Genomic DNA, 55,434 nt, shown 5'->3' on the forward strand with positions numbered 1-55,434 from the left:
TCGGAATGCTATCGAACGTGTATTTTGGGAGATAGAAAGACGAACATCATCGTTCGCAAATAGTTTCAGCAATGTCGCGCTCGAGACAGCTCAAGACTGGCTCGAAAGCTTCGCCGTCTACCACAATTCACGCCAAACTTAACGCGACCCCCGCGGAGGCGCGGGACCGAAGCGGGGGTTCGGTCCCCGAGGTTCCGGTCCCCGCGGTTCCAGTACCCGAAACGGTTTCACGGCACGCCCGGAACCGGTTGGCATGCGACAGTACGACATCGAACGCTACCTCAACGTGCGGAACGCGGGCGGCGCCGACCTGGGCCCCGACGGCCGGCTCTCGTTCCTCCTCGACACGACCGGCACGGGGCAGGTGTGGTCGGTCCGGGAGCCGGGGTCGTGGCCCGAACAGCACACGTTCTTCGAGGAGTCCGTCTCCTTCGTCGACTCCTCACCGGAGCGCTCCGAGGCCGTCTTCGGCATGGACGAGGGGGGCAACGAGCGCGCGCAGCTGTACCGGCTCGACTACGAGTCGGGCGCGATCACCGACCTGACGGCCAAGCCGGAGGCGAAACACCGGTGGGGCGGCTGGGACTCGACCGGCGACCGGTTCGCGTTCGCGTCGAACCGCCGCGACGAGGCCGTCTTCGACGTGTACGTTCAGGGGCGCGACGAGACGGGCGACGACGCTGACCTCGTGTACGAGGGCGACGGTTGGCTCTCGGTCGCCGGCTGGTCGCCGAGCGACGACCGGCTGATCGTCCACGAGGCGCACTCCTCGTTCGACCACGACGTGTACACCCTCGACCTGTCGAGCGGCGAGCTGACCCACCACACCCCCCACGAGGGGGACGTGCGGTACGCCGGCCCGGAGTGGGGGCCCGACGGCGAGGGGATCTACCTCGTCACCGACCGCGACACGGACACCCTCCGCTTGGAGCGGCTCGACCTCGCGACCGGCGAGTTCGCCGTCGTCGCCGATGGCGGCGAGTGGAACGTCGACGGCGTCGCGATAGACGAGGACTCGCGGCGGATCGTCTACTCCCGGAACGTCGACGGCTACACCGAACTCACCGCCGGCGAACTCGTCGGCCCCGCCCGGATCGACGAGTTCCCGGACCCGGACCTCCCCCGCGGCGTCGCCGGCGGCGTGAGCTTCGGCCCCGACGGCGACCGGTTCGCCGTGACGACGACGGGGAGCACACACAACGCGAACGTCTACGTCGTCGACGCGACCACCGGCGAGGCGGAGCGGTGGACGCGCGCCTCCACCGCAGGAATTCCCGCGGACACGTTCGTCGAGCGCGAGCTGGTCCACTACCCCACCTTCGACGTCGACGAACGGCGTTCGTCGGCCAGCGAGACCTCGTCTCGCGCTGTGCGCGAGATTCCCGCGTTCTTCTCCGTGCCGGAGACGGAGCCGCCGGAGTCGGGGTACCCGGTCGTCGTCGACATCCACGGCGGGCCGGAGTCGCAGCGGCGCCCCTCCTTCGCGTCCGTCACGCAGTACCTGTTGAACAACGGGTACGCCGTGTTCGAGCCGAACGTCCGCGGGTCCTCGGGGTACGGGAAGGCGTACTCCGGGCTCGACGACGTGGAGAACCGGATGGACTCGGTGAAGGACATCCGCGAGGGCGTCGGCTGGCTCCACGACCACCCCGAGGTCGACCCGGACCGCGTCGTCGCGATGGGCGGCTCCTACGGCGGCTTCATGGTGCTCGCGTCGCTGACGGAGTACCCGGAGCTGTGGGCCGCCGGCGTCGACATCGTCGGCATCGCGAACTTCGTGACGTTCCTGGAGAACACCGGCGACTGGCGCCGCTCGCTGCGGGAGGCCGAGTACGGCTCGCTCGAAGACGACCGCGAGTTCCTCCAGTCCGTCTCGCCGATCAACAACATCGAGCGGATCGAGGCGCCCCTCTTCGTCCTCCACGGTGAGAACGACCCGCGGGTGCCCGTCGGCGAGGCCGAACAGATCGTCGAGGAGGCCCGCGAGCAGGGCGTCCCCGTCCGGAAGCTGATCTTCGACGACGAGGGGCACGGGTTCGCGAAGCTCGACAACCGGATCGAGGCGTACCGCGAGATCGTCGACTTCCTCGCCGAATACGTCTGATATCCGGGGTGGTGGCGGCGTGATGACACGCGACGGCGCGGCAGTGCCGCCGTCGCGGTCGCCGCTGCGCCGGCCGTGACGGTTATACACACACGCGAGAGAGAGTAAGGCGATGAGTCGGTCCGACTCGTACGGGGTGCTGCTCGATAAGGCCCAAGACAAGGTGGCCCTGTTGGACGAGACGGGGACGTACACGTACGTCAACGCGGCCGCGGAGCGGATTCTCGGGTTCGATCGCGACGAGCTGGTCGGGACGAACGCCTTCGAGTACATCCACCCGCAGGAGCGGCGGGCCGTGCGGCGCACCTTCGAGGGGGCCATCCGTACCCCGGAGTTCACCGAGGCGACGACGGAGTACCGGCACCGGACCCGCGACGGCTCGTGGGTCTGGCTGGAGAGCCGTATGTCGAACCTCACCGACGGTGAACTCGACGGGTTCGTCGTGAGTTCGCGGAACGTCACGGACCGGGTCGAGGCTGAGCGCGGGCGCGCGGAGGCCGCCTCCCACCTCCGAGAGATCGCCGCGGTCTCCAACGACGTCCTCTGGATGTTCGACGCCGACTGGTCGGAGGTGCTGTTCGTGAACCCCGCGTACGAGGACATATACGGCGCGTCCGTCGACGAACTCCGCGGTGATCCGGACCTGTTCCTCGACGCGGTCCACCCCGAGGACCGGGCCGCCGTCGAGGAGGCGATGGAACTGCTCGCCGCGGGCAAGTCGACCGACATGGAGTACCGGGTGAACCCCGGGGAGAACTACAACCGGTGGGTCTGGGTTCAGGGGGAACCGATAACGGAGGACGGCGAAGTGGTCCGGATCACGGGGTTCGCGAAGGACATCACCGACCGGCGACGGCGCGAGCGGCAGCTGGTCGTGATGGACAACCTCCTGCGACACAATCTCCGGAACGACCTCAACATCGTCCTCGGGAGGGTCGAAGAGCTCGAGGCCGACGTGCCTGAGGCGGCGGAACACACCGCGGTGATCCGACGGGTCGGAGAGCGCCTCCTCGACACCGCACAGAAGGAGCGGGAGGTCATCGAGCTCATCACCGACCAGCGGGAGACCGATCGGATCGACCTCCGGAGCGTGGTCGCGGAGTGCGTCGAGACCATCCGGGATCGACATCCCGAGGGATCGATCGCGGTGGACGGCCTCGACGCTGTCACCGTCGACGGGCACTGCGAGCTCCGGTCGGCGGTGATCGAACTCTTAGAGAACACGTTCCAACATAGCGACGACGGGACGCCGACGGTGACGGTGCGGCTCAGTCGGACCGACGACGGCGCCGAACTCGTGGTCGAAGACGACCTCAGAGCGATACCCGCGGTCGAGGCCAACGTACTCACCGGCGACCACGACATGACGCACGTCTACCACAGCAGCGGCCTCGGCTTCTGGCTCGTCTACTGGAGCGTGGAGCTGTCGAACGGGAGCGTCGCGGTCGACGCGGGCACGGAGGGCGACGGGCGCGGCAACCGGATCACGGTGTCGCTCCCGCAGGCGGCGGAGTGAGCGGGGTCCGAAAGCGATCTACCAGTCCGGCCCGAAGTCGGGGTTGAGCTGGCGGTCGGTCCGGCCGAGCGAGTCGATCGCTTCGACGTCCTCGTCGTCGAGGTCGAGGTCGACGCTCGCGAGGTTGTCGCGGATGTGGTCGATCCCGGTCGCCTTCGGGATGGCGGTGACGCCCGTCTCGCGCAGCCACGCGAGGCTCACCCGCGCCGCGCTGACGCCGTGTTTCTCCGCGATGTCGACGATCGCCGGGTCGTCGAGGATCTCGCCGCGGGCGAGCGGCGAGTAGGCGACGAGCTCGATATCGTTGGCGTCGGCGTACTCGCGCAGCTCTTCCTGGCGGAGCAGCGGGTGCATCTCGACCTGGTTCGCGAACGGCGCCTCGCCGAGCGCGTCCGTCGCGGCGTCGAGGTGGTGCGGCTCGAAGTTGGAGACGCCGATCCGATCGATCAGGCCGTCGTCGCGGAGCTCCGCGAACGCCGGCAGCGTCTCCTCGGGCTCGTACTCCCCGGCCGGCCAGTGGACGTAGAGGAGGTCGACCGCGTCGACGGCGAGCTTGTCGAGGCTCTCGCGAGTCGACGAGGCCACGTCCGCGGGTGAGAGCTCGTCGATCCACACCTTCGTCGCGAGGAAGATGTCGTCGCGGTCGACGTCGCTTTTCGCGATCCCCTCGCCGACCGCCGCCTCGTTGCCGTAGATCTGGGCGGTGTCGACGTGGCGGTAGCCGGCGTCGAGCGCGTTCGCGACCGACTCGGTACACTGGGCGGGGTCGTCGTTCTCCCACGTGCCGAGCCCGAGGACGGGCATCCCGTTGCGAGTCGGTACCGCGGGCTGCTGCTGCTGATCGGTCATCGCCTCCGTCTACTCGCGTGAGCCGAAAGTCGCTTGCGGTAGGGGCGGGCGCGGCCGCGTCGCGAGCGGGCGGCGCTCAGTCGTCCGACAGCAGCGCCCGCGAGGAGTTCGTCACCACGAGCAGGCTCGACGCCCCCATCGCGACCGCGGCGAAGAGGGGGTTGAGCAGGCCGGTCGCCGCGAGCGGGATGGCGACCGCGTTGTAACAGAACGCCCAGCCGATGTTCCCCTTCACGCGCCGGCCGGCCGCCCGCGCGAGCTCGAAGACGGTCGCCACGGAGCCGAGGTCGTCGTCGACGATCGCCACGTCGGCGGCGTCGGCCGCCATCGCCGTGCCGCCGCCGAGCGCGACGCCGAGGTCGGCCGCGGCCAGCGCCGGCGCGTCGTTGGTCCCGTCGCCGACCATCACCGTGACGCCGCGCTCCTTCAGCCGCCCGACCGCCTCGGCCTTCCCCTCCGGCGGCACGCCGGCGAACACCGACGAGACCGCGTCGTGGTCGGCGAACACCGTGGCCGCGCGCTCGTCGTCGCCGGTGAGGACGATTACCTCAACGCCCGACTCGTCGAGCGCCGTCACCGTCGCCTCCCAGCCGTCGCGCAGTTCGTCGCCGACCACGAGGAACCCCTCCGCCGCGCCGTCGCGGCCGACCGCGACCGGGACGCGCCCCACGTCGCGCGCGTCGGCGACCGCCTCGCGGATCGCGTCGGGGACGGTCCAGCCGCGCTCGTCGAACAGGTCGGGGTGCCCGACGACGACCTCGACGCCGTCGACGACGCCGGAGACGCCGCGGGCGTGGCTCTCGAACGACTCGACCGCGGGGGCGTCGCCGTCGTCCGCGGGCACCTCGGCCGCCTCTGCGCCGCCGTCGGCGACCGCCGGGGACGCGCCGTCGTCCGTCGCCTCTCCGGGACCGGCGTCCGCGCCGTCGAGGGCGCCCCGCGCCGCCGCGACCGCCTGGCCGACCGGGTGGGCGGACCGCGATTCGAGGGCGGCCGCGAGCCGGAGCAGGTCGTCGTCGACCGCGCGGTCGATCAGCCGCATCTCGCCGGTCGTCAGCGTCCCGGTCTTGTCGAAGACGACCGTGTCCGCGTCGCGGATCCGTTCGAAGACGGTGTCGTCGAACACGACGATGTTCCGCTCCAAGGCGTCGCGGATCCCGGCGGCGACCGCGAGCGGCGTCGCCAGCCCGAGCGCGCACGGACACGAGACGATCAGCACCGTCAGCCCGACGAGCATCGCGTCGGTCGGGGCGCCGCCGAGCGCGAGCGACGCACCGGCGGCGACGGCGGCGATGACGAGGACCGCCGGGACGAACACCGTGGCGAGCCGGTCCGCGAGCTTCTGGACGCCGTGATTCCCGCTCTGGAGGTCGTACACCAGCTCCGCGACCCGATCGAGGCTGGAGGTCGCGTCCGGGCCGACGGCGACCGTGAGCGAGCCGTCCGTCACGACGGAGCCGCCGACGACCGCGTCGCCGGCGACCTTCCGGACCGGTAACGACTCGCCGGTGACGACGGACTCGTCGACAGCGGCGTCGCCGTCGACCGCCTCGCCGTCGACCGGGATCCGCTCGCCGGCGCGCACGAGGAGCCGGTCGTCCGGTCGGAGCGCGTCGACCGCGACGGACTCCGTCTCCCCGTCGCCGGTCAGCCGCCGCGCGTCGTCGACCTGGACCGCGGTGACCTCGGAGAGCAGCGCCGTCGCGCGGTCTTTCACCGAGTCCTCGTAGTGGTTCCCCACCGTGACGATGACGATGATCGCGACGGTCACGTCGTAGTAGATCGAGGGCGACTCGACGAATATCACCGCGAGCGTGCTGTAGAGGTAGGCGCTCACGGCCGCGATGGCGACGAGCAGGTCCATGTTCGGCGAGCGCGTCCTCGCGCTGACGTACGCCCCGCGGAGGATCGGCTTCCCGGTAAAGAAGAGGACGATGGAGGTCAGGACGGCGATGACGATGAAGAAGTACGTGCCCGACGTGGAGGCCATCGCCTCGTTGAGATACGTCAGCGTGCGCTCGTCGTAGAAGGGGAACGCGAAGTAGGTCGGGTAGATGAGGACGATGTACTGGAGCATGACGGCCATCCCGACGAGGACGCCCGCGGCCAGCCGCGCCGTCGCCATGTTCCGCGCCTGTCGGCGTGAGAAGGCGTCGTCGCGGTCGTACGCGCTGTATCCCAGCCCGCTCACGGTCTCGGTGAGGTCGTCGATGGTGACCGAATCCGGGTCGTGGTCGATCCGCACGGTGTCGGTGACGTAGCTCGCGCTCGCGCCGCTGACGCCGTCCGCGTCGGTCGCCACCGTCTCGATGAACGCCTCGCAGGTCGCGCAGTGCATCCCGTCGACCTCCAAGAACGTCGCCTCGTGGCCTTCGGGCACGTCGCGGTCGCCGGACCCGTCCTCGGCGTCGCCGGCCGGATCGCCCGCGCCGTCGTCGCGTTCCTGCCGGCGCTCCCGGACCGCGTCGGCATCGACGTCGACGTCGCCGAGCGCGCCGTACACGTCGCGGCAGCCGGTACAACAGAACCGGTTGCCGTCGTCGTCGGTGACGTCGACGCCCTCGGTCGGGAGCTCACAGAGGGTACACGCCGAGGGGTCGTCGCCCGCGTCCGGCGACCGGGCAGTCTCACTCATCTCACATCCCCCCCATGCCCGCGCCGGCGACGTCGAGCGGGTTCCAGAACGGGAGCCGCGGGTGCGGCACGTGGATCCCGACGGACATCAGCCCGTGTGCGAACAGGACGTAGCCGAGCGCGACGAACGCGACGCCCAGCAGCCGGTGGACCCGGCGGCGGTGGACGGGGTCCACGCTCTCGATCAGCGTCCCGTACGCGAAGACCGCGGGGATCGTCCCCAGCCCGAGCGCGCCGAGCGCGACCCCGCCCGCGACCGCCGAGCCGCTGGCGAACGCGTACAGGTACGCCGGGTAGAGGATCGGACAGGGGAGCAGGCCGTGGACCGCGCCGAGCGCGACGATCCCGGGCCCGTTCGCGAGCCGGTCGACGTGCCCCGTGAGCCACCCCGTGACGCGTTCGAGCCCGGGGAGGTGGACCCCGCCGGTCGCGCCGCCGAGGAGGTACCGGACGCCGACGACGATGACGGCCGCGCCGACGAGGAGGCCGACCCCGCCGCGGACGGTCTCGGCGGCGCCGGTCAGGGTCGCGGTCGTGACGAACACCGCGCCGCCGAGCGCGCCGAGGAGGGTTCCGATCGTCGCGTAGCTCGTCGCGCGCCCGAGGTTGAACAGCGCGTGCTGGCGGACCTCGTAGGTGGTGAGGTGGCCCTCGCGACCGGTCGACGCGTTCGAGGCGCGCGCGGCGCCCGCCTCGCCGCCGTCGGTGCGCCCCGCGTCGGCGTCCATCCGGCTCGCGTACACCGTGACGAGCGGGCCGCACATACCGATGCAGTGGGCGCCGCCGAGCAGCCCGATGGCCGCGAACAGCAGCACGTCGGCGCCGAGGAGCGGGGAGAGGTCCATGTGAGTCAATCACCGTCCCTTCGGAGCGCGAGCGGAAACGGGTTTCGTCGGTCGGAATCGGCGGAGCGGGCCGCGGTTCCGTCGACGGCGTCGGGACGGGCCACGCCGATCACTCCTCGACGACGACGGTGCCGAACATGCCGCCCTCGCGGTGGGGGATACAGACGTACTCGTAGGCGCCGGGGACGGAGAACGTGTGTTCGAAGCGGTCACCGTTCTCCAAGCGGCCGCCGAAGTCGGACTGCCACATCGACAGGGCGGTCTCGTAGTCGTCGAAGCCGCCCGACGCGAAGAACTCGGCCTCGTCCGGGATCCCGCCCTCGGTCGCGGTGACGGTGTGCGCCCGCGCGCTGGTGTTCTCCCAGACGACCGTGTCGCCGACCGAGACCGTGATCTGCCGCGGCTCGTACGCGGACGCGAGCATCCCGACGTCGAAGCCGGGTTCGCCGCCGACGCCCGCACACCCGGCGAGCCCGACGGTCGCCGCCGCGCCCCCGACGGCGCCGGCCTCTCGGAGGAACCGTCTGCGATACATACTCGCTCTGGGGGCCTGAGCGGTTTCAATACCGCGGTCGACCCCGCCGGATGGGAACGAGTCCGCCGCCGCGAGGGGGTCAGCCGCCGACGAGGTCCTCGAAGACGCGGCGCTGCGCCGCCGCGAGGTGTTCCGAGAAGGTGGCGCGGGCGATGCCGATGGCGTCGGCCACCTCCGTCGCGCTCGCTCCGCGGGGGTGTTCGAAGTAACCGAGCCGCTGGGCGGTCCGGACGACCTCGCGCTGCCGCTCCGTGAGCCGCCCGCGGTCGACGACGACCGGGTCCGAGCGAGTGTCGGCCCCGCCGGAGCTCGTGAGCCGTTCGAGTCGGACCGATCCGCCCGTCGCCTCCAGCACGTCGATGACGTCGCCGAGCGGGTCGGCCGCGGGCAGGGAGAGCCCGAGCCGGACGCGGGCGGGCGCCGTCCGGACCGTGACCGACGAGACGGGATACCCCAGCGACTCGACGGCGTCGGACGGGAAATCGTCCGCCGCCGGGCTCCGGCAGCGGTAGACGAACTCGTCGCCCCCGTCGAAGACGAGTTCGGCGTCGACGGCCCGGTGGGCGCGGAACTGCGAGACGACCGCGTCGTCGACGCGGACGCGGTCGACGTCCTCCGCGACCGCGCCGGGCGGCAGCGCCGCCGCCACCGGAGCGGGCGTCGGCTCGCGGACGACCACCTCGACGCGGACGCCGGCGTCGCCGGGGCGGTCGGCGTCGCGGGATCCGCCGGCGTCCGACGGCGCGTCCGAGCCGTTCCGGGTCGCATTCGGGGGGCCACCGCCGTCGGGGTCTGCTGGACCACCGCCGTCGGAGTCCGAGGGGCCGACCGGTCCCGACTCTGGCCGTTCGGCGCGGCTGGAGTCGGACGACCGCGACCGCCGTCCCATGTGTCGATCCCGTGGTCGAAGCCGGAAAAAAAGCGAGCCGAACGAGTACGCGTCGCGGCGGCGCCGCCGACCGCGTATAAAATCCCGTCGAGAGTTGGCGACGACTCACCAGGGGCGAGTCCCTACCGTACCCATGAGCGACGAGTCGCTCCGCGGGCAGTCGGTGGGCGTGGTGGGGGCGGGCGTCGGCGGGCTCTCAGCTGCGGCCTACCTCGCGGCCGCCGGCGCGGAGGTGACGGTGTACGAGCGCGCCGAGCGCGTCGGCGGCGTCGCCGGCCGGCTCGAACTCGGGGAGTTTCAGTTCGACACCGGCCCGTCGTGGTACCTGCTCCCGGGGCTGTTCGAGCGGTTCTTCGAGGACTTCGGTCGGTCGCCCGACGAGTTCTACGAGCTGACCCGGCTCGACCCGCACTACCGCGTGTTCTGGGACGACGGCGACCGCGCCGACGTGCCCGCTGACCCCGCGGCCGCCGCCGACCTGTTCGAGTCGTACGAGCCGGGCGCGGGGGCGGCGTTCCGCGAGTACCTCGACGACGCCGAGCGGGCGTACGACGCCGGGATGGACCGATTCGTCCTCCCCGGGCGGTCGCGGTTCCGCGACTACCTCTCGCTCGACGTCCTCGCCGGGGGACGGAAGCTCGACCTGTTCTCCAGCCTCGACGAGCGGGTGCGGTCGTACGTCGACCACCCCAAGCTCAGGCAGCTGCTCGAGTACACCCTCGTCTTCCTCGGCGGGTCGCCGCACAACACGCCGGCGCTGTACCAGCTGCTGAGCCACGTCGACTACGGGCTCGGCGTCTACTACCCGATGGGCGGGATGTACGAGGTGATCGAGGCCGTCGAGACGGTCGCCCGCGACGCCGGCGCGGACGTCCACACGGGCGTCGAGGTGACGGGGCTCGAACCGATCGAGGGCGGCGTCGAGGTGGTACTCGGCGGCGACCGATACGTCCACGACCGGGTGGTCTGTAACGCGCCGCCCGCGCACGTCGAGCGCGAACTGCTCCCCGAGGGGACGGTGCCGCGGCTCGGCGGCTACTGGGACCGGCGGACGTACGGCCCCTCGGCGCACCTGCTGTACCTCGGGATCGAGGGGGACCTGCCGGAGCTGGAACACCACACGCTCGCGCTCCCGACGGACTGGGACCCCCACTTCGCGGCGATCTTCGACGACCCCGCGTGGCCGACCGAGGGGATCGAGCCCGTCGTGTACGTGAACGTCCCGTCCCGCACCGACCCGTCGGTCGCGCCCGACGGCCACGAGGCGGTCGTCACGCTGGTACCGCTCGCGCCCGGGCTCGACGACACGCCGGAGCGGCGGGCGGCGCTCAGGGAGCGCGTCCTCGACGCGGTGGCGTCGCGGACCGGCGTCGACCTCAGCGACCGGATCGTCGCCGAGGAGTCGGCCTGCGTCTCCGAGTTCGCGGACCGGTTCGACCGGCCGGGCGGGAGCGCGCTCGGGCTGGCGCACACGCTGCGACAGACCGGCCCGCTGCGTCCCGGGCCGCGCGTCCGGGGAACCGACCGGCTCTACTACGTCGGCGGGAGCAGCAATCCCGGGATCGGTGTGCCGATGTGTCTGCTCGGGGGCGAACACTGCGCGGCGGCGGTCGAGAGGGACGTCGTCGGAGGGGCTTTCGACCGGCTTCCGCTGGTCGGCCGGTGAGCCGCAGGTGAAACGAACGTCCGATCTCGGAGGGGAAAAGAAAAAATATTCGAGTAATACGAAACCGTTTCGGAATTCGTTAGAAAAACCTTACCAGTAAGGTTAGTACATTTAATAAACTCGCACCGTGATTTCGGACGTCGTATGATCGAAACAGCAGCGGCTGACCTACTGGCAAGCGGCACAGTCCCGCTCGAAATGACGCAGACCGAGATATTCCAGTTCATTCAGAACGACACGCTGTTGAGCGCGTCGCTCTGGGTGAACATCGCCCTGGCGGGCCTCTCGATCCTCCTCTTCGTGTATATGGGGCGGAACGTGGAGGACCCGCGCGCACAGCTCATCTTCGTCGCCACGCTCATGGTACCGCTGGTGTCCATCTCCAGTTACACCGGGCTCGTCTCCGGACTCACCGTCACCTTCCTCGAAATGCCGGCGGGACACGCGCTCGCGGGCATGGGAGCCGGACCTGAAGGGGGCGTGTTCACCCCGTGGGGGCGGTATCTCACGTGGGCGTTCTCGACGCCGATGATCCTCGTCGCGCTCGGCCTGCTCGCCGGGTCGAACCTGAGTAAGCTGTTCACCGCCGTGGTGGCCGACGTCGGCATGTGTATCACCGGGCTCGCGGCCGCGCTGACCACGTCCTCCCTCCTGCTTCGGTGGGTCTGGTACGGCATCAGCTGCGCGTTCTTCGTCGTCGTCCTCTACATCCTGCTCGCCGAGTGGGCGCAGGACGCCGAGGTCGCCGGAACGGCGGACATCTTCAACACGCTGAAGGTGCTCACCGTGGTCCTCTGGCTGGGCTACCCGATCTTCTGGGCCCTCGGGGCCGAGGGGCTCGCGGTCCTCGACGTCGCGATCACCTCGTGGGCCTACAGCGGGATGGACATCATCGCGAAGTACCTCTTCGCGTTCCTCCTGCTCCGCTGGGTCGTCGAGAACGAGCGCACGGTCGCCGACATGGCGTCCGGCCTCGGGTCGGCCGCCCGCGGCGGCGCCGCACCGGCCGACGACTGACGGCGCGGTCCTCCTCCGGCGGTTTTCTTTCGCATCGCTCGGCGCCCGCCAGCCGCGGCCGCGGCGGCCGAGAGACAAGCGCTAAACCCGCGGCGGGGGTGGAGACCGTATGAAGCAGGCGATCGTCGCGCGGACGGACATCGGGATGGGCGAGGGGAAACTCGCCGCGCAGGTCGCGCACGCGTCGCTGTCGGCGTATCAGGACGCGAGCGAGCGGGCGCGGAAGAAGTGGCAGGGGGAGGGCCAGAAGAAGGTCGTCCTCAAGGGCGACTCCGAAAGCCGGCTGTTCGCGCTGGCCGACAAGGCGGACAAAGAGGGGCTGCCGTACGCCATCGTCCGCGACGCCGGGCACACCCAGCTGGAGCCGGGCACCGTCACCGCGCTCGCGGTCGGCCCCGCCCGCGACGACAGCGTCGACCGCGTCACTGGCGACCTCTCCCTCTACTGAATGGCCCCCGAACGCACCCGCCGCGAGGCGCATCCGACCGAGCGCGCCGTCGGCATCGAGTACTACGTCAGCGACGCCGACGGGATCGGCGGCCGGCTCCGCGAGTCGCCCGAGGACTTCCGGGTCCGCGAGCTGGAGGCGTTCGACGCGGAGCCGCTCGACGCCGACCGGGGGAGTTACCCCGAACTCGTCCTCCGGGCGACGCTCCGCGACTGGGACACGAACGACTTCGCGCGCCGCCTCTCGGACGCGCTCGGCGTCAGCCGCGAGCGCGTCTCGTGGGCGGGGACGAAGGACAAGCGCGCCGTCACGACGCAGCTGTTCACGGTCCGCGAGGTCGACGCCGACGACCTCCCCGAGATCCGCGGCGCCGAAATCGAGGCGCTCGGCCGGGCGGGGCGGAGCCTCTCGTTCGGCGACCTCGCCGGCAACGCCTTCGATATCCGGGTCGCCGACGCGGTCGACGAGGCGCCCGAGCGCGTCGCCGAGACGGTGCGGGACCTGCGGGTGTTCGCTGGCGACGGGGAGGGTTCCCCGGACGGCGAGGAAGCGGAGATCGTCGACGCCCCCGTCGGCGTCCCGAACTACTTCGGCCAGCAGCGCTTCGGCAGCCGGCGGCCCGTCACCCACTTCGTCGGGCTCGCGATAGTCCGGGACGACCCGCGCGAGGCGGTCCGGCTGTACGCGGGCAACCCGGCGGAGACGGAGCCCGACGACACCCGGGCCGCGCGCGACCGCGTGGACGCCGCCTTCGGCCTCGGCGGGAGCGAGGAGTCCGGCGACGACTCCGCGGCGGACGACACCGATGACCTCGGGGCGGACGGTACCGGCGACGGCGACTGGGTCGCCTGCCTCGACGCGATCCCCGGGAAGCTCCGGTTCGAGCGCTCGATGGTCCATCGTCTCGCCGACCGCGGCGTCGCCCCCGACGCGCCGCCGGACGACGAGGACTGGTGGCACGCGCTGGAGGCGGTGCCGTCGAACCTCCAGCGGCTGTTCGTCAACGCCGCGCAGTCGTCCCTGTTCAACCGGATCGTGAGCGAGCGGCTGCGCCGCGGGCTCCCGTTCGACCGCCCCGTCGCCGGCGACGTGGTGTGCTTCGCGGACGGCGACGCGCCAGAGGAACTGTACGCGCCCGATACGGACCGGCTCCAGCACGTCGACGCCGACCGGATCGACGTGGTCTCGCGGCACTGCGAGCGCGGGCGGGCGTTCGTCACCGCGCCGCTCGTCGGCACCGAGACCGAACTCGGCGACGGTGAGCCGGGCGAGATCGAGCGAGGGGTCCTCGCCGACGCCGGGATCGAGCCGGGCGACTTCGCGCTCCCCGGCGAGTTCGACTCCCGCGGGACGCGGCGGGCGATCCTCCTCCGCACCGACCTCGACGTCTCGGTCGCGGGCGGCGACCCGCGGTTCGCGTTCGCGCTGCCGAGCGGTTCGTACGCGACCGTGCTGCTCCGCGAGTTCACGAAGTGCGGCCCGCTCGACCTCTGATCGATCCGCGTTCGTGTACTACTGAGCGAGTTAAGCGGCCGAAACCACCACATTACTGTGGCCCGTTCCGAGCCGTTTTTGTGCGCCAGCCCGCAATCGAGGGCATGACCCGGATCGTCGTCATCGACCTCCACGGCCAGTTCACCCACCTCGAACGGCGGGCGCTCCGCGACCTCGGCGTCGACACCGAGATCGTCTCCGCGGACGCGCCGGCCGACGAGGTCGACGCGGACGGGATCGTCCTCTCGGGCGGCCCGGACATGGACCGCGTCGGCAACGCCCCGGACTACCTCGAACGAGACGTCCCCGTCCTCGGAATCTGCCTCGGGATGCAGCTGATCGCCAGCGAACTGGACGGCGCGGTCGGCGCGGGCGACTACGGCGGCTACGCCGACGTCGACGTCGAGATCGTCGACGACGAGGACCCGCTCGTCGGCTCGCTCGCGCCGGAGACGCGCGTCTGGGCCTCCCACGCCGACGAGGTGACGGAACTCCCCGACGGGTTCGGCCGCACCGCCACCTCCGACGTCTGCGGCATCGAGGCGATGGCCGACCCGGACGCGGGGCTGTACGGCGTCCAGTGGCACCCCGAGGTCGCGCACACGGAGCGCGGCGAGGAGGTCTTCGAGAACTTCGTCGCGATCTGCGAGTCGGCGTAAGGCGTCAGTGGCCGCGCGGTCCGCGACCGACCGACTGCGAGCGGAACCGCGATACCCGGCGCTCGCGGCTCGGTGAGCGAATCGAAGGAGATCGGAAACGGCGAGCGGCTACGCCGCGAACAGCTCGTCGACCGCCTCGCCCGCGGTCTCGACCGCCTCCTGCGCGACCGCCTCTCGGTCGGGCTCGGCGTCCTCGGGCGCGTTGAGGTAGACGTCGACGTCGAGGACGCCCTCCTCGAAGGTGACGGTGATATCGAGGTCCGTCACCGTCGACTGGTCGTAGTGTTTGAACACGATCCCCTCGGCCGCCTCGGCGGCGGTACGAACGACTTCGTCGTCGCTCGGCTCCGCGGGGTCGTCGGCCGCGGGACCGTCGTGTCCGTCGTCGGTCACGGCCTTACGCGCCGCCGGCGCCCGGACCGCCCGGTCCCATCGGGCCGCCGCCGCCCGCGCCGCCCTGGAGCATCTGCTGGAGCTCGCTCTGGAGGTCGTCGAACTGCTCCTCGACGCGCTCCTCCTGTTTCGTGAGCTGCTCGACGCGGACTTCGAGCGAGTCGACCTTGTCTTCGAGGTCGTCGTAGGCGGACTCGTAGTCCGTCTCGACGAGAACCTCGCCGATCTCGCGGTACATCCCCGCGTCCTCGTCGACGTCTTCGAGGGCGTCGAGGGCGGTCTTCGACTCGTTGAGCGCGGACTGGGCCTGCTCCTTCTGCTCGGCGACCTGCTGTGCGGTCTCCTGAAGCTCCTGCAGCTCCTCGATCTTCTCCTGTGCCTCGGGCGGCATGTTCCCTTGCATGGGCGGACCGAGGCGGCCCGGACAGAAAAACCCCTTACTTCTCCGACGAGGGACGATTCGTGTCGCAGCGGCCTGAACGGCCACCGTATCGACGTTTCCGGAGATCCTTAATCGCGTCCCGCGCCGACGCGTTCGGCGACGGCGACCAGCCGCGACCAGCTGTTGACGCCGGCGCGCAGCGCCACGAGGTCGTCGGCGAACACGCGGACGCGGACCGCGTCGCCCTCTCGGTCGACGGTCGCGCCGGAGCGCGCGTCGTCGATCTCGCCGACTTCGGGGCCGAGCGCGTCGGCCACGACCCGGGCGCGTCGCTCGGTGGGGTAGGTGAACGAGAGGACCGTCTCGTGTGCGCGCGTCACGGTCCGGAAGGAGAGGCGAAAGCGTCGGGTTACTCGACGTTGACTTCCTTCATGCCGCCGCCGCGCTCCTTCAGGAGGACGCGGTGGCCGCAGTACGGGCAGCGCACGCCGCCGTACTCGTCGAGGGTGACGTCGCGCTTACAGCGGGAGCACTTGTAGCTCATCGTCCTATTCCTCGTCGGCGAGCGCGGCGCGGATGGAGCGGCGGACGGTGCGACCGCCGGGCGTCTCGGGGCGGTACGCGCCGCCCGTGAACGTCTCGCCGGTCTCCTCGTTTACCCAGATGCCGGTGCCTTTGCGCGTGACGTCGTCGCCGTCGACGGTCGCGTTGCGCATCTCCGCTTCGATGTCTTGGACCCGCTTGCGGGAGACCCGGCCGTAGCGAGCGCCGAATCGGCCCGCGCTGCCGGTGCTTCGAGCCTTGTCCTCAGCCATAGTAGCCACTCCTACCGCCAGCGCAGGTAAAAAGGCTGCGAGTTGCGGCGGTCGGAACGCCGCGCGGCGATAGAAGACAACCGGAGACCGCGGTGGCGCGTGCCTGCGAGCGGCCGGAGCGAAGCGGCGGCCGCGAGGGGCACGCGCGAGGGACGCGGCGAACGCGAGCGGCGGAGCCGCGAAACGTGAGCCGCGAGGCTGGGGAGGCGTGAGGCTGCGGTGCGGTGCTGTGGGGGCGGGGCTCAAAGGGGCAGCCGGGAGGGCGAAGCACGGCGCAGTAAGCACCGCAGGAACGAGCGTAGCGAGTGACGAGAAGCGCAACAAGCCGCGCGAGTCCTCCCGGCTGGGGCTTTGGTGGTGTTCGCGGTCGATCCACCGTCGAGTACGTATCGCCGAGCGGCTGGGGCTTTGGTAGTGTTTGCGGGCGATCTGCCAGCAGGTGATACAAATACGACCCAGTCTCGACCGCAACACATTTCACAACCAAGTAATACTACCAAGTTGTATGGACGGATTCAACGGCTTCGCGGACGTGAGCGAGACAGACGTAACGAGGGCCATCGGGACCGAGTGGACAGACGGCTTCCTCGATTTCACGGATTCGGAAGTGATCATCCTTGGCGGCGGCCCCTCCGGGCTAATGGCGGCGAAAGAGCTGGCCGAGCGCGGCGTGAAGGTGATGATCGTCGAGAAGAACAACTACCTCGGCGGCGGCTTCTGGCTCGGCGGGTTCCTGATGAACACGGTGACGGTCAGGGACCCCGCCCAAGAGATCCTCGCTGACCTCGACGTAGAGTACGAGCCGGTCGAGGACGTCGACGGGCTCTACACCGCCGCGGGGCCGGAGGCCTGTTCCGGGCTGATCAAGGCGGCCTGCGACGCCGGCGCGCGCGTCCAGAACATGACCGAGTTCACCGACCTCGTCGTGCGCGACGACCACGAGGTCGGCGGCATCGTGATGAACTGGACGCCGGTCCACGCGCTCCCGCGAGAGATCACCTGCGTCGACCCCATCGCGGTCGAGTCCGACCTCGTCATCGACGCGACCGGCCACGACGCGGTCGCGATCAGCAAGCTCGACGAGCGCGGCGTCCTCTCGGCGCCCGGCATCGAACACGCCAAAGAGCACAACACCGGCATGGACCAGACGGGTGACGGCGAGTACGGCGCGCCCGGTCACGACTCGCCCGGCCACGACTCGATGTGGGTCGGCGAGAGCGAGGACGCGGTCGTCGAGCACACCGGCGTCGTCCACGACGGCCTGATCGCCTCCGGGATGGCGGTCGCGACCGCCCACGGCCTCCCGCGGATGGGCCCGACGTTCGGCGCGATGTTGGTCTCCGGCAAGCGCGCCGCGCAGTCCGCGCTCGACGAGCTGGAAGTCGACGCGCCCGAGGTGTCGCTGTCGACCGGTAGCGCGCCCGCCCCCGCAGACGACTGAAAATAGGTCACCGCTGACGTTTCGGTAACTCGTCCCTCCGGCGCTCCAGCCGCTTATTTGCGAATCGTCGCTGACGGAGCGACAGCGGGCAACACCAAAGCCCCAGTCGCTCGAAACTACGTGTCGGGCTCCTCTGCGGCGAACACTTCCAAAGCCCCACCCCGCACAGCACGCCACCCGCAGCCGGACGCCTCCCCAGCCTCGCGGTTCGCGCTCTTCGAGCGCTCACCGCGTCCAGCGAGGGACCGGAGGTCCCTCTGGCAGCCGGCGCGTAGCGCCGGCGACCTCGCGCGTGCTCCTCGTGGCCGCCTCTGGCGCCCACTCGGCGGCACGCGCCGACCGCGGGCTGGTATATGAGCTGTCGCTACGCCCCAGAGCCTGAAGCCGCGACGAGAGCGTTCATCACGAACGTTCGCTCGGGAGCGACGCAACCGAGTGCCTTTTTCCGGCGGTACGTCGAAGCCGGCGGTATGCGAAACGCCAAGATCGTCTGTACGATCGGTCCCGCCTCGGACGACCGGGACACGATCCGCGGCCTCGCCGACGCGGGGATGTCCGTCGTCCGCCTCAACGCCAGCCACGGAACGACCGACCACCGGGAGACGGTGATCGAGCGCGCCCGCGAGGTCGACGAGGAGATCGACGACCCGCTGGCGGTGATGGTCGACCTGAAGGGCCCGGAAGTCCGGACCGCCGAGATCGACGAGCCGATCCAGCTCGCGAAGGGGTCCGCGGTGACGTTCGCCGAGGGCGACGACGCGACGCCCGAGCGCGTCGGCCTCACGCACTCGATCGCCGCGGCCGGGCCGGGCGACACGATCCTCCTCGACGACGGCCGGATCGAGTGCCGCGTCGAGGACGTCGACGGCGAGAGCGTGGTCGCGACCGTCGTCTCCGGCGGGAAGCTCGGCTCCCGGAAGGGCGTGAACCTCCCGGGCGTCGCCATCGACGTCGACCTGATCACGCCCGAGGACGAGGCAGAACTCGACCTCGCGGCCCGCACGGACGCCGACTTCGTCGCCGCCTCCTTCGTGCGCGACGGCGACGACGTCTACCGGATCGCCGACGAGCTTGAGGCCCGCGGCGGCGACGACATCCCGATCGTCGCGAAGATCGAACGGGCCGGCGCGGTCGAGAACCTGGAGGGGATCGTCGACGCCGCCGACGGCGTGATGGTCGCCCGCGGCGACCTTGGCGTCGAGTGCCCGCTGGAGGACGTGCCCGTGATCCAGAAGCGGATCATCCGGACCTGCGTCAACGAGGGCGTCCCCGTCATCACCGCGACGGAGATGCTCGACTCGATGGTCACCTCGCGGCGGCCCACCCGCGCGGAGGCCTCCGACGTGGCCAACGCCGTCCTCGACGGCACCGACGCCGTGATGCTCTCGGGAGAGACCGCGGTCGGCGAGGACCCCGTCAACGTCGTCGAGACGATGGACCGGATCGTCCGGCAGGTCGAGGCCAGCGACGAGTACGCCGAGACGCGCGAGCAGCGCGTCCCGACCGCGAACGAGGGCTCCCGGACGGAGGCGCTGGCGCGCTCGGCGCGCTACCTCGCGCGCGACATCGGCGCCTCGACGGTGGTCGCGGTCTCCGAGTCCGGCTTCACCGCGCGCAAGACCGCCATGTTCCGGCCGGGCGTCCCCGTCGTCGCGACGACGCCGAACGACCGCGTCCGCCGCCAGCTCGCGCTCTCGTGGGGCGTCCGCCCCGTCCTGACCGAGTACGCACACGACATGGAGGGCGTCCTCGACAACGCGGTCGACGCCGCGCTCGACCGCGGCGGCGCCAAGTCCGGCGACACCCTCGTGGTCCTCTCCGGCATGCTCACCGAGTTCGAGGGGACGAGCACGACGAACACCCTGAAGGTCCACGTCGCCGCCGAGACGCTCGTGACCGGCAAGGCGGCCGTGGCCGGCCGCGTCGCCGCCCCCGTCCACCGGACCGAGGACGGCGACCTCGACGCGCTCCCGGACGGCTCCGTCGTCGCGCTCGACGCCGACTTCGACGGGGAGTTCTCCGGGGACCTCGACCGGATCGCCGGCATCATCGACGCCCGCGAGGGGATGACCGGCTACCCCGCCGTCGTCGCGCGCGAACTCGGCGTGCCGATGGTCTCCGGCGCCGGCCTGCCCGAGTCCGTCGCGGACGGGACCACGGTGACCGTCGACGGCGAGCGCGGCGTCGTCTACGACGGCGACGTCCTCCGGGCGGCCCGCGAGCGGTAGGCCGCTCCGCGCCCGGCGCGACCGCCGCTCCGCGCCCGGCGCGACCGCCGCTCCGCTCCACACCGCGCCCGCCAGCCATTTATTACGGAGTCGCCTACGGATTGCCATGAGCGACCAATCCGGCGACGACGCCCGCGAGGGGGACTCGCCCGACTCCCCGGAGTCTGCGGAGTTCGCCGACCGGAGCCGGGCCAACGACGCCGGCGACGAGAGCGCGGACGGCGAGCGCGAGTGGCGCTTCGGGGTCGACGACGTGGGGCCGGACGGGATCACCGAGGACACCGCCACACCGGAGGAGGAACCGATAGAGCCGGGCGACGTCACCATCGAACACGCGGCCTTCGTCGTCCTCGGGGTCGCTCTCACCGTCGGTACGCTGCTGGTCGGGTTCTGAGCCGGACGCCACGGGAGAGGCCCAGCGACGAGCGCGACGACTCGCGGGACGCCGCGGCCGCGCACCACTTATCACGCCGCGGCCGTAGGACCGAACATGAACGCGCTGGCACAGTCCGGGCTCCTCTCGCCGGACACCCTCCCCCTCCTGCTTTTGACCGCGGGGCTGCTGCTCTCGATGGCGGAGGCGCTCGCCCCGGGAGCGAACTTCATCGTCGTCGGCATCGCGCTCATCGGCGCGGGGCTCGGCGGGCTCCTCCTCTCGTCGTTCGTCGCCGGCGCCGGGCTGGTCGTCGCCATGGCCCTCCTCACCCTCGTCGTCGGCGCCGCGGCCTTCTACGGCTACCACGAGTTCGACCTCTACGGCGGGAAGGGTCAACAACAGACCAGCGACAGCGACTCGCTGAAGGGGAAGACGGGGACTGTCACGGAGCGGGTGACCCCCACGGGCGGCGAGGTGAAGCTCGCCGGCGGCGGCTTCAACCCGCACTACTCCGCCCGCTCGATGGAGGGGGAGATCGACGAGGGCGAGGAGGTGATGGTGGTCGACCCCGGCGGCGGCAACGTCGTCACCGTGGAGTCGATGGGGTACGTCGAGGACGACATCGACCGCGAACTGGCGGCCGACCGCGCCCGGAAGGCGACCGCGAGCGACGCCGAGTCGGAGCCGGAGGGGGTCGAACGAGAGACCGAATCCGAGCGGAACTGACCCGGTCGACGCGGGCGGTGTCGAGCGGAAAAGCACTTGTGCGCCGGCCCGGACCGCCCGATCATGCCCTCCCCGCTCGCCGCCCTCGCGAGCCTGCCCGGTAGCGTTCTCGACCGCGTCCGCGACGCATTCGACTCACCTCGTGCCGGGGCCGTCGCGGTCGCGATGCTGGTGATCGTCACGGTCGGGACCAGCGTCGGACTCGTCGCGCTCGGGGCGGTGTTCGACGCGACGGTCGACCAGCAGATCACCGTCGACAACCCGGACCGGCCCTCGGAGTCCACCTGCGAGGCCTTCGGCGACGACCCCGACCCCCTCATCGGCGAGCAGTGCGACGAGCCGGAGCAGGTCGAGGTGGACGCCGGGAGCGAACTGCGCGACGCCGCGAACGGCTACATCCACTACGGGCTGCTCGGCGTCCCGATCTGGTGGGTCGCGTTCGCGCTCGCGCTCCACGTCGGGGCGCTCGTCGCGGGCGGCTCCGGCTCCGTCGGCGACTCCTTCGTGATCGCCGGGTGGGCGATCGGGGCCGAACTGCTCCGGCTCGGGGCCGGGATCGCCGCGATCTGGTACACGCTCTCGCACGCGACGATCACGGGGTCGACGTTCGAGGCGCTCACGGCGGATCTCACCGCCGCGATCACGAGCGCGACCGGGCCGCTGTTAATCGTCTCCGCGGTCGGGATCGCGATACAGTGGATCGTAGTGGTCGGCGGGCTGGAGGCCGAACACGACCTCGGCCGCGGGGTCGCGGCGGGGGTGGCGACGTTCTTCGCGGCGATCGCCCTCCTGATCGCGGCGGTCTGAGCGCTCCCGGAGCGATCGGCCGCGCTCCCAGAGCGATCTGCCGCGCTCCCGGTCCGAGCCCCCGCGACAGCGGATTCGGGAGTTTTTAAGCCGACGGCGCTCCCCCTCTCGGTATGATCCTCTCCGACGCCGACATCCTCGACCGGCTCGCCGAGGGCGACCTCGCGATCGAGCCGCTCGACGACATCGACCAGCAGGTGCAGCCCGCGAGCGTGGACCTCCGGCTCGGCGAGCGGTTCCTGGAGTTCCAGCGCACCAACATTCCCTGTATCCACCCGACCGACGCGGGCGAGGTGAGCGAGTACGTCACGGAGACGACCGTCGACGAGGGCGACGAGTTCATCCTCCACCCCGGCGACTTCGTCCTCGGGACGACCGTCGAGCGCGTCGCGATCCCGGACGACCTCGTCGCGCACGTCGAGGGGCGCTCTTCGCTCGGCCGGCTCGCGATCGTCGTCCACGCCACCGCGGGGCTTTGCGACCCCGGGTATGAGGGACAGATCACGCTCGAACTCTCGAACCTCGGCACCGCCCCCGTCGCGCTCTCGCCGGGCATGCGCGTCTCGCAGCTCACCTTCACGGAGCTGAAACGGCCCGCAGACCGCCCGTACGGGGCCGAGCGGGGCTCGAAGTATCAGGGACAAGACGGCCCGCAGGCGTCGCGGATCGGCGACGACCCCGAGTTCGACGGCGAGGGCGACGGCGAGGAGACGGGGCAGTCCGGGGGTGATCGCGAATGAGGTTCGTCGAGGAGGTCGTCGTCGACGAGTTCCTCCCGACCGTCCGCTCGATGCTCGCCGAGGACCTCCGCGACCGCGGGTTCACCCAGTCGGAGGTCGCTGACGCGCTCGGCATCTCGCAGTCGGCGGTCTCGAAGTACGCCGCGGGCGACGTGGCGAGACACGAGGCGATCGTCGGCGACGAGCGCGTGCGCGACCTCGTCGAGCGCGTCGGCGAGGGGCTCGCGAGCGGCGACCTCACGCCCGTGGCCGCGCTGATCGAGATCGAGGTGCTGATCCGCCAGCTGGAGGAGGGGGACCTGCTCGCCGACCTCCACGAGGAGGCCATGCCGGGGCTCGCGGACGCCGACGTGGAGTTCTCGGTCCACGACCCGGACAGCGGGCTCCGCGAGCGCGAGCGCGTCCTCACCTCGGTCCGACGGGGACTCCGGACCCTGACGAACGCCTCGGGCTTCGCGGGGCTCATCCCGAACGTCGGCGCGAACGTCGCCGAGTGTACCGCCGACGCCGTCACGGTCGACGACGTCGCCGCGGTCCCCGGTCGCCTCGTCGACGTGAAAGGGCGGGCGATGGTCCCCGGCGAGCCGGAGTTCGGCGTGAGCGAACACGTCGCGACGGTGTTGCTCGCGGCGCGCGAGGCGGGTGCGGACGTTCGGGGCGCGGTGAACCTCCGATACGACCCGGAGACGGTCGACGCGCTCGGCGAGTCCCACCCGACCGTCGAGTTCGACGCGGAGCGCGAGACGCGCGAGGCGGTCGTCGACGCGGTCCGGGAGGCCGACCGTCCGGCGGGCGACGAGGGGGAGACGCTCGTGGTGTACCAGACCGGCGCGGTCGGCGTCGAGCCGATCGTGTACGTCCTCGCGCCGACCGCCGCGGCGGCCGCGCAGATCGTCCGCGGGCTCCTGTGAGCCGCCCCCGGCCGACGCCTTTTAGACCGGACCGCGCGAATCGAGCGGCGTGACACGCGTCCGACGGCTCGGGATGCGGATGCGCTCCTTTTAGCGGCGGGCGGACCCGTCGCGGCGTCGCCGACCGGTAACGCGGTCGGCGGCGGCGCGGCGGCGAATCCCGCCGCCCTTTCGCAGCGTCCGGACCGTCGACCCGGCCGCGACGGCCCCGAACCAGCGGGCTTTAGACCCGATCGACCGACACACGACATACACACCACATGAGCCACGACGACTTCCCCACGGCCGACCCGGCGGTGGTGACCTGTGGACTGCCGTACGCCAACGGCGACCTCCACATCGGTCACCTCCGCACGTACGTCGGCGGCGACGTGTACAGCCGCGCGCTCGACCGACTCGGGCAGGAGACCGCGTTCGTCTCCGGCTCCGACATGCACGGCACGCCGGTCGCGGTCAACGCCGAGCAGGAGGGCGTCTCCCCCGAGGCGTTCGCGCTCGACTGGCACGAGCGCTACGCGGCGACGTTCCCGAAGTTCAACGTCGAGTTCGACAACTACGGCCACACCCACGACGAGACGAACACGGCGGTGACCCAGGAGCTCGTCCGTGACCTCGACGAGGCGGGCCACCTCTACGAGAAGGAGATCATGGTCGCGTACGACCCCGTCGACGACCAGTACCTCCCCGACCGCTACGTCGAGGGGACCTGCCCGTACTGCGGCGCGCACGCCCGCGGCGACGAGTGCGACGAGGGGTGTCAGCGCCACCTCGAACCCGGCGAGGTCGAGGATCCGGAGTCGACGATCACCGGCAACCCCGCGGAGTACCGCGAGCGCACCCACAAGTTCTTCGCGGTCTCCGAGTTCGCCGACTACCTCTCCGAGTTCCTCGACCGGCTCGAAGGCACCTCGAACGCCCGGAACCAGCCCCGCGAGTGGATCGAGCAGGGGCTCCAGGACTGGTGTATCACCCGTGACATGGACTGGGGGATCGACATGCCCGGCGGCGAGGCGACGGAGTCGCTTCGGGAAGGCGGCGAAGCCGCCGAAGACGACCTCGTCCTCTACGTCTGGGTCGACGCACCGATCGAGTACATCGCCTCGACGAAGCAGTACTCCGAGCGCGTCGGCGCCGACGCCTTCGACTGGGAGGCCGCCTGGAAGGAGGGCGCGAGCGACGACCACCTCGAGGGCGGCGAGATCGTCCACGTGATCGGCCGCGACATCATCCAGCACCACACGATATTCTGGCCCGCGATGCTGGAGGCGACCGACCACGCGGAGCCGCGAGCGGTGATGGCGAGCGGCTTCGTCACCCTCGACGGCAAGGGGTTCTCGACGAGCCGCGACCGCGCGGTCTGGGCCGACGAGTACCTCGACGAGGGGTTCCACCCCGACCCGCTGCGCTACTACCTCGCCACCAACGGCGGGTTCCAACAGGACGTGGACTTCTCGTGGGAGAAGTTCGCCGAGCGCGTCAACACCGAGCTGGTGGGGACCGTCGGCAACTTCCTCTACCGCTCGCTGCTCTTCGCGCACCGCAACTACGAGGGCGGCCCCGACGCCGACGCCCCGAGCGACGAGGTCGCGGCCCGGATCGACGAGGCGGTCGAGGAGTTCGCGGCCGCGGTCAACGACTACTCCGTCCGCGCGCTCGGCGACGCGGTCACCGACCTCGCGCGCTACGGGAACGAGTACATCCAGCGCAACGAGCCGTGGAAGCTCGTCGACGAGGAGCCCGCCGAGGCCGAACGGGTCATCTACGACTGCGTCGCGCTCGCGAAGGCGATCGCGGTCCTCTTCGAGCCGCTGGCCCCCGAGAAGAGCGAACGACTCTGGGAGCAGCTCGGCGAGCCCGGCTCCGTCCACGACGTCACCGTCGAGGCCGCCAGCGAGGGCCCCGCCGGCGACCTGAGCGAGCCGACGGAGCTGTTCGAACAGGTCGAAGACGAGCGCGTCGAGGCGCTCAACGAGAAGCTCGAAGCCCGCGTCGCCGAGTCGAAGAGCGACGACGGCGACGAGTCCGAGGCCGACGACGGCGATGAGAACGACGACGACGCGGAATCCACCGACGACACCGACATGACCGACATCGAACCCCTCAGCGACGACCGCATTAGCTTCGACGACTTTCAGGAACTGGACATCCGCGTCGGGCGGATCGAGGAGGCCGACGGGATCGAGGGCGCCGACGACCTCGTGAAACTCACCGTCGATCTGGGCGCGGAGACCCGGACGATCGTCGCGGGGCTGAAACAGCTCCACGACGTCGACGACCTCCCCGACACGAAGGTGATCGTGCTCGCGAACATGGAGAAGGCGGAGCTGTTCGGCGTCGAGTCCAACGGGATGGTCCTCGCGGCGGGCGAGGACGCCGACCTCCTCACGACCTACGAGGACGCCGGGCCGGGCACGAAGGTGAAGTGAGCCGCCGACGCCTCAGGCGTCCAGCACCTCGATCAGATTCCCCTCCGGATCCCTGACGAAGCAGATCGTCGTCCCGCTCGACGTGGTTCGGGGCGGCGAGAGCGTCTCCACGTCGTCGGCGAGGTCGGCGTAGAACTCCTCCACGTCGTCGACGGAGAGGCCGAGGTGGGTCGCGCCGGGGCGGTTCAGCTCGGGGTCACCGTTCTCCTCACCCGCCGGCTCGTACGCGACGAGTTCGACGAGCGAGCCGCCGGCGTCGAGGTGGGCGAACTCGGCCGCGGCGGCGTCGACGTCGACCGCCTCGGCGAAGGCGTCGCCGCCGACGGAGAACTCGGCGACGACGTCGAGGTCGAACGTCTCCGCGTAGAACTCGACGGCGCGGTCGAGGTCGGTGACGGTGACGCCAACGTGGTGTGCGGTTGGATCGGACACGGATAGGCGCTCGGCCGGCGACGGGGAAACCGTGTCGGGTCAGAGCCCGAACAGACGAGCGACGAGCCCGGCGAGGACGAGCAACGCGCCGAGGACGAACGTCCCCGGGATCGGCAGGACGAACACGAGCGCGCCGACCAATATCACGAGCGTCGAGGCTCTCATCGGACCCGTTTCGGCGTCGCGTCCGATATGTCTTCGGACGAGCGGCGTCCCCGCGACCGAAACGACCATTCCGCCTCCGGACCACGCTCGCGTATGTACGTGGTCGTCAACGCGGCCCAGAGCGTCGACGGGAAGCTCGCCACCCGCCGCCGGGAACAGCTCCGGATCTCCGGGCCCGAGGACTTCGACCGGGTCGACCGAGTCAGGGCGGCCGCAGACGCCGTACTCGTCGGGGTCGGGACCGTCCTCGCGGACGACCCGCACCTCACGCTCGACGAGGAGGACCGTCGGGTCGAGCGCCTGCGGAACGGCCGCCCGGGCGACCCCGCGCGCGTCGTGGTCGACTCCACCGGCCGGACCCCGACCGACGCCCGAATTCTCGACGACGCGGCGACGACGTACCTGCTCGTCTCGGCCGCGACCGACCGGGAGCGCCGGGAGACGCTCGCCGACGCCGGCGCGGAGGTGATCGTGGCCGGCGAGGATCGCGTCGATGTCGCCGAGGGGCTCGACAAGCTCGCCGACCGCGGCGTCGACCGCCTGATGGTGGAGGGCGGCGGCGAGGTGATCTTCTCCTGTTTCGCGGCCGGCGTCGTCGACGAGCTCCACGTCTACGTCGGCTCGCTCGTGATCGGCGGCCGCGACGCGCCCACGCTGGCGGACGGCGCCGGATTCACCGAGGAGTTCCCCGACTTGACGCTCACGGACACGGCGGCGTTCGACGACGGGGTCGTCCTCTCGTACGCGGTCGCGGCCGACGGCGAGCAGTGAGTCGGTCCGGGTGTGCCCCGGTCGGGGCGTGTGAACGGTAACCACGAAATCCCGCGGTACACGCCCCGTGCCACCGGTGTACACGAAAACCACCGAAGTATTTATGTATCGTCCGGGGGTAGTTGCGGGTACCAGAACGCCTCTGGCGCTGGTGGAATCGCACGCTGAAATGAACGGGAGTTCTTGCAGACGGCCCGACGCACCACAGCGAGCGTCCGCTATCGCCGGAGCGGTGATGGAGAGAGATAACAAATGGTAACGAAAGAAGAAGTCATCGAGCAGTACGACGTGGAACCGATGGACGAGGCGGACAACGTGGACCTTTCTGAGGACGACCTGGAGAACGGCTCCAAGGGCCAGCTCATCAAACGCGCCGGACAGCTGCGAGACCGACGCAACGAGCTGAACCAGATGGCGTCCGAACGCGCCTCCAAGCGCGACGACCTCAACGCGAAGACGCGCGAGAAGGTCGACGAGGCCCAGGAACACCGCGAGCAGCGCGACGAGCTCAACGAGCAGGTCCAGGAACACAAGGACAAGCGCAACGAGCTCAACGCCGATGCCAACGAGCTGTTCGACGAGGTCGAGGAGCTCAAACAGGACCTCGAACTCGGCTCCGGGAAGTCCATCGAGGAGCTCGAAGAGGAGATCGAGGACCTCGAGTTCCGCCAGCAGACCGAGGTGCTCGACGCGGAGGACGAGCGCGAGCTGATCGAGAAGATCGACGACAAACGCGAGAAGCTCGCCGAGAAGAAGGAGAAGGTCGACGACACGAGCGAGCTCGACGAGCTCGTCGAGGAGGCCGAGGAGGTCCGATCCGAGGCGTCCCAGCACCACCAGAAGGTGACGGAGCTCGCGGACAAGGCCCAGGAACACCACAACCAGATGATCGAGGCCTACCGCGAGGCCGACGACATCCGCGACGAGGCCGACGAGATGCACGAGCTGTTCGTCGAGGCGCAGGAGGCGGCCGACCGCCACCACGAGGACTTCGTCCGCGTCCAGAAGCGCCTGCGCGAGCTCGACAAGAAGGAGGAAGAGGAGCGGCAGGACGAGCGCGCCGAGAAGCGCGAAGAGGAGAAGGAAGAGGCCGAGGAGATCTATCAGAAGTTCAAGGAGGGCGAGACGCTCGACACCGAGGACCTGATGAAGCTCCAGAAGACCGGCCTCCTGTAAGCCGGCACCCCGCTCGGTTCCGACGCGGTTTTCTGCGGTTTTTCGCGCCCGACAGCGCCGCGCTCGCGCCGTGCGAGCGGCGGCGCCGACCGGCGGCGCCGGCCACGGCTTATAAACGCGTGCGACGCCAACCGTCGGTATGGACGACGCGCCGGCGAACGGACGGAAGGGGTTGCTCGCGGCCGCCGCGGTGGGCGCGGCGACGACAATCGCGGGCCGCGCGGCACTCGCGCGGCTCACCCGCGGGCGGTTCGGTGACGCCGACGAGTACAACGTCGGAAAGGTGACCGTGTCGGGACCGATCCGGCGGACGCAGGGGCGACCCTCGCCGCTGTCGGGCCCGGGCGGGGCGACCGCCGACGACGTGGTCGAGCAGATCGAGGCGGCCGACGAGGACGAGGACGTCGAGGCGCTGCTCGTCGAGCTCAACACGCCGGGCGGCGAGGTCGTCCCGAGCGACGACATCCGCCGGGCCGCCGCCGACTTCGACGGGCCGACGGTGGCGTACGCGACCGACACCTGCGCCTCCGGGGGGTACTGGATCGCGAGCGGCTGCGACGAGCTGTGGGCGCGCGAGGCGAGCCTCGTCGGCTCCATCGGGGTCGTGGGGTCCCGCCCGAACGCGAAGGGGCTCGCGGACAAGCTCGGCATCTCCTACGAGCAGTTCACGGCCGGCGAGTACAAGGACGCCGGCGTCCCGCTGAAGGAGATCGAGAAGGACGAACGGGAGTACCTTCAGGGGATCATCGACGGCTACTACGAGCAGTTCGTCGAGACCGTAAGCGAGGGCCGCGACATGGACCCCGAGGCGGTCCGCGAGACCGAGGCGCGGGTGTACCTCGGCGACGACGCCGCCGAGATGGGGCTCGTCGACGAGCTGGGAACCGAGGCCGACGTCGAGGACCGGCTCGCGGAGCTGATCGGCGCCGAGCCCGAAGTCCGGGAGTTCACCCCGGAGCGCGGGCTGGCGGAGCGGCTCGGCATCGGCGCCGAGCGCGTCGCGTTCGCCGCGGGGAGCGGCGTCGCGGGCGTGTTCGCCGACGACGGCGGCGACCTCGACGTGGAACTGCGATAGCGGGCGGCGCGGGGCCGAGACGGGCGAGTCGATCGCCGACCGCCGACGGGGAGGATTTTTGTCCGGTCGCGGTGTGGGTCGACACGTGACGACGCTGGTCATCTGCGTCGACCGATCGGGGGCGATCGGCCGCGCCACCAACGTCCCGATGCCGGTCGCCGGCTGGGAGGCCGTCCGCTCTTTGATCACGGACGCCGGGCTGGACGACCCCGAGGACGCCAGCGTAAACTGCCTGCTGGAGTCGCTGCGTGTCGCGCGCGACCTCAGGGACGAGCGCGAGGAGTCGGTGGTGGCGGTCGTCTCCGCCGAGAGCGACACCGCCGTCGGCGCCGACCGGTCGATCGCGGCCCAGCTCGACGACCTCGTGGAGCGGTACGATCCGCGGGCCGCGATCGTCGTCGTCGACTCCGCCCAGGACGAGCGCGTCCTCCCGGTCGTCGAGTCGCGGATCCCCGTCGACTCCGTCGACCGCGTCGTGGTCCGGCAGGCCCGCGACATCGAGTCCACCTACTACCTGCTCAAGCAGTTCCTCGCCGACGAGCAGCTGCGGTCGACGGTGCTGGTCCCCATCGGCGTCGCGCTGCTGTTGCTCCCCGTGCTGTTCTACCGGTTCTCCGCCGGCGAGGCGATCGCCGGGGTCGCCGGTCTCCTCGGCGCCGCGCTGCTGTACAAGGGGCTCGCGATCGACCGGCTCGTGGCGGGGCTCCCGGAGCGGGTCCGCGAGGCGCTGTACGCCGGGCAGGTGTCGGTCGTGACGTACGTCGTCGCCGGCGGGCTCGCGCTCGTCGGCGGCTTCTTCGGCTTCCTCGCCGCCTCGGAGTTGGGCCCCGGCTCCCCCCGGCTCGTCGAGGCCGTGGAGTTCACTTACGCCGCGGTCCCGTGGTTCGCGGTCGCCGGCGTGACCGCGGCCGTGGGGCGACTGCTCGACGAGCTGATCCGCGACGAGGGGATCCGGACGCCGTACCTCAACCTCCCGTTCGTCATCGCCGCGGTCGCCCTCGTCGTCCGCGGCTTCGCGGGCTACTTCCTCGCGCAGGAGGCGATCCACGAGCCGCTGTCGATGTACGGGATGACGATGACCCCGGTCCAGCAGCTCGCCGCGTTCATCGTCGGCGGCATCGTCGTCTCGCTCGTCGGGGTCAAGGTCGCCAGCGACGTCGGCACGGAGACCCTCGAAGACGTCATCGACGCGGAGCGGGACGCCGAGGGGCAGCGGGAGTGAGGAACGACCCGACGGCCCCGCCCGGCCGCGTGCGCCGGCCGACCGACCGCCTTTTGTCGGTCGCGGCCGCGTGAGCGGGCATGGACGTGTACGGACTGATCGGGAACCCGGTCGGCCACTCGCTGTCGCCGCCGATGCACGAGGCGGGCTACGAGGCGCTCGGCCTCGACGCGCGGTACGTGACCTTCGAGCCGGACGCGGACGCCGCGGCCGCGGCGGTCGCGGGCGCCGCCGACCTCGGCGTCGCGGGGCTCAACGTGACGGTGCCGTTCAAGCGGGACGCGCTGCGCGCGGTCGACCCCGCGCCGCTCGCGGAACGCATCGGCGCGGTGAACACGGTCGATTACGCCCCGGTCCGGACCGGCGAGGCCGACCGGCCCCGCGGCCACAACACCGACGCGGCGGGAGTGACGCGAGCGCTCGCGCACCACGACGTGCGGATCGACGGCCGCGACGCGCTCGTGGTGGGCGCGGGCGGCGCGGGGCGGGCGGCGGCGTTCGCGCTGGCCGACGCGGGCGCGACGGTTCACGTCGCGAACCGCACCGCGGAGCGCGCGGTCGAACTCGCCGAGGACGTGCCGGACGCGACCGGCGGCGGCCTCGACGACCTCGGCGAGCGCGTCGCCGTCGCCGACCTGCTCGTCAACGGGACGAGCGTGGGGATGGAGTCCCCCGACGAAACGCCAGTCCCCGCGGACCACCTCCACGGCGACCTCGCGGTGCTCGACGCGGTGTACGCGCCGATCGAGACCCGCCTGCTGCGCGAGGCCGCCGCCGCGGGCGCGACTACCGTCGACGGCGCGTGGATGCTGCTGTATCAGGGGGTCGAGGCGTTCGAGATATGGACCGGCGAGGACGCGCCGGTCGAGGCGATGAACGCGGCGCTGCGGGCGGAACTAGAGTAACGCGGCGATCTTAGTTCTAAACGAACGCTTCGGTGGCGCGCCGGTGAGCGGCCGCCACCGGCGGCCGCGAACCGCCCGCGAGGGAGNGGCAGTCGTGAGGCGGGCGCAGGCGACGTAAGCACCGCAACGAGGGAGCGGTAGCGACCAAGTGAGGAGCGCAGCGAGCGTGCGCCCGCCTCGCGGCTGGGGCGTTGGCGGTGTTCGTCGTCGGTCTGCGATCTACACCATCTAAGCGAGCGACTGGGTAGTTAAACCCGTTCACGGCGCCGTCGACGGTACCCTGAAAATGAAAAACTCCTCGACCCGAGTATCGCTAAAACAGCCCCGGGCTGGCGAGCAGCCCGGCCGTGACGATGAGCCCGACCGCGACCGCGGACGCGCCGTAGAGGAACGGCTTGGCGTCGCGGGCGGGCTCGCGGAGCTTGTCGGCGTCGAGGCCGTCGGACAGCTTCGAGCCCCCGACCTCGACGAGCCCGGTGCCGACGAACCAGAGCCCGAGCATCGTCAGTACGAGGTGGCCGCGGGGCGTACCCGTCAGCGCCTCGAACGTGTACAGCGTGCCCGCCATGTGGCCGCCGGTGGCGACGAACGCGACCGCGCCGATCCGCGTGATCCAGCGCAGGCGGCCGACGATCGAACCGAGCGCCGTGGTCCCGATGTCGCCGCGGAGGGCGGGCGGGAGGACCGCGAGGGTGACGAACAGCACGCTGCCGACCCAGAGGACGGCGAAGCCGACGTGGACCGACCACATGACCGGATTGAGGGCGTTCATACCGACGGCACGGCCCGGTCCCACTTATAAACCGGCGAGACAGGCGCGGCGGTTGGTTGCGACGGAGAGGGTTTTTAAATATCTCGCACGTGTAGCCGCCGGCAATGGCGCTACTTCAGAAGCTCAAGGAGAAGCTCGGGTTCGGGAGCGGGTCGGGGGAACGGGAGTCCGGCGAGACGGAAGTGACGGTCGAGCGCGAGTCGGAACCGGCGGCAGACGCGTCCGCGGCCGACGAGAATCCGACCGACGACGCCGGGGCGACCGATCCGGTCGACGCGGCCGAAGCGGAATCGGCGGAGGACGCGGAGTCGGCTGAGGAAGTCGAGTCGGCGGAAAGCGAGGTCGAAGCCGACGAGAGCTCCGAGGTTGAAGCCGACGAGACCGACGACGAAGCGGCCGCAGCCGACACGGAGGCCGCCGCCTCGACCGAGTCGCTCGTCGACGACGAGGGCGGGGAAGTCGACGAGGCGGCCGAGCAGGCGGAGGCCGCGGCGGGCGAGGCGGACGCCGTCGCGGTCGACGACGACGACCGCGGCCCGAGCGTCGAGGAGATCAAGGGGATCGGCCCGGCGTACGCCGAGCGCCTCGCGGAGATCGGCATCGAAACGGTCGACGACCTCGCCGGCGCGGACGCCGCCGCGGTGGCCGAGGGGACGAGCGTCGGCGAGAAGCGCGCCGCGACGTGGATCGACCGCGCGAGCGAGTTCTGAGGGCGGGCCGAGGTCGGGCGACCGCAACTGTTTCGTCGCCCCCGCCGAACGGAGTCCCATGGGGCGAACGGTACACACCGACCGGGAGCGGTTCTGCGCGGTCGCGGCCACGGCGCCGGACGGCGCGCGGGTCCCGGTCGAAGTCCGGGTCGCCGTCGACGACCCCTTCGCGGCCTACCGTCGGGCGCGCGACGGCCCAGGCGGCGTCTTCTACGAGACGACCGGCGGCCAGTCCGGGTGGGGCTACTTCGGCGTCGACCCGGTCGAGCGACTGACCGTCTCCGGCGAGGCGGTCGTCGCCGGCGCGGGCGGCGATCCGAGCGGAGCGGAGCGGGGCGAAGCAGCGGACCCGGCGGGCGACTACCGGCGCCCGTCGCCGTCGCTCGCGGCGCTGGAAGGGATCTTGGACGGCGAGACGCTGGCGCGCGGCGACTGCGAGGTGCCGTACCCGTGCGGCGCGTTCGGCTGGCTCTCCTACGACGCCGCCCGCGAACTCGAAGAGTTCCCGGCGGCGGCGCCCGACGGCCCGGGGGCGGCCGACGACCGCGGGCTCCCGCGGCTTCAGGCCGCGCTCTTCGACCGGGTCGCGGCGTGGGAGTGTCCGGTTGACGACGAAGACGGCGGTTCCGAGTCGGTGACGCTCCGAGTCACCGCTTGCCCGCGCGTCCCCGAGGGACTCGACGACCCCGAGGCCGACCGCGACGCGCTCGACGCGCTGTTCGACGAGGGACGAGCGCGAGCGGCGGACCTCATCGATCGAATCGAGGCCGGCGACCCGGCCTCGGGACCGGCGCCCGATCCGACCGCCGAGAACGCGACCTTCGAGAGCGACGTGGGCCGCGAGGGGTACGCCGACGCGGTCCGCCGGGTCAAGGAGTACGTCCGCGAGGGCGACACGTTCCAGGCGAACGTCTCCCAGCGGCTGACCGCGCCGGCCGCGGTCCACCCGGTCGATGCGTACGACGCCCTCCGCGCGGTGAACCCGGCCCCGTACTCCGGACTGATCGAGCTCGGCGGCACCGGCGGCGCCGGAGAGACCGAAACCGACCGCCCGACCGGCGTCGACCTCGTGAGCGCGAGCCCGGAGCTCCTCCTCGAGCGCGAACCGACCGCCGACCCCGAGCGCGGCGCGCGCCTCGTCACGGAGCCCATCGCGGGGACGCGCCCGCGGGGAGACACGGCGGCGGCCGACGCCGAACTGGAGACCGAACTCACCGGCGACGAGAAGGAGCGCGCCGAACACGCGATGTTGGTCGACCTGGAGCGCAACGACCTCGGGAAGGTGTCGCGGTTCGGCACGGTCGAGGTGAGCGAGTACCGCCGCGTCGACCGTTACAGCGAGGTGATGCACCTCGTGAGCCTGATCGAAGGGGAGGCCCGCCCGGACGCCGGATTCGCGGACGCAGTCGGCGCCTGCTTCCCCGGCGGGACCATCACGGGCGCCCCGAAACCCCGCACGATGGAGATCATCGACGAGCTGGAGCCGACCCGCCGCGGGCCGTACACGGGGTCGATGTTCGCGGCCGGGTTCGACGGCCGCGCGACGCTGAACATCGTCATTCGGACCCTCGTGCGCCACGCCGCCGAGTACCACCTCCGAGTCGGGGCGGGCATCGTCCACGACTCCGACCCAGACGCCGAGTACGAGGAGACGCTCGCGAAGGCGCGCGCCCTCGTGAGCGCGGTCGACGAGGCGCTCGCCGCCGGCGGGATGGCGGTCGGAGAAACAGGCGAGGGAGCGCCGGAGGAGGCGGTCGAGCGATGACGGGGGCCGGTGCCGAGATGGAGGGGACGGACGGCTGGCGCCCCGGCGCGGGCGAGGCCGACGTGCGGGTCCTCGTCGTCGACAACTACGACTCGTTCGCGTACAACCTCGTCCAGTACGTCGGCGAGGTCGCCGGCGCGGTGACGGTCCGGCGCAACGACGCGGTCGACCTCGCCGGCGTCCGCGCGCTCGACCCGGACGGCGTCGTCGTCTCGCCGGGTCCGGGCACCCCCGCGGAGGCCGGAATCTCGACCGCGCTCTTCGACCTCGACCGGCCCGTATTCGGCGTCTGTCTCGGTCACCAGGCGCTGTGCGCGAGCCGCGGCAGCCGGGTCGGCCACGCGCCCGACGTGGTCCACGGGAAGCCCTCGACGATCACCCACGACGGCGAGGGCGTCTTCGCCGGCCTCCCCGACCGGCTCCGAGTCGGGCGGTACCACTCGCTGTGCGTCGAGCGCGAGGACCTTCCGGAGGAACTCGTCGAGACCGCCCGCACCGAGGACGAGCGCGAGGTCGTGATGGGCGTGCGCCACCGCGAGAAGCCGCACGTCGGCGTCCAGTTCCACCCGGAGAGCATCCTCACGCCCCGCGGGAAGCGAATGGTTCGGAACTTCGTGGAGGTGTGCGAAGACCATGAGTGACGACGCCGACCGCTCGGCGGCGACCGGCGACGCCGAGCGCCTGTACCACGTCGACGGCGACCTCGTCCCGGCCGCGGAGGCGACAGTTTCGGTGGAGGACCGCGGGTTCGCCTACGGCGACGCCGCCTTCGAGACGATGCGCGCCTACGGCGGCGACGTCTTCCGGTGGGGTGCGCACGCGGACCGGCTCGCCGACACCTGCGAGACGCTCGGGCTCGACCACGGGATCGCCGACGCGGAGCTGAAACGCCGGGTCGACGAGACGCTCGCCGCGAACGACCTCGCGGACGCCTACCTCAAGCTCTCGATCACCCGGGGCGTCCAGCCCGGCACGCTCGACCCGAAACCGGCGGTCGACCCGACCGTCGTCGTCATCGCGAAGCCGCTCCCGCGTGGCGGCGTCGAGACCGACCCGGTCCACGACGGGCCGGCCGCGCTCCAGACGACGAAGACGCGCAAGCCCGCCGACCGCGCGCTCCCGGCCGCGGCGAAGACGCACAACTACCTCAACGGGATCCTCGCCCGGCTCGAACTCCGGGTCACCGGCGCCGACGAGGCGCTCATGCTCGACCCCGACGGCCACGTCGCCGAGGGCGCGACCTCGAACCTCTTCTTCGTCGACGGGACGGCCCTCAAGACCCCGTCGCTCGACGGGCCGATCCTCCCCGGGGTCACCAGAGCGACCGTGATCGATATCGCGGAGTCGGAGGGGATCCCGGTCGAGGAGGGGACGTACGCGCCGGACGCGGTCCGCGAGGCCGACGAGGCCTTCCTCACGAACTCGACGTGGGAGGTCCGCCCGGTGGCGACCGTCGACGGCATCGCGCTCGACGGCGACGGGGAGGGGGCCACCGGGCCGCTCACGACCCTCCTCTCGCGGGTGTTCGACCGGCGGATCGAGGAGCGCCACTACGACGGCGAGCGGCTGTAGCCGCGGACTATCGGCCGTGCGAGCGAATGATGGTTTCGCCCACAGCGTTATCACATCAGGTATCCTAAACGATGGATGACAGACGATAAAGACGGGCGAGAGAAGCAGGCGGCGGACGAGGACCGGCGTCAGCGCGAGCGCGACGTCGACGCGGAACTGGAGCGCGGCGACGAGGCCGAACCGCCGGCCGAGGGGGCCGAACCGCCGGTCGACGAGGCGGCCGTCGAGGCCCTCGAATCGGCGCTCGAACCCCTGACGTTTCCGGCGACCGGGCGGGAGATCATCTCTGCGGTCGGCGACCGCGAACTCGAATCACCGGCCCGCGTGTACACCGTCGCCGACCTGGTCCCCGACGCCGACATGGAGGCGTTCGACGCGCCGGCGGCGGTCCGGGAGCGCGTCCGGCGGCCGGCCGTCGCGGCCGCGATGAAGCGGGTCGTCGAGGCGGCCGCCGAACTCGAAAACGTCGACTTCGGCCGGTCGCAACACGAGGCGTTCGAGCGGACGTTCCGAGCGCTGAGCGACGTCGACGAGCGCGACGACGAGTCGGGCGTCCGCGCCGTCGCGGACTGGGTCGTCGACCTGATCGCGGAGACGAAATCGGTTCCGGGGTCGCGGGCGGTTCGCCGCGAGGCGGCGAGCTACTGCCGAGAGCGCGGCTACGAGATCCGCGACGACGAGTGGCTCGGCGTGTGAAAAGGTCGGTATTGACGGCGCTGGAGCGGACCACGGCGTCGGCATCGACGGCGCCGGAGCGGACCACGGCGTCGGCATCGACGGCGCCGGAGCGGACCACGGCGTCGGCATCGACGGCGCTGGAGCGGACCACGGCGTCGGCACCGACGGCGCCGGCCCGGGAAACGCACAACGTTCAAGCCGGTCGCCGGCCTCGCTCGGACATGGACGAGCACCGCCGGATCGCCGGCGTCGAGGAGGTTCCGGAGGAGAGCACGCTGCTCGCGACGCTGCGCCCGGTCGACCCCGAGGCGGTCGACGAGGGCGAGGGCGACCTCGGCGAGGGCGAGGACGGCGCGCCGGAGGTCGAGGCGATCCTCACCCGAGCGGCCGGCGAGGTGCGCGCGTTCCGGAACTACTGTCAACACTGGACGGACGTGCGCCTCGACAAGGACGACGGGGCGTTCGTGCGCAACGGCGAGGTGTTCTGTCAGACGCACGGCGCGACGTTCGAGGCCGACGGCGGCTACTGCAACTTCGGCCCCTGCGAGGGCGCCGTCCTCGAATCGGTCGGCGTCACGGTGGCCGACGGCGCGGTGTACCTTGACGACGACGGCTACGACTTCGTCCGGCTCGGCCCCTCGGCCGGGAAGGGCGACGGCGGCGGCTCGCGGATCGACTTCACCGGGAACTGAGCCGCGCGGACGCCGAGCGCCGCCCGCGGTTCGGTCCGATCAGAACCGCGTGCGACCGCCGCCCCCGCCGTCGTCGCGGCCGAGCGCCTTCTTCAGGAAGCTCATCCAGCGCTTCCGGTCGGCGGCCTCCTTCCGCTTCGCCTCCGTCTCCGGGTCGGGCGCGTCGAGCCCCTCCAGCGCCTCCAGCGCGCGGTCGATGCCGATGATCGACGACGCTAACTCCTCGCCCTCCTCGTAGCTCACCTCGTTCTCCTCGATGGGTTCGAGCCGGTCGAGTCGCTCGCGCCGCAGGTTCCGCTTCGCGCGGTCGACCCGGTCGCGCTCGCCGGGCGGGACCGAGTCGCGGCGCTTGATCTCGAAGACGAACGACCGCAGGTCGATCGCCTCGCCCTGGATCTCGATCGACTCCGGGATGTCGACGCCGACCGTCGACGACTCTCTGTTGACCCGCTCTAAGAGCTGTTTCCGCTCGAACTCCTTCACGCCGAGTCGGTAGGCGGCGGGCGCACTTCGCTCCTTCGCCCCCGGCACGGTCCCGGCGGAGCGCAGCGAGCGACCCCGGAAGGGACGACGTTAACCGCTCCGCGCCGCAACCGCGACGCATGGAGTCGCTCGAAGCCGAACTCGACGCGGCCCGCGACCTCGACGTCGCGGACCTCGCGGACGCCATCGAGTCCATCGGGTTCGAGTGTACGCGCTGTGGCGGCTGCTGTACCGGCTACGCCCCCGACGAGCCGGGGGGTGCCCCCGCGGGGGCGGGAGACGGCGAGGGGGAGAGCGGCGAGACCGATTCCGGCTGCCACGACGGCGGCGCCGACCGCGAGCCCCACACCGCGACGGTCTTCCCGGACGAGGTGCGCCGCGTCGCCGACGCCGCCGGAGAGGCGTTCGGCGAGTCGTACGACTGGCGGGACGTGGCCCGGCCGATGCCGTTCGGACTGGAGACGGACGCGGACAGCGACCCGGTCGGCGAGACGTTCGAGTGGGCGCTCGCGACCGACGACTGCGGCGACTGTACCTTCTACGAGGAGTCGGACGGGGAGGGCGCCTGTACCGTCCACGACGCCCGACCGTTGATCTGCCGGACCTACCCGTTCAGCGTCGCGCTGGAGGGGACGAGCCAGCCGATGGGCGAGGCGGTCGACGAGTCGGGCGTCGTCCGCGCCCACGAGTGCGAGGGGCTCGGCCGCGACATCTCGCGCGAGGACGCGGAAGAACTGGCCGCCGCCCTGAAGGAGCGCGCGGTGCGGGAACTGGAGGAAGCGATCGGCGTCCGCGACGGCTACGGCCCGAACGCGCGCGAGCGGGCCGACGGTGAGGTCGTCGTCTTCGACTCCGAGGGCCCGAAGGAGGCCGACGGGACCCCGATCGGCGGGGAGTAGCGGGCGAATTCCTGATTCCGTCGCTCTCAGAGTGCGTCCAGCGCCGCGTCCACGTCGGCGCGGATCGCCTCGCGGGCGGCCTCGTCCGGGAGCGTAAGCGGCGGCCGCACGGCCGGGTCGGGGATGAAGCCGCGGTGGGCGGCCGCGACCTTCGTCGCGGGCGCGAACCCGTGGTCGGCGCAGCGGTCGAACAGCGGACCGACCGCGCGGCGGTGGAGCGCCAGCGCGCGGTCGTCGTCGCCCTCCCGGATCGCCTCGCCGAGCGCGTCGAAGACCTCCGGGATCACCTGCGAGAGGGCGTGAATCCCCCCGTCGACGCCGATGCTCGCGCTCGGGTACAGCTGGGCGTCGACGCCCTGGAAGGCGGTGAAGGAGTCGGGCGTCTCGCGGAGCTTCGCTTCGAGTCCGGTGAGGTCCCCGGTCGTGTCCTTCATGCCGACGACCGACCCGCTGCGCGCCGCGTCGGCGAGCACGTCGACCTCGATGGACTCGCCGACCGTCGCCGGGATGTCGTACAGGAGGACCGGGATCGGGGCGTCGTCGGCGACGGCCTCGACGAACGCCCGCTGCCCCGCCGGGTCCGTCGACCCGTGGTAGTACGGGAGCGTGACGAGCCCGGCGTCGGCCCCGGCGGCCGCGGCGGCCGACAGGTGGTCTCTGACCCGCGAGACGGCGGTGTCTGCCGCGCCGGCGATCACGGGCACCCGCCCGTCGGCCGCGTCGACGACCGTCTCGATCACGGTCCGGCGCTCGTCGTCGTCGAGGCTGGCGAACTCGCCGGTCGTCCCGCAGGGGACCAGCCCGTCGACCCCGCCCTCGACGACCCTGTCGACGTGGCTCGCGAGCGCGTCGGCGTCCACGTCGCCGTCGGCGTCGAACGGCGTGACGATCGGGGGCGAGACGGCGGCTTCGGGGAGTTCGATGTCGTTCACGCGCCCCGGTTCGGAGGGGCGCAAAAAAGCTCTTGCTGCCGCGAGGAGGTCCGGGGGCGCTCGCTGTGCGAGCCCTCAGTCGGAGCCGACCGCTCCCGTACCGCCCTCGGCCCGAGAGTCGCCACCGCGGTACCTGTCGGACAGCCCGAGCGCGAGCGAGCCGAGACCGAGCAGCAACACGAGGAGGTCCGCGAGCCCGCCGACCCACGGGAGGAACCCGATCAGGGCGACCGCGACGACGCCGAGGAGGAGGGAGAGCCACCGGTTCGGCGTGCCGAGCCGGTCGAGAACCCACGACCCGAGGGCGTACTGGCCGTAGACGTACCCGACCCAGAGCGCGACGACGTAGCCGACGAGTCCGACGAGCGCCAGCGGCAGTCCGACGATCGTGATCGCCACGAAGGCGAGGGCGATCGGGGTGACGGCGAGGGCGAGGAAGCCGACGCCGCCGCTGACGAGCGGGTCGGTGCCGACGCGGTCCCCGACCGTCCGAGAGAAGCGGGGGAACGCGAGCAGCAGGACGGCGCCCAGCGCGAGGTTGGCGGCGACGCCGTACGCGGTGCCGACCCACGAGGGAAGGAACGCCCCGCCGCCGCCGATCCCGGGTCCACCGTCGCCCCCGAGGCTCGGGTCCTCGACGACGCCGCCGGCGACCGACGCCTCCGGGCTCTCGGTGAACGTCTCGGCGTCGTATCGGAACTCGCCGTCGACGACCGCGTTGGGGCCGAGGGCGACCGAGTCGGCGGCCGCGCGGACGTCGCCGCCGACCGCGCCGTCGACGCGTATCGAGCCCGCGCCGACGTCGATCGAGCCGTCGACCCGTCCGGTCTCCGTCAGTTCGAACGAGCCGGCGCCGACCTCGACGTCGCCGGCGACCGTCCCGTCGATGACGACGGTTCCGGCGGTAGATGCGAGGGTCCCGCCGACCCGGCCCGTCTCGGCGATCCGGATCGACCCGGCCGCGCCGGAGACGTCGCCCTCGACGGTGCCGCGCACGACGATCGTCGCGGCCGCGGTCTCGACGCTGTCGACCGTCTCGCCCTCGGCGATGACGACGGATCCGGAGGGGCTCTGTATCGACTGGGCCGCCGCGACCCCCGTGGCGAGCGGCGAGAGGAGCGCCACCGCCGCGAGCAGGAGGGCGATTCGACGGCGCGTGCTGCTGTCTGTAGGGACCATACGCGGAGTGTCTTCATCGACGCACATATGTCTATTTGTCAATTGGTGTCGGACGGCTCGGTCGTTCGGTCGGACTCGTCTCGCGTGCGAACGCGTACCCGGACCGGTCCGGCCGGCCGCGTGTTCGCGCTCGCCCGCACCGACAGGTCGGCCGTCACCGGCTCCAGCCACAGCCGCCGGAGCAGCGTCGCGGTCGCGAGCCGTAGCTCCTGTCTCGCAAAGCGCATCCCGATACAGTGGCGCGGCCCGCCGCCGAACGGGAAGTACGCGTACTCCGGGCGCTCGCCGACCGCCGGGCCGGCGGCGTCGTCGCCGTGAACGGTCTCGCCGGCGTCGGCCTCTCGGAGCCAGCGCTCGGGACGGTACGTCTCGGGGTCCTCCCACCAGCGCTCGTCGCGGTGGACCGTCCACGGGGAGAGCGTCAACACGACGCCCCCCGGCACGCGATGGCCCCCGAGCGTCACCGGCTCGGTCGGCTCGCGGAAGAAGGAGTGAACGGGCGGGTACAGGCGGAGCGCCTCGTCGACGGCCGCGGTCAGCGCGGGACACTCCCGGAGGTCCGCGGGTTCGGGGTCGCCGCCCAGCGCCGCGACCTCGCGCCGGACCCGCCGCTGGAACGCCGGGCGGTCGGCGAGACAGTAGAGCGTGTACGTGAGCCCGAGCGCGCTCGTCTCGTGGCCGGCGAACAGGAACGTCACCGCGTTGTCGACGAGCCGATCGTCGTCCATCGCACCCATGTCGGCGGCCGCGACGAGCGTCCCCAAGAGGTCGTCCGCGGCACCGGGGTTCGCCGGCGGGCCGGCCGCGCGGCGCTCCGCGACGAGGTCGCGGATCGTCGACCGAAGCGCCGTCAGTCGCCGGCGGTACCGGCGGTTCGCCGGAGTCGGCACCCACTCCGGGAGGAACGAGGTCACCCTTCCCGTGTCGAACCGCTCGGTGACGCTGTCGGCGGCCGCGCGGACGGTCTCGCGCTCCCGTTCGACGTCGCCGCCGAGCAGGCTCTCGGCGAGGACGTCGAACGCGTACTGCGTCGCCGCGGCGTGGACGTCGACGACGTCGCCGTCGTCCCACGACGCCGCCGCGCGGCGCGCGTGGTCGACCATCGGGTCGCCGTACTCGGCCACCCGCTCGCGGAAGAACGCGGAGCGGATCGCCGTCCGCTGCTCCCGCCAGTCGTCCCCCTCGGCGAGGAACAGCCCGTCGCCGAGGAGCCCGCCGAGCCGGTCTCTGGGCATCGACCCCTTCTCGTACCGGTCGTGGTCGTCGACGAGGATCCGACGGATCGCCGCGGGGTCGGTGACGAGGTAGCTCTCCGTGCCGAACACGTCGTACCGGACGACGCCGCCGTGCGTCGCGGCGCGGCGCTCGTAGAAGGCGAGCGCGTCGCTCGCCAGCTCGTGAACGTTCCCGAGCAGGGGGAGCCCCCCGGGCGCCGGCGGTGGTGACGGCGGATCGGAGCCGTCGTCTGCGCGGCTGGTCGCCCGGTCGGCGTCGTCGGACCGAGTCGTCGTCTCTCCCATATGGATCGATCGGCGCCGCGACGGACTGAGCCTTGGCACGTACTCATCCGTCTACTTTAAATAGAAGTGTGCGGCACAGCCTGTGAGACCCATGCGCTACGTCCACGTCGAGTTCGAGTTCCCGGCGGCGGTCCGGCACCCGATGCACGACTTCCTCGACGGCGACGACGGCCGGCGGAGCGAGCTGGTGACGTGGCGGCGGCTGCCCGACGGGACCCTCGCGACGCTGTTCCGGGTCGCGGCCCCGCGCGATCCCTATCTCGATCGACTGCGGGAGGTCGACGCCATCGAGCGGTTCGAGACGGCGCCGGGAGAGGCGCCGTTCTACCTCAAGGCGTACGAGCAGTTGGGCGGGCCGACGGAGCGCTTCCTCGACGCGTTCGTCGACACGGAGTTCCTCTCGGTCCCGCCCATCGTGTTCCGGCCGGCGGGCCGGCTGTCGTTCGGACTGATCGGGCCGCCGGACCAGCTGCGCGACGCGCTCGCGGCGGTGCCGGACCCGATAACCGTCGAGATCGATCGGATCGGATCGTACGGGAGCGGGCAGTGGCCGGTCGGAGTCCGGCTCACGGAACGCCAGCGGGAGGCGCTGCGGGCCGCGCACCGCGTCGGCTACTACGAGGTCCCGCGGACCGGGTCGGTGGACGACGTCGCTGCGGCGCTCGGCTGCTCGTCGTCGACCGCGGGCGCGCACCTCCGCAAGGCCGAGGCGGCGCTGGTCGACGCGTTCTTGGGGTGACGGGCGGAGTCGCCGCGACTTCGATCGGCGCAACTCTGATCCGCCCGACGCCTGACTGTGTCGGCGGTACAACTATACTGGCTCGCGATCAGGTTCCGTTGGAGTCTACTATGGAAATCTCCGAGAAGCTCCTCTGTCTGTTCAGCGCGGAAGTTCGTGAGACCGACGACGGCGAGTACGTCGTCGACGTGCCCAGCCGAGAGGTCGACGCCGGATCGCTGGAGCCGGGCGAGACGTACCGCGTCGCGCTCGTCGCCCGCGACGGGTCCACGGCGTCGGCGGACGACGCCGACGCCTCGCCCTCGCGGAGCGATGACGGGCCGCAGCCCCCGGTCGAGCCGGGCGAGATGCGGTACGTCGAGATCGAGGACCTCGGCAAGCAGGGCGACGGGATCGCCCGCGTCGAGCGCGGGTACGTGATCATCGTCCCCGACACCGAGGTCGGCGAGCGCGTGAAGATCGAAGTGACCGAAGTGAAGTCCAACTTCGCCGTCGGCGAAGTCGTCGAAGAGGCGGGGTAAGCGGCGGCGCGGGACGGCGGCCTTTTCGTCCGACGGGGCAGGTCGTGGAGCGGCGGCGCGCCGCTCACTCCTGCGGGACGTCGCGCCGCTCACTCCTCGTCCGACACCCGGGCGTCCCAGTACGACACCGAGGCGACGTAGTCGCCGGGGATCGTGTCGCCCGCGAGTTCGTCGAGGAACCGGAACGGCTTCGCGACGGCGCCCGGGAGTTCGCGGTAGAAGCCGTACGGCAACACGAAGTCGTGCTCCTCGTTCGCGAGCGTGAGTCCCGCCTCGCCGAGCATGGCGGCGACCTGCCGCTCCGAGTAGAGCCGCGACCCCATCGGGAGCAGCCAGGTGTACAGCGTCCGGAGGCTGCGGCTGTTGAACGTGTCGAAGAACACCTGATCGCGGCTGACCCGGCGAAGTTCCTTCGCGAACGGGACCGGGTCGTCCATCAGGTGGAAGAAGCGCATCGCGACGACCGTGTCGAAGTGGTCGTCCGGGAACGGGAGCCGCGAGGCGTCGCCGCGGAGGAACTCGACCGCGTCGGCGTGACCGGCGGCGGCGACCTTCTCGCGGGCCTGTTCAAGCATCTCGCGGGAGACGTCGAGCCCGACGACGTCCGCGCCCTGATCGGCGAGCATCGTCGTGAACCGCCCGGTGCCGCAGGCGACCTCCAGCACTCGGTGGCCCGGGTCGATCGGGCCCAACGCGGCGAGGACGGCCTCCTTCTCCCGGCGGTCGATGAGCTGTCCGCCGCCGGAGAAGCGGACGTCGTCGTACTCCTCGGCGACCTCGTCGGCCTGGTACCAGTCCTGTCCCTTCACGTTGTCCGTGATGGACACCGGACCGACAAAACCGTACTGGATGCGGTCGGGCGGCGACCCCCGATCCGGGCGGTCCGGAGCGTCCAGCAGCGACCTCGATCCGGGCGGTCCGGAGCGGTCCGGCGGTGCTCCTCGCTCACCCGCTCGTGGCGACGTTCTCGGCCGGAATCCTGACGATCACGCGCGCGTCCTCCTCCTCGTCGTGGTGCGGGTACTCGTCGACGCCGAAGTACCGGCGGGCGAGTTCGTCGATGTGTTCGCGCGCGCCCTCCTCGGTGAGTTCGGCCTCGCCACGGACGGAGACGTACCGGTACGGGTCGTCGGGGTCGAGCACGCTGACCCCGACCTTCGGGTTCTCGCGGACGTTCCGTTCCTTGCGTCGCCCGCGGGCAGTGTTCACGAGGACGTACTCGCGGTCCTCGTGGTCAACCCACACCGGCGTGACGTGGGGGAGCCCGTCCGGCCCGACGGTCGCGAAGTGGGCGTACGATTCGGCCTCGAAGATGTCGACGTGGGACTCGAGATCACGCGGCGCGGTAGGGCCCCGCGTCGGAAAACCTGCCTGATAGATCACCAATGACGGCCGGGAGAAGAGTGATATTAACACATTATATTATCACAGGCAGATTCCCCTATATGTAGCCAACCTTTACTACTACCCACGGGGTTCGTGTGAGACATGAGTACCAGTCCCGCGGAGACCGCTGACCAAGACCGCCTGTCGGAGTCCGAGTACCGCGACCGCCTGCGCGAGCTTCCCCCGAGCGCAAAGCTCGTCGCGAAGGTACTGGAGGGGGACGCCCCCCTCTCGCAGGGCGGTCTCGCCGAGGAGTCGCTGCTGCCCGACCGCCCCGTCCGCTACGCGCTCAACCGCCTCGAGGAGGAGGGCCTCGTCGACTCGCGGTACAGCTTCAAGGACGCGCGCAAGCAGGTGTACTACCTGACGACCTGAACGGTTCCGGAACCGTCGTCCCCCGCCGAGGCCGATTCTGCGGTGGGCGGGCCGGTCAATTACACACACAGTCCTTTTTACCTCCACGCCCCGAAAGCCGTTCGTATGGATCTCTCGGTCGTCGTCCCGACGCTCAACGGTCGGGATCGGTTGGCCGCCTGCCTCGACGCGCTGGCGGCCAACGCACCCGACGCCGAGGTGATCGTGGTCAACGGCCCCTCGGCCGACGGCACGACCGGCATGGTTCGTGACCGCGACGACGTCGACGTGTTGGTCGAGATCTCCGACCGCACGGTGAACGTCGCCCGCAACGCCGGCATCGAGGTGGCGACGGGCGACGCGGTTGCGCTCGTCGATTACGACAACCGGATCGAGCCGGGGTGGCGCGACGCGGTCGCGGACGGCCTCGACGCGGCGCCCGTGGTCTCGGGGCCGGTGACGCCAATCCCGCCGAGCGCGGCGGCCGACGGCGATCCGCCCGAAGGCGACGGCGACCGCGCCGTCGACGGCGCGACCGAACCCGAGCGCGATCCGACCGAACCCGAGCGCAACCGGATCGCGGGCAGGGACGTCACCTACTTCGAGGGCGGCAACGTCGCGTTCCGACGCGAGGCCGTACGCGACCTCGACGGCTTCGACGAGTACCTCCGGGTCGGCGGCGCGCGCGACGCCGCCCACCGGCTCGCGCGCATGGACCGCGAGGTGGCGTGGCGGCCGGCGATGGCCGTGCGGAAGGAACTCCCGACCCCGACCGCCGCGGACGGCGGACGCAGCGCGAGCGAGTGGGGCTGGAAGTACCGGGCGCTCGCCTATCGGCTGCTGAAGAACTACGGGGTGCGGCCGACCGTCCTCCTCCGGACGGGGTCGCACGCCCTCGGGGACGCCGTCGCCGCGGCGAAGGACGTGGTCCGCGGGGAGTCGACGCCGTCGCGGTGGGCCGCGACGGGCCGAGACGTCGTGGTTGGACTCACCGGCGGGACCTCCGACGGCGTCGTCGCGCGCCGGCGCGACCGGAGCCCCGCCCGGAACCCGAACGGCATCTCGACGCGCGCGGACCGCGCCGTCGCGAAGTACGACCGGCGGGCCGGAGCGGACGCCGGCGAAGCGGGCGACGCCGGAGCGGGCGACGGCGAGCGAACCGCAGTCGACGACGCTCGGTGAGCCCCGCGCCTTTTAACCGAGGGCGCGGCGTACGCTCCGCCAACGAATGGGACTCACGAAGCGCATCATCCCCTGTATCGACGTCGACCTCGACGACGAGGGTGACGCCGCAGTGTACACCGGCGTCAACTTCGAGAACTTGGAGTACACGGGCGACCCCGTCGAACTCGCGAAGAAGTACAACGAGGCGGGGGCGGACGAGTTCGTCTTCCTCGACATCACCGCCAGCGCCGACGGCCGCGAGACGATGCTCGACGTGGTCAACCGAGTCGCCGACGAGTGTTTCATCCCGCTGACGGTCGGCGGCGGCATCCGCACGAAGGCCGACATCAAGGAGACGCTCCGGGCCGGCGCGGACAAGGTGTCGATCACGACCGGCGCCCTCGAACGGCCCGAACTCATCGAGGAGGGCGCGGCCGCGTTCGGCAGTCAGTGCATCGTCATCTCCATCGACGCGCGGCGCCGGTACGACGACGCGGGCGACCACTTCTACGAGGACGAGGACGGCGAGACGGTGTGGTTCGAGTGTACGAAGAAGGGCGGCCGCGAGGGCACCGGTATCGACGCCGTCTCGTGGGCGACGGAGGCCGAGGAGCGCGGCGCGGGCGAGCTGTTCGTCAACTCCATCGACAAGGACGGGACGAAGGACGGCTACGACATTCCCCTGATGAAGGCGGTCGGCGAGGCGGTGTCGACCCCCCTCATCGCCTCCTCGGGCTGTGGCGGTCCCGAGCATATGTACGACGTGTTCACCGAAGCGAACGCCGACGCCGGCCTCGCGGCCTCCATCTTCCACTTCGGCGACTACTCCATCGAGGAGACGAAGGCGTTCCTCGACGAACGCGGCGTCCCGGTGCGGCGCTGAACGCGGCGTCTCGGTTCGACGTTAACTACCGCTGTAGTTTGTATTTTTCCGCGTTCGAAACCAACAGTTATTATCCGACGCAGCGCGAATCGCGACGTATGTCCACGTCCACGTCATCCGCGCGTGTTCGCGACGAGTCGCCGGCGCTCGTCTGTAAACGGACCGACGGCGACGGCGGCGGCGAGGTGACGTTCTTCGAGCGGGACGTCGACCCGGACGAGCGGACCACCCGGTGGATCACGGTCCGCGAGTCCGACTGCGTTCCCCGCGACGAGTGGCGATAATATCGGTTTGGCTGCGGTTTCGGGGTTTATCTATAACTCATCGCTAGCGGAGCGGCGGCAATTCCCTCCTCCAAAGCCCCAGCCGCGAGGACTCGCACGACTCGCTGCGCGCCTCGCTCGCTACGCTCGCTGCGGTGCTTGCGTCGTCGGGCTTCGCCCTCGCGGCTGCCCCTTTGAGTCCCACCCAGCACAGCACCGCAGCCTCACGCCTCCCCAGCCTCGTCGCTCACGCCCTACGGGCGTTCGCGACTCCCTCGCGCGTGCTGTCTCGCGCCCTCCGGGCGCTCGCAGGCACGCGCCACCGCACCGAGTTCGGTGAGAAACAGTCGCCGCGAGTCGGTCAGTCGTCCGCGGTCGCGGCGTCGGTGAACTGCGGCAGTTCGTCGTCGAGGAGCGCGACCGTCGCCAGTCGGATCGCGTGCGGCCAGCCGAGCGGGGTCGCGCTGTCGGGCGTCCCGTCGTCGAAGAACTGCTCGGGGAGGTACGTCGTCGGCTCGCACAGCGTTCCGCCGGGCGAGACGTGCCCGAGCAGGTCGCGAGCCCGGGCCGTCATCTCGGCGGCGCGCGGGTCGTCGTGCGCCGCGAGCAGCGCGGCGAGCTCCGCGCAGGCGTTCGCCCCCCACGCGGTCGAGACGGTCCATACCTTCTCCGAGAGCTGGTCGGCCTTGCGCCAGCCGTCGCCCTCGTAGCGGATCAGCCCGGTGATGTCGTCGGTCTCGTGATAGAGCCCGTCGACGACCGTCTCGACGTGCGAGACCAGCCGGTCGAGGCGCTCGTCGTCGACCGCGCCGCCGTCTCCGGGCTCGTCGTCCCCCGCGCCGCCGTCTCCGGGCTCGTCGTCCCCCGCCCCGAGCGCGTCGAAGGAGCGGTGCGCAGCCGCGAGCGCCAGCGTCGCGGAGTCGAGCCGGTCGTCTATCCCGCCGTCGAGCGTCTCGCGGACGGCGTAGCAGCCGCGCTCGGGCACCCACAGGTCGTCGAGCGCATCGTACACCTCCCGGGCCCGATCGCGGGCGTGCGCGGCGAGGTCGTCCGGGAGCGACGCCGCGCCGGGGACGGCGTCGGGGTCGTCGAGCGCGTCGAGCGTGAGGCCCTTGCCGTGGCGACCGACCTCGCTGTACGCCTCGAGGAACGTCGCGGCGGTGTGGGTGAACCGGCCGGCCGAGTCCTCCCACGCGTTCTGACAGACGACGGGGCGACCGTCCGGTTCGAGCGTGCGGTCGAGGCCCGCGAGCGCGGCGACGAGGGTCGCGTCGAGCCCCTTGGCATCGACAGTGCGGGACGACGTCCCGCTGGCAGCCGGACGGGGTCCGGCGACCCCCGCCTCACGGGCCCGCGCGAGGTACGCGACGACGCTGCCCGTCTGGTCGGCCTGGTAGTCCACGTCCGGCCCGTCCTCGATGCGGGCGTTCGCCCACCCGGGCGCGAGCGCGCCGTCGCGGGGCCACACCCGGTGGGGCCACGAGCCGTCGGGGCGCTGCGTGGCGACGTACATCGCCGCGGACCGGGCGTGCCGGTCGTCGAGGTCGAGGTCGAGCGCGTCGGCGGCCCCGAGCAGGAAGCCGGATATCTCCGCGTCGTCGCGGAACCACGTGTAGCCGTAGCCGCCGGAGTGCTCGTAGTACGGGTCGAAGTCGGGCCCCGCGATCCGGAGCCCGGACGGGGCGGAGAGCAGCGAGAGGACCCGGAGGTCCGCGACGACCGAGTCGCGGGCAGGGGTCGATTCGGGGACGGCGGGGAGCGCGTCGGCGGCCGCGTCCGCGAGCGCGTCGACGCTGTCGAGGTCGGCGAACAGGTCGTCGAGGCGCTCGCGGGCGGCCTCGCGGTCGGTCTCCGCGCCGTCCGTCAGGAGCGTGGCGACCGTCGCGACTCCGTCGTCGAACGGCACGTCGGCGATCACCTCGCCCGAGAGGCGCTCCTCCTCGTAGCGGTCGCCGTCGCGGTCGCGCGGGAGCTCCGTGGGGTCGTCGTCGAGCAGTTCGGGGAACGTGGTCGGGAGCTGGCCGCGGAGGTCGGCGAAGCCGGTCGCGCTCGCGAGGTAGTCGTGTTCGTCGGCGTGGTACACCTCGACGGCGTCGTCGTAGCGGAGCTGCCCAACCCGGTCGTCGCGGCCGTCGGGCGCGAAGCGGGCGTAGACGACGAGCGAGGCGTCCGCGGGGTCGACCGCGGTTCCGTCCTCGAACTCGACCGACGCCCGAGTGAGGTGCGCGTCGCCGAGCGTGACGTCGTGGCGGGTCACCGTCGCGCGCGGCGTCTCGTGGACCGTCTCGACCAACGCGGAGTCGCCGACGTACCGCTGGGTCGTGTCGGCCTCGTCGAGCCACGCGACCTCGTCGCCGACGGCGAGGCCGATCCGGGACCGCACGAGCCCGGTCCGGCCGGTGAGCGGGTAGCCGAAGTCGCGGAGTTCGCCGTCGTCGCCGACGTGGACGAGCCGACCGTCGCCGCCGGAGAATCGACCGGAGACGGTGCGCCGCTCGCCGGGGAAGCGCGTCCCGTCGCCGGCGTGGCGCTTGTAGTCGTCGAGCGCGTCGCGAAGCTGCATTACGCGAACACACGCCGCCGCTCCGTATGAAGCTTTGGTGTAATTATTGTTCAATCGTTGGCGGACGGAAACCCTCAAACCGCGGCGCGACGAGAGACGGGGCGTGCACGAACCCGGCCCCCCGCGAACGACGAGCGTCGGCGAGCCCGTCGAACTGGCGCCGCGCTCGCCCGACCCCGACGGGACCTACGGGTGGACCGTCCGCGACGCGCCCGCCGACAGCGACCTCTCCCCCGGAGACCGCCCGGATCCGGACGCGACCGGCCCCCCGAGTTCGGCGACGGCGGTCGGTTCGGAGACCCCGACCGCGGTGCTGCGCGCGGGCGAGACGAGCCGCGACGACGACCCGGTCGTCCACCTCGACCCGGACGCCCCCGGGACCTACGTCCTCGCGCTCGACGCGCCGGACGGGACCCACCGACAGCGCGTGCGGGTCTTCCCCGACGAGCGCCGCGAGGCGGATATTCGCGTGCCGGTCGACGACCTCGCCGGCAACGAGACCGACCCCGACCGCGTCTCCCTCCTGTGGCCCCACAACGAGAACCGGCTCGCGCTCGACCGGGCGGAGCGCGACGGCGACGAGTGGGTCGCGTCGGTGCGGGTTCCCCCGGGGCGTCACGGCTTCGGCTTCGTCCCCGACGGCGACCGCTCGGCGGCGGTTCACGGGGAGTGCGAGGTCCCCGGCCCCGGCCGCCCACGGGTCTCGCTGGACGCGACGGTCGTCGAGGCCGACGATCCCGAGGAGAGCGACCGGCTCCGCCTGACCGCCGCGGTCGACTCCGCGCCAGCGGTCGACGACGTCGAGCGCGGCGGCGACCCGGATGCCCTCGACGCGGCGTTCCTCGTTGACGATCGCGACGCCGACCCGGAGGCCGTCGCGGCGATCGAGTCGCAGGCGGAGGGCCGAACGCTCTCGGTCCCGCTCGACGACCTCCCGGATTCGGTCCGGATCCACGCGGTCCCGCACGGCGAGCGGTACGGGGCGGCGGAGACGGTGCGGGTCGAGGCGGACGAGACCGAAACGGACGGAAGCGAAGCGGCCGCGTCGGTCGCGCTCGTCGACCCGAACCCGACGCCCGAGTGGGCCGAATCGCCGACGATCTACGAGGTCTTCGTGCGGTCGTTCGCGGGCGACACGCTTCCGACGACGTTCCGCGAGGTCGAGCGCCGGGTCGAGTACCTCGACCACCTCGGCGTCGACGCGCTCTGGCTCACGCCCGTCCTCGCCTCGCCGACGGACCACGGCTACCACGTCACCGACTACTACGACACCGCCGCGGACCTCGGCTCGCGCGAGGCGTTCGAGTCGCTCGTCGACGCGTGCCACGACGCCGGGATCCGCGTCGTCTTCGACTTGGTGATCAACCACACCTCCCGCGACCACCCGGCGTTCCAGCTTCACTCGGCCGGCGTCGACGCGTACGCCGACCACTACCGCCGGAGCGACGCGACCGCCGACGTGACCGGGATCGACTGGGCCGAACTCGACGGCGGCGCGGCGCCGGACCACTACTTCGAGTGGGGTCGCATCCCGAACCTCAACTACGACAGCCCGGCGGTCCGCGAGCGGCTGCTCGACGTGGTCGACGAGTGGGCCGCCGTCGTGGACGGGTTCCGCGCCGACGTGGCGTGGGGCGTCCCGCACGGCTTCTGGAAGGAGGTCGCCGACCGCGTCCCGGCGGACACCCTGCTCCTCGACGAGACGCTCCCGCACGACCCCTTCTACGGCGAGGGGGAGTTCGACGTCCACTACGACACCTCGCTGTACGAGACGCTCCGATCGATCGGCGCGGGCGAGGAGCCGGCGGAGGCGGTCGAGACCGCGCTCGCGCGCGGCGAGTGGCTGGGCTTCGACGACCACGGTGCCCAGATGCGGTACGTCGAGAACCACGACGAGGACCGGTACCTCGCGGAGTACGGCCGGGCGGCCCTCCGCGCGGCCGCCGCCGTGACGTTCACGTTGCCGGGCGCGCCGATGATCTACGCCGGGCAGGAGCGCGGCAACGAGACGTACCGCGGGCCGATCCGGTGGCACGACGGCGACAACAAACTCACCGACTTCCACCGCCGGCTGGCCGCGCTGCGCGAGGCCGAACCGCTCCTCCGGGACGGGGACGTGCGGTTCGACGGCCGCGCGAGCGGGGTGCGCGTCGTCGAGGGAGACGCCGACCGCGTGACCGCCTACGAGCGGACGCCGCCAGCGGCCGGGGCGACCGATGGCGGCGACGCCGACCGCGACCCGCTCCTCGTCGTCGTCAACTTCGCGGCGGAGCCGGCGACCGTCGCCGTGCCCGACGGGGCCGAGGCCGACCTGTTCGGAGACGGAAACGCGGTGGAACGCGACGGCGAGGAGGGGAGGCGGGTCGCGGTCGACGCCGTCGCCGTGCTCCGGTGACCGGTCGGCCGTCGCCGGTGGGTCGCGGGGCCGCGGAGCCGCCCGGTACCGACTCTTATAAGTGTCGCTCGGCAGAGGCGTGCGTATGGACGACCGGACGCTGACCGATCTCCTCCGTCGATTCGGGCTCTCGGACAAGGAGGTCGACACCTATCTCAGTCTGCTGGAACACGGCGAGGCGAAGGCGAGCACCGTCGCCGACGCGGCGGGCGTCTCGAAGCGGTACGTCTACAGCGTGAGCGAGTCGCTCGCGGAGCGCGGCTTCGTCGAGGTGAACGACCACGTCGTGCCGACGACGATCCGCGCGAACCCGCCGGACGAGGTGATCGACCGGCTCCGGTCCGACGTGGACGCGATGCGGCCCGGGCTGGCGGAGCGGTACTCCCGCGTGGAGCGCCAGGCCGAGCAGTTCGAGGTGATCAAGTCGCGGGCCACCGTCATCAAGCGGATCCGCTCACTGCTCGCGGACGCCGAGAGCGAGGTGGCGCTGTCGATCACCGCGAAGCAGCTCCCCGAGGTGAAGGAGGCGCTCGCCGACGCGGTCGACCGCGGCGTCCTCGTCCTCCTCGTCGTCTCCGACGCGGCCGCGGACCTGGGCGCGGACGACCCCGGGCTGGCGGGCGTCGCGAACGTCGTCCGGACGTGGAGCGAGGCGATGCCGACGCTGCTCACCGTCGACTCCGCGGCCGGCGTCGTCTCCCCGCCGGAGCTCCTCCGTCAGTCGACGACCGACCGACAGGCGATCGCGTTCGCACAGGAGCAGCTCGCGCCCGTGATCGTCGGATCCTTCCTCGGGAACTACTGGCCCGCCGCGACCGAGCTCGCCGTCGCCGACCCGGCGCCGCTCCCGGTCGAGTACACCGACTTCAGACACACCGTCCTCCAGGCGACGCTGCGGCTCCGCGCCGGCGACCCGCCGCGGGTGACCGTCGGCGGCCGGTGGACCGACGACGACGAGCCGGCCGAGGTCGTCGGCCGCGTCGTCGAGACGAGACAGGGGATGGTCGAGCCGACGAACAACGAGTTCCCGGTCGAGCACTCGCTCGTCGTCGAGACCGCCGACGGCGAGGTCGCCGTGGGCGGTCAGGGCGCGTTCGTCGAGGACGTCGAGGCCGACCTCGTCCGGATCGAGCCCGACGACGAGTAGCGCCGGGGCCGGAGGACGCGGACCGGCCGGCGGCACGCGGGGACGGGGGACGCGGCGTCACCGCTCCGACGGGACCGGCGCGCTCGCCGGACCGCCGTCGACGGCGGCGTCGTCGGGAGCGATCCGGAACCGCCAGTCCGGGCCGGCCGGGTCGCCGCCGCCCGCGAGGAGGGCGACCCCGGCGATCCGCCCGCGCGGGTCTCGGCGACTTAGCTCCAGCGCCACGGGGAGCGTCGGGACCCGCCCGTCGGTCGGCGACAGGGCATAGCCGGAGACGCAGACCGTCGCGTCGGCCGTCGCCGACGAGTCGGGCTCCGTGGCCGGTCCGGGGTCGTCGACGCGCTCGTACCCGTCAGCGAGACCGACCCCTGCGAGCCGATCGAACGCCGCGCTCACCGGATCGGCGGCGGGCCGTTCGCGGGGCTCTGAGAGCCGGTCGGCCGCGTCGGACAGCACAGACGCCTGCGTCGCCGGGTCGAGGTGGCGGTCCAGCGCCGTTGCCATCGCTTCGAGCAGGGACAGACACAGCCGGTCCGGGTCGGCGATCCGCTCCGCGCGAGAGAAGTACGCGTCCATCACCGCCGACTCGGCGCGGTCGTGGCCGCCGGCGGAGAGCGCCTCGAACGTCGCCGCAGCCGCCGCGTGACAGAACTCGACGCGATCGCGACGCCGCCCGCGACTCGTCGCTCCGTCCGGAGTTCGGCGGTTTGCCCGTTCCTCGTCGGGTCCGGCGTCGACGCCGCGCCGGCGGTGTGCGGCGTTGCCCACGACCCGATCGGCCAGCTCGTCCGGCAACGACTCGTCGGCGGTGGGGGCGAAGAGCGGGGATTCGCCGTCTCGGCCCGTCGGGCGCGCCGGTGGCTCGGCGAACTCCTGTCTGGCGACGACGTCGTAGAAGGGGAGTTCGGGGTCGTAGCGGCGGAGCGCGTCGCGGTACTGCTCGGTCGCCCGGGCGGCCGCGCGGGCGGTCTCGCGGCTGTCGAAGCGCAGCCCCGCGGCCGGGACCGGCCGGTCGCCGTACCGCGCACAGACGAGCGTGAACTCGCCGTCGTCGACCGCGAGCGATTCGATGTGGTCCGCGATGTCGAGTAGGGTGGTTCCGATCACGGGTGTCTCCGTTTTAGCGACTCCGGCGTCACTCCTCCAAGCTCGGGTGCGTCTCCTGCGGGT

57 protein-coding genes and 1 pseudogene (1 of these 58 only partly in view) are annotated in these 55,434 nt (G+C 71.6%); 36 read left to right on the forward strand and 22 right to left on the reverse strand.

Annotated features, from left to right (window positions below):
* The 3 genes and pseudogenes from C463_RS19530 to C463_RS01685 all read left to right on the forward strand — a co-directional run.
* Positions 1 to 142, forward strand: a pseudogene (locus C463_RS19530) (IS6 family transposase); the annotation flags it as partial.
* A gap of 111 nt (positions 143 to 253) precedes the next feature.
* Entirely contained in the window at positions 254 to 2,104 is a 1,851-nt protein-coding gene (locus C463_RS01680; RefSeq protein ID WP_008440490.1) for a S9 family peptidase, read from the forward strand.
* 112 nt (positions 2,105 to 2,216) lie between these two features.
* Complete coding sequence (locus C463_RS01685) at positions 2,217 to 3,620, forward strand: PAS domain-containing sensor histidine kinase (protein WP_008440491.1); 1,404 nt, start codon at positions 2,217 to 2,219, stop codon at positions 3,618 to 3,620.
* An 18-nt stretch (positions 3,621 to 3,638) separates the two neighbouring features.
* On the opposite strand, the gene C463_RS01690 is transcribed toward C463_RS01685, so the two are convergent.
* The 5 genes from C463_RS01690 to C463_RS01710 form a co-directional block, all read right to left on the reverse strand.
* Complete coding sequence (locus C463_RS01690; RefSeq protein WP_008440493.1) at positions 3,639 to 4,424, reverse strand: aldo/keto reductase; 786 nt, start codon at positions 4,422 to 4,424, stop codon at positions 3,639 to 3,641.
* A 121-nt stretch (positions 4,425 to 4,545) separates the two neighbouring features.
* Positions 4,546 to 7,104, reverse strand: a complete 2,559-nt coding sequence (locus C463_RS01695; protein WP_008440495.1) for a heavy metal translocating P-type ATPase — start codon at positions 7,102 to 7,104, stop codon at positions 4,546 to 4,548.
* Position 7,105: 1 nt separating this feature from the next.
* Positions 7,106 to 7,948, reverse strand: a complete 843-nt coding sequence (locus tag C463_RS01700) for a sulfite exporter TauE/SafE family protein (protein ID WP_008440496.1) — start codon at positions 7,946 to 7,948, stop codon at positions 7,106 to 7,108.
* Positions 7,949 to 8,057: 109 nt separating this feature from the next.
* Positions 8,058 to 8,483 carry a plastocyanin/azurin family copper-binding protein gene (locus tag C463_RS01705; RefSeq protein WP_008440501.1) on the reverse strand — a complete coding sequence of 142 codons (426 nt, stop codon included), beginning with the start codon at positions 8,481 to 8,483 and terminating at the stop codon, positions 8,058 to 8,060.
* 79 nt (positions 8,484 to 8,562) lie between these two features.
* Positions 8,563 to 9,372, reverse strand: coding sequence for a helix-turn-helix domain-containing protein (locus tag C463_RS01710; RefSeq protein WP_008440502.1), 810 nt, complete (start codon positions 9,370 to 9,372; stop codon positions 8,563 to 8,565).
* 133 nt (positions 9,373 to 9,505) lie between these two features.
* Between C463_RS01710 and C463_RS01715 the strand changes: the two genes are divergently transcribed.
* The 5 genes from C463_RS01715 to C463_RS01735 all read left to right on the forward strand — a co-directional run bounded on the left by C463_RS01715 (position 9,506) and on the right by C463_RS01735 (position 14,656).
* Positions 9,506 to 11,038 carry a phytoene desaturase family protein gene (locus C463_RS01715; protein ID WP_008440503.1) on the forward strand — a complete coding sequence of 511 codons (1,533 nt, stop codon included), beginning with the start codon at positions 9,506 to 9,508 and terminating at the stop codon, positions 11,036 to 11,038.
* Positions 11,039 to 11,236: 198 nt separating this feature from the next.
* Positions 11,237 to 12,055 carry a bacteriorhodopsin gene (locus C463_RS01720; RefSeq protein WP_008440504.1) on the forward strand — a complete coding sequence of 273 codons (819 nt, stop codon included), beginning with the start codon at positions 11,237 to 11,239 and terminating at the stop codon, positions 12,053 to 12,055.
* 109 nt (positions 12,056 to 12,164) lie between these two features.
* Positions 12,165 to 12,503 carry a peptidyl-tRNA hydrolase Pth2 gene (gene pth2 / locus C463_RS01725; RefSeq protein WP_008440505.1) on the forward strand — a complete coding sequence of 113 codons (339 nt, stop codon included), beginning with the start codon at positions 12,165 to 12,167 and terminating at the stop codon, positions 12,501 to 12,503.
* The gene (gene truD / locus C463_RS01730; protein ID WP_008440506.1) at positions 12,504 to 13,997 is read left to right on the forward strand and encodes a tRNA pseudouridine(13) synthase TruD; all 1,494 of its coding nucleotides are present in this window, start codon (positions 12,504 to 12,506) and stop codon (positions 13,995 to 13,997) included.
* A gap of 104 nt (positions 13,998 to 14,101) precedes the next feature.
* Positions 14,102 to 14,656 carry a GMP synthase subunit A gene (locus tag C463_RS01735; protein ID WP_008440507.1) on the forward strand — a complete coding sequence of 185 codons (555 nt, stop codon included), beginning with the start codon at positions 14,102 to 14,104 and terminating at the stop codon, positions 14,654 to 14,656.
* A gap of 108 nt (positions 14,657 to 14,764) precedes the next feature.
* Here C463_RS01735 and C463_RS01740 read toward each other — a convergent pair whose 3' ends face one another.
* From C463_RS01740 to C463_RS01760, 5 genes are all read right to left on the reverse strand, one after another.
* Positions 14,765 to 15,049 carry a DUF3194 domain-containing protein gene (locus C463_RS01740; RefSeq protein ID WP_008440519.1) on the reverse strand — a complete coding sequence of 95 codons (285 nt, stop codon included), beginning with the start codon at positions 15,047 to 15,049 and terminating at the stop codon, positions 14,765 to 14,767.
* A gap of 4 nt (positions 15,050 to 15,053) precedes the next feature.
* Complete coding sequence (locus C463_RS01745) at positions 15,054 to 15,440, reverse strand: prefoldin subunit beta (protein ID WP_008440520.1); 387 nt, start codon at positions 15,438 to 15,440, stop codon at positions 15,054 to 15,056.
* Positions 15,441 to 15,559: 119 nt separating this feature from the next.
* Positions 15,560 to 15,811 carry a KEOPS complex subunit Pcc1 gene (locus tag C463_RS01750; RefSeq protein ID WP_008440521.1) on the reverse strand — a complete coding sequence of 84 codons (252 nt, stop codon included), beginning with the start codon at positions 15,809 to 15,811 and terminating at the stop codon, positions 15,560 to 15,562.
* A 29-nt stretch (positions 15,812 to 15,840) separates the two neighbouring features.
* Positions 15,841 to 15,975 (reverse strand): DNA-directed RNA polymerase subunit P, encoded by a 135-nt coding sequence (locus tag C463_RS01755; protein WP_007998131.1) that lies wholly within the window; start codon positions 15,973 to 15,975, stop codon positions 15,841 to 15,843.
* A 4-nt stretch (positions 15,976 to 15,979) separates the two neighbouring features.
* The gene (locus tag C463_RS01760) at positions 15,980 to 16,246 is read right to left on the reverse strand and encodes a hypothetical protein (protein ID WP_007994537.1); all 267 of its coding nucleotides are present in this window, start codon (positions 16,244 to 16,246) and stop codon (positions 15,980 to 15,982) included.
* A 505-nt stretch (positions 16,247 to 16,751) separates the two neighbouring features.
* Between C463_RS01760 and C463_RS01765 the strand changes: the two genes are divergently transcribed.
* The 8 genes from C463_RS01765 to metG all read left to right on the forward strand — a co-directional run bounded on the left by C463_RS01765 (position 16,752) and on the right by metG (position 25,901).
* On the forward strand, positions 16,752 to 17,687 hold the full coding sequence (locus C463_RS01765) for a thiazole biosynthesis protein (protein ID WP_008440522.1): 936 nt from the start codon (positions 16,752 to 16,754) through the stop codon (positions 17,685 to 17,687).
* 470 nt (positions 17,688 to 18,157) lie between these two features.
* Entirely contained in the window at positions 18,158 to 19,915 is a 1,758-nt protein-coding gene (gene pyk, locus C463_RS01770; protein WP_008440523.1) for a pyruvate kinase, read from the forward strand.
* A gap of 106 nt (positions 19,916 to 20,021) precedes the next feature.
* On the forward strand, positions 20,022 to 20,309 hold the full coding sequence (locus C463_RS01775; protein ID WP_008440524.1) for a DUF7312 domain-containing protein: 288 nt from the start codon (positions 20,022 to 20,024) through the stop codon (positions 20,307 to 20,309).
* A 96-nt stretch (positions 20,310 to 20,405) separates the two neighbouring features.
* The gene (locus C463_RS01780; protein WP_008440525.1) at positions 20,406 to 21,017 is read left to right on the forward strand and encodes an NfeD family protein; all 612 of its coding nucleotides are present in this window, start codon (positions 20,406 to 20,408) and stop codon (positions 21,015 to 21,017) included.
* Between the two features lie 63 nt (positions 21,018 to 21,080).
* Complete coding sequence (locus C463_RS01785) at positions 21,081 to 21,824, forward strand: YIP1 family protein (protein WP_008440527.1); 744 nt, start codon at positions 21,081 to 21,083, stop codon at positions 21,822 to 21,824.
* Between the two features lie 113 nt (positions 21,825 to 21,937).
* Positions 21,938 to 22,564 (forward strand): dCTP deaminase, encoded by a 627-nt coding sequence (gene dcd, locus C463_RS01790; RefSeq protein ID WP_008440528.1) that lies wholly within the window; start codon positions 21,938 to 21,940, stop codon positions 22,562 to 22,564.
* A complete protein-coding gene (locus tag C463_RS01795) occupies positions 22,561 to 23,475 on the forward strand; it encodes a thiamine-phosphate synthase family protein (protein WP_008440533.1) in 915 nt (304 codons plus the stop codon). Before dcd ends, C463_RS01795 begins: the two co-directional genes overlap by 4 nt.
* 260 nt (positions 23,476 to 23,735) lie before the next feature.
* On the forward strand, positions 23,736 to 25,901 hold the full coding sequence (gene metG / locus C463_RS01800) for a methionine--tRNA ligase (RefSeq protein ID WP_008440535.1): 2,166 nt from the start codon (positions 23,736 to 23,738) through the stop codon (positions 25,899 to 25,901).
* A 12-nt stretch (positions 25,902 to 25,913) separates the two neighbouring features.
* On the opposite strand, the gene C463_RS01805 is transcribed toward metG, so the two are convergent.
* Both C463_RS01805 and C463_RS19885 read right to left on the reverse strand, forming a co-directional pair.
* Positions 25,914 to 26,333 carry a VOC family protein gene (locus tag C463_RS01805; RefSeq protein ID WP_008440536.1) on the reverse strand — a complete coding sequence of 140 codons (420 nt, stop codon included), beginning with the start codon at positions 26,331 to 26,333 and terminating at the stop codon, positions 25,914 to 25,916.
* Positions 26,334 to 26,372: 39 nt separating this feature from the next.
* Positions 26,373 to 26,498 carry a transporter gene (locus tag C463_RS19885; protein WP_193365851.1) on the reverse strand — a complete coding sequence of 42 codons (126 nt, stop codon included), beginning with the start codon at positions 26,496 to 26,498 and terminating at the stop codon, positions 26,373 to 26,375.
* A 93-nt stretch (positions 26,499 to 26,591) separates the two neighbouring features.
* Between C463_RS19885 and C463_RS01815 the strand changes: the two genes are divergently transcribed.
* The 5 genes from C463_RS01815 to C463_RS01835 all read left to right on the forward strand — a co-directional run bounded on the left by C463_RS01815 (position 26,592) and on the right by C463_RS01835 (position 31,647).
* On the forward strand, positions 26,592 to 27,269 hold the full coding sequence (locus C463_RS01815) for a 2,5-diamino-6-(ribosylamino)-4(3H)-pyrimidinone 5'-phosphate reductase (RefSeq protein WP_008440538.1): 678 nt from the start codon (positions 26,592 to 26,594) through the stop codon (positions 27,267 to 27,269).
* Between the two features lie 252 nt (positions 27,270 to 27,521).
* A complete protein-coding gene (locus C463_RS01820) occupies positions 27,522 to 28,445 on the forward strand; it encodes a coiled-coil protein (protein ID WP_008440539.1) in 924 nt (307 codons plus the stop codon).
* Positions 28,446 to 28,584: 139 nt separating this feature from the next.
* Entirely contained in the window at positions 28,585 to 29,520 is a 936-nt protein-coding gene (gene sppA / locus C463_RS01825; protein ID WP_008440540.1) for a signal peptide peptidase SppA, read from the forward strand.
* An 85-nt stretch (positions 29,521 to 29,605) separates the two neighbouring features.
* Entirely contained in the window at positions 29,606 to 30,742 is a 1,137-nt protein-coding gene (locus C463_RS01830; RefSeq protein WP_008440541.1) for a DUF373 family protein, read from the forward strand.
* A gap of 80 nt (positions 30,743 to 30,822) precedes the next feature.
* Positions 30,823 to 31,647, forward strand: a complete 825-nt coding sequence (locus tag C463_RS01835) for a shikimate dehydrogenase (protein WP_008440543.1) — start codon at positions 30,823 to 30,825, stop codon at positions 31,645 to 31,647.
* Between the two features lie 313 nt (positions 31,648 to 31,960).
* Here C463_RS01835 and C463_RS01840 read toward each other — a convergent pair whose 3' ends face one another.
* On the reverse strand, positions 31,961 to 32,419 hold the full coding sequence (locus C463_RS01840; protein WP_008440565.1) for a hypothetical protein: 459 nt from the start codon (positions 32,417 to 32,419) through the stop codon (positions 31,961 to 31,963).
* A gap of 104 nt (positions 32,420 to 32,523) precedes the next feature.
* Between C463_RS01840 and C463_RS01845 the strand changes: the two genes are divergently transcribed.
* From C463_RS01845 to C463_RS01870, 6 genes are all read left to right on the forward strand, one after another.
* Positions 32,524 to 33,129 carry a helix-hairpin-helix domain-containing protein gene (locus C463_RS01845; RefSeq protein WP_008440566.1) on the forward strand — a complete coding sequence of 202 codons (606 nt, stop codon included), beginning with the start codon at positions 32,524 to 32,526 and terminating at the stop codon, positions 33,127 to 33,129.
* 58 nt (positions 33,130 to 33,187) lie between these two features.
* Positions 33,188 to 34,894 carry an anthranilate synthase component I family protein gene (locus C463_RS01850; RefSeq protein ID WP_008440568.1) on the forward strand — a complete coding sequence of 569 codons (1,707 nt, stop codon included), beginning with the start codon at positions 33,188 to 33,190 and terminating at the stop codon, positions 34,892 to 34,894.
* A complete protein-coding gene (locus C463_RS01855; protein WP_008440570.1) occupies positions 34,891 to 35,535 on the forward strand; it encodes an anthranilate synthase component II in 645 nt (214 codons plus the stop codon). Before C463_RS01850 ends, C463_RS01855 begins: the two co-directional genes overlap by 4 nt.
* Positions 35,528 to 36,466 carry an aminotransferase class IV gene (locus C463_RS01860; protein WP_008440572.1) on the forward strand — a complete coding sequence of 313 codons (939 nt, stop codon included), beginning with the start codon at positions 35,528 to 35,530 and terminating at the stop codon, positions 36,464 to 36,466. Before C463_RS01855 ends, C463_RS01860 begins: the two co-directional genes overlap by 8 nt.
* Positions 36,467 to 36,541: 75 nt before the next feature.
* Complete coding sequence (locus C463_RS01865) at positions 36,542 to 37,162, forward strand: DUF5789 family protein (protein ID WP_008440574.1); 621 nt, start codon at positions 36,542 to 36,544, stop codon at positions 37,160 to 37,162.
* A gap of 203 nt (positions 37,163 to 37,365) precedes the next feature.
* On the forward strand, positions 37,366 to 37,836 hold the full coding sequence (locus tag C463_RS01870; RefSeq protein WP_049905394.1) for a Rieske (2Fe-2S) protein: 471 nt from the start codon (positions 37,366 to 37,368) through the stop codon (positions 37,834 to 37,836).
* 39 nt (positions 37,837 to 37,875) lie between these two features.
* Here C463_RS01870 and C463_RS01875 read toward each other — a convergent pair whose 3' ends face one another.
* Positions 37,876 to 38,319, reverse strand: coding sequence for a DUF5788 family protein (locus C463_RS01875; RefSeq protein WP_008440581.1), 444 nt, complete (start codon positions 38,317 to 38,319; stop codon positions 37,876 to 37,878).
* A gap of 119 nt (positions 38,320 to 38,438) precedes the next feature.
* Between C463_RS01875 and C463_RS01880 the strand changes: the two genes are divergently transcribed.
* Complete coding sequence (locus C463_RS01880; protein ID WP_008440583.1) at positions 38,439 to 39,218, forward strand: YkgJ family cysteine cluster protein; 780 nt, start codon at positions 38,439 to 38,441, stop codon at positions 39,216 to 39,218.
* A gap of 26 nt (positions 39,219 to 39,244) precedes the next feature.
* On the opposite strand, the gene C463_RS01885 is transcribed toward C463_RS01880, so the two are convergent.
* The 3 genes from C463_RS01885 to C463_RS01895 all read right to left on the reverse strand — a co-directional run bounded on the left by C463_RS01885 (position 39,245) and on the right by C463_RS01895 (position 42,849).
* Entirely contained in the window at positions 39,245 to 40,150 is a 906-nt protein-coding gene (locus C463_RS01885; RefSeq protein ID WP_008440586.1) for a dihydrodipicolinate synthase family protein, read from the reverse strand.
* A gap of 75 nt (positions 40,151 to 40,225) precedes the next feature.
* Positions 40,226 to 41,329 carry a bactofilin family protein gene (locus C463_RS01890; RefSeq protein WP_049905396.1) on the reverse strand — a complete coding sequence of 368 codons (1,104 nt, stop codon included), beginning with the start codon at positions 41,327 to 41,329 and terminating at the stop codon, positions 40,226 to 40,228.
* Positions 41,330 to 41,367: 38 nt separating this feature from the next.
* Positions 41,368 to 42,849 carry a cytochrome P450 gene (locus C463_RS01895; protein WP_008440590.1) on the reverse strand — a complete coding sequence of 494 codons (1,482 nt, stop codon included), beginning with the start codon at positions 42,847 to 42,849 and terminating at the stop codon, positions 41,368 to 41,370.
* Between the two features lie 91 nt (positions 42,850 to 42,940).
* Between C463_RS01895 and C463_RS01900 the strand changes: the two genes are divergently transcribed.
* The gene (locus C463_RS01900) at positions 42,941 to 43,588 is read left to right on the forward strand and encodes a helix-turn-helix domain-containing protein (protein ID WP_008440592.1); all 648 of its coding nucleotides are present in this window, start codon (positions 42,941 to 42,943) and stop codon (positions 43,586 to 43,588) included.
* Positions 43,589 to 43,698: 110 nt separating this feature from the next.
* Positions 43,699 to 44,109 (forward strand): TRAM domain-containing protein, encoded by a 411-nt coding sequence (locus C463_RS01905; protein WP_008440594.1) that lies wholly within the window; start codon positions 43,699 to 43,701, stop codon positions 44,107 to 44,109.
* A gap of 89 nt (positions 44,110 to 44,198) precedes the next feature.
* Here the strand turns inward: C463_RS01905 and C463_RS01910 are convergent, their stop codons facing one another.
* Positions 44,199 to 44,918 (reverse strand): class I SAM-dependent methyltransferase, encoded by a 720-nt coding sequence (locus C463_RS01910; protein WP_008440597.1) that lies wholly within the window; start codon positions 44,916 to 44,918, stop codon positions 44,199 to 44,201.
* A 136-nt stretch (positions 44,919 to 45,054) separates the two neighbouring features.
* Complete coding sequence (locus C463_RS01915) at positions 45,055 to 45,492, reverse strand: PPOX class F420-dependent oxidoreductase (RefSeq protein ID WP_008440600.1); 438 nt, start codon at positions 45,490 to 45,492, stop codon at positions 45,055 to 45,057.
* A 105-nt stretch (positions 45,493 to 45,597) separates the two neighbouring features.
* Here C463_RS01915 and C463_RS01920 point away from each other — a divergent pair, with 105 nt between their 5' ends.
* The 4 genes from C463_RS01920 to C463_RS01935 all read left to right on the forward strand — a co-directional run bounded on the left by C463_RS01920 (position 45,598) and on the right by C463_RS01935 (position 48,180).
* Positions 45,598 to 45,870, forward strand: coding sequence for a winged helix-turn-helix transcriptional regulator (locus C463_RS01920; protein ID WP_008440601.1), 273 nt, complete (start codon positions 45,598 to 45,600; stop codon positions 45,868 to 45,870).
* A gap of 105 nt (positions 45,871 to 45,975) precedes the next feature.
* The gene (locus C463_RS01925; RefSeq protein WP_008440602.1) at positions 45,976 to 47,031 is read left to right on the forward strand and encodes a glycosyltransferase family 2 protein; all 1,056 of its coding nucleotides are present in this window, start codon (positions 45,976 to 45,978) and stop codon (positions 47,029 to 47,031) included.
* A gap of 46 nt (positions 47,032 to 47,077) precedes the next feature.
* Positions 47,078 to 47,896, forward strand: coding sequence for an imidazole glycerol phosphate synthase subunit HisF (gene hisF, locus C463_RS01930; RefSeq protein WP_008440603.1), 819 nt, complete (start codon positions 47,078 to 47,080; stop codon positions 47,894 to 47,896).
* Between the two features lie 98 nt (positions 47,897 to 47,994).
* The gene (locus C463_RS01935) at positions 47,995 to 48,180 is read left to right on the forward strand and encodes a DUF7511 domain-containing protein (RefSeq protein ID WP_008440604.1); all 186 of its coding nucleotides are present in this window, start codon (positions 47,995 to 47,997) and stop codon (positions 48,178 to 48,180) included.
* Positions 48,181 to 48,520: 340 nt separating this feature from the next.
* Here the strand turns inward: C463_RS01935 and C463_RS01940 are convergent, their stop codons facing one another.
* On the reverse strand, positions 48,521 to 50,722 hold the full coding sequence (locus C463_RS01940) for a hypothetical protein (protein WP_008440605.1): 2,202 nt from the start codon (positions 50,720 to 50,722) through the stop codon (positions 48,521 to 48,523).
* A gap of 103 nt (positions 50,723 to 50,825) precedes the next feature.
* Between C463_RS01940 and C463_RS01945 the strand changes: the two genes are divergently transcribed.
* Complete coding sequence (locus C463_RS01945; protein WP_008440606.1) at positions 50,826 to 53,117, forward strand: alpha-amylase family glycosyl hydrolase; 2,292 nt, start codon at positions 50,826 to 50,828, stop codon at positions 53,115 to 53,117.
* An 85-nt stretch (positions 53,118 to 53,202) separates the two neighbouring features.
* On the forward strand, positions 53,203 to 54,264 hold the full coding sequence (locus tag C463_RS01950; protein ID WP_008440607.1) for a TrmB family transcriptional regulator: 1,062 nt from the start codon (positions 53,203 to 53,205) through the stop codon (positions 54,262 to 54,264).
* A 57-nt stretch (positions 54,265 to 54,321) separates the two neighbouring features.
* Here C463_RS01950 and C463_RS01955 read toward each other — a convergent pair whose 3' ends face one another.
* Both C463_RS01955 and C463_RS01960 read right to left on the reverse strand, forming a co-directional pair.
* Positions 54,322 to 55,371 (reverse strand): DUF7551 domain-containing protein, encoded by a 1,050-nt coding sequence (locus tag C463_RS01955; RefSeq protein WP_008440609.1) that lies wholly within the window; start codon positions 55,369 to 55,371, stop codon positions 54,322 to 54,324.
* 28 nt (positions 55,372 to 55,399) lie between these two features.
* A protein-coding gene (locus C463_RS01960) for an FAD-binding protein (protein WP_008440610.1) crosses the window boundary here: on the reverse strand, positions 55,400 to 55,434 show its 3' end. It continues 829 nt past the right edge of the window; only the last 35 of its 864 coding nucleotides appear in the window; its start codon lies beyond the right edge, outside the window; it ends in the stop codon at positions 55,400 to 55,402.

It is taken from the genome of Halorubrum californiense DSM 19288 (assembly GCF_000336875.1).
In the GTDB taxonomy this organism is placed as follows: Archaea; Halobacteriota; Halobacteria; order Halobacteriales; family Haloferacaceae; genus Halorubrum; species Halorubrum californiense.

Bases quoted from the DNA above. Each gene is read 5' to 3' on its own strand.
- C463_RS01755 (WP_007998131.1), bottom strand. From the start codon at position 15,975: ATGAGCTACAAGTGCTCCCGCTGTAAGCGCGACGTCACCCTCGACGAG.
- C463_RS01925 (WP_008440602.1), top strand. From the start codon at position 45,976: ATGGATCTCTCGGTCGTCGTCCCGACGCTCAACGGTCGGGATCGGTTG.
- C463_RS01760 (WP_007994537.1), bottom strand. From the start codon at position 16,246: ATGGCTGAGGACAAGGCTCGAAGCACCGGCAGCGCGGGCCGATTCGGC.
- C463_RS01735 (WP_008440507.1), top strand. From the start codon at position 14,102: ATGACCCGGATCGTCGTCATCGACCTCCACGGCCAGTTCACCCACCTC.
- C463_RS01710 (WP_008440502.1), bottom strand. From the start codon at position 9,372: ATGGGACGGCGGTCGCGGTCGTCCGACTCCAGCCGCGCCGAACGGCCA.
- C463_RS01855 (WP_008440570.1), top strand. From the start codon at position 34,891: ATGACGGGGGCCGGTGCCGAGATGGAGGGGACGGACGGCTGGCGCCCC.
- C463_RS01780 (WP_008440525.1), top strand. From the start codon at position 20,406: ATGAACGCGCTGGCACAGTCCGGGCTCCTCTCGCCGGACACCCTCCCC.
- C463_RS01850 (WP_008440568.1), top strand. From the start codon at position 33,188: ATGGGGCGAACGGTACACACCGACCGGGAGCGGTTCTGCGCGGTCGCG.
- pth2 (WP_008440505.1), top strand. From the start codon at position 12,165: ATGAAGCAGGCGATCGTCGCGCGGACGGACATCGGGATGGGCGAGGGG.
- C463_RS01890 (WP_049905396.1), bottom strand. From the start codon at position 41,329: ATGGTCCCTACAGACAGCAGCACGCGCCGTCGAATCGCCCTCCTGCTC.
- C463_RS01695 (WP_008440495.1), bottom strand. From the start codon at position 7,104: ATGAGTGAGACTGCCCGGTCGCCGGACGCGGGCGACGACCCCTCGGCG.
- C463_RS01905 (WP_008440594.1), top strand. From the start codon at position 43,699: ATGGAAATCTCCGAGAAGCTCCTCTGTCTGTTCAGCGCGGAAGTTCGT.
- C463_RS01720 (WP_008440504.1), top strand. From the start codon at position 11,237: ATGACGCAGACCGAGATATTCCAGTTCATTCAGAACGACACGCTGTTG.
- metG (WP_008440535.1), top strand. From the start codon at position 23,736: ATGAGCCACGACGACTTCCCCACGGCCGACCCGGCGGTGGTGACCTGT.
- C463_RS01765 (WP_008440522.1), top strand. From the start codon at position 16,752: ATGGACGGATTCAACGGCTTCGCGGACGTGAGCGAGACAGACGTAACG.
- C463_RS01940 (WP_008440605.1), bottom strand. From the start codon at position 50,722: ATGCAGCTTCGCGACGCGCTCGACGACTACAAGCGCCACGCCGGCGAC.
- C463_RS01900 (WP_008440592.1), top strand. From the start codon at position 42,941: ATGCGCTACGTCCACGTCGAGTTCGAGTTCCCGGCGGCGGTCCGGCAC.
- C463_RS01950 (WP_008440607.1), top strand. From the start codon at position 53,203: ATGGACGACCGGACGCTGACCGATCTCCTCCGTCGATTCGGGCTCTCG.
- C463_RS01785 (WP_008440527.1), top strand. From the start codon at position 21,081: ATGCCCTCCCCGCTCGCCGCCCTCGCGAGCCTGCCCGGTAGCGTTCTC.
- C463_RS01840 (WP_008440565.1), bottom strand. From the start codon at position 32,419: ATGAACGCCCTCAATCCGGTCATGTGGTCGGTCCACGTCGGCTTCGCC.
- C463_RS01745 (WP_008440520.1), bottom strand. From the start codon at position 15,440: ATGCCGCCCGAGGCACAGGAGAAGATCGAGGAGCTGCAGGAGCTTCAG.
- C463_RS01845 (WP_008440566.1), top strand. From the start codon at position 32,524: ATGGCGCTACTTCAGAAGCTCAAGGAGAAGCTCGGGTTCGGGAGCGGG.
- C463_RS01795 (WP_008440533.1), top strand. From the start codon at position 22,561: ATGAGGTTCGTCGAGGAGGTCGTCGTCGACGAGTTCCTCCCGACCGTC.
- C463_RS01920 (WP_008440601.1), top strand. From the start codon at position 45,598: ATGAGTACCAGTCCCGCGGAGACCGCTGACCAAGACCGCCTGTCGGAG.
- C463_RS01865 (WP_008440574.1), top strand. From the start codon at position 36,542: ATGACAGACGATAAAGACGGGCGAGAGAAGCAGGCGGCGGACGAGGAC.
- pyk (WP_008440523.1), top strand. From the start codon at position 18,158: ATGCGAAACGCCAAGATCGTCTGTACGATCGGTCCCGCCTCGGACGAC.
- C463_RS01835 (WP_008440543.1), top strand. From the start codon at position 30,823: ATGGACGTGTACGGACTGATCGGGAACCCGGTCGGCCACTCGCTGTCG.
- C463_RS01715 (WP_008440503.1), top strand. From the start codon at position 9,506: ATGAGCGACGAGTCGCTCCGCGGGCAGTCGGTGGGCGTGGTGGGGGCG.
- C463_RS19885 (WP_193365851.1), bottom strand. From the start codon at position 26,498: ATGAGAGCCTCGACGCTCGTGATATTGGTCGGCGCGCTCGTGTTCGTC.
- C463_RS01870 (WP_049905394.1), top strand. From the start codon at position 37,366: ATGGACGAGCACCGCCGGATCGCCGGCGTCGAGGAGGTTCCGGAGGAG.
- C463_RS01775 (WP_008440524.1), top strand. From the start codon at position 20,022: ATGAGCGACCAATCCGGCGACGACGCCCGCGAGGGGGACTCGCCCGAC.
- C463_RS01700 (WP_008440496.1), bottom strand. From the start codon at position 7,948: ATGGACCTCTCCCCGCTCCTCGGCGCCGACGTGCTGCTGTTCGCGGCC.
- C463_RS01680 (WP_008440490.1), top strand. From the start codon at position 254: ATGCGACAGTACGACATCGAACGCTACCTCAACGTGCGGAACGCGGGC.
- truD (WP_008440506.1), top strand. From the start codon at position 12,504: ATGGCCCCCGAACGCACCCGCCGCGAGGCGCATCCGACCGAGCGCGCC.
- hisF (WP_008440603.1), top strand. From the start codon at position 47,078: ATGGGACTCACGAAGCGCATCATCCCCTGTATCGACGTCGACCTCGAC.
- C463_RS01690 (WP_008440493.1), bottom strand. From the start codon at position 4,424: ATGCCCGTCCTCGGGCTCGGCACGTGGGAGAACGACGACCCCGCCCAG.
- C463_RS01880 (WP_008440583.1), top strand. From the start codon at position 38,439: ATGGAGTCGCTCGAAGCCGAACTCGACGCGGCCCGCGACCTCGACGTC.
- sppA (WP_008440540.1), top strand. From the start codon at position 28,585: ATGGACGACGCGCCGGCGAACGGACGGAAGGGGTTGCTCGCGGCCGCC.
- C463_RS01935 (WP_008440604.1), top strand. From the start codon at position 47,995: ATGTCCACGTCCACGTCATCCGCGCGTGTTCGCGACGAGTCGCCGGCG.
- dcd (WP_008440528.1), top strand. From the start codon at position 21,938: ATGATCCTCTCCGACGCCGACATCCTCGACCGGCTCGCCGAGGGCGAC.
- C463_RS01820 (WP_008440539.1), top strand. From the start codon at position 27,522: ATGGTAACGAAAGAAGAAGTCATCGAGCAGTACGACGTGGAACCGATG.
- C463_RS01705 (WP_008440501.1), bottom strand. From the start codon at position 8,483: ATGTATCGCAGACGGTTCCTCCGAGAGGCCGGCGCCGTCGGGGGCGCG.
- C463_RS01860 (WP_008440572.1), top strand. From the start codon at position 35,528: ATGAGTGACGACGCCGACCGCTCGGCGGCGACCGGCGACGCCGAGCGC.
- C463_RS01895 (WP_008440590.1), bottom strand. From the start codon at position 42,849: ATGGGAGAGACGACGACTCGGTCCGACGACGCCGACCGGGCGACCAGC.
- C463_RS01685 (WP_008440491.1), top strand. From the start codon at position 2,217: ATGAGTCGGTCCGACTCGTACGGGGTGCTGCTCGATAAGGCCCAAGAC.
- C463_RS01815 (WP_008440538.1), top strand. From the start codon at position 26,592: ATGTACGTGGTCGTCAACGCGGCCCAGAGCGTCGACGGGAAGCTCGCC.